The organism is Segatella copri, from assembly GCF_009494835.1.
Lineage (GTDB): Bacteria > Bacteroidota > Bacteroidia > Bacteroidales > Bacteroidaceae > Prevotella > Prevotella copri_F.
In genome coordinates, this window is record NZ_VZBE01000006.1 from 1 (window position 1) to 57,671 (window position 57,671).

The following is a 57,671-nucleotide window of genomic DNA, read 5'->3' on the forward strand; positions in this document are numbered from 1 at the left end:
CGCCAACAAGCTAATCAGACGCATCCCCATCCATCACCGATAAATCTTTAATCTCTTTCAGATGTCTTCTAGAGATATCATTGGGTATTAGTCTTACTTTCGCAAGGTTATCCCCAAGTGGTGGGCAGGTTGGATACGCGTTACTCACCCGTGCGCCGGTCGACGCCCATCAAAAGCAAGCTTTCGATGTCGTTTCCCCTCGACTTGCATGTGTTAAGCCTGTAGCTAGCGTTCATCCTGAGCCAGGATCAAACTCTCCATTGTAAAATATCATTTTTACCTAGCCTTGCGGCTTGGTTTGTTTGTTGTCTGTACTTAGGACGAATATCCTTTTCGTTTATTGAAGCTTAGTAAACCTGACTTGTCAATTGCTTGACGGTTCGTTTCTTTTACCCAGTCAACTTTCTTATTTCTAAGAAGTTAACCGCTTCTTGTACTACTTGTCTGTTTATGTAAAATCTTTCAAAGAACTCTTTCTTTAATCGCTAAGAGAAAGTGTATTTCTCAAAAGCGAGTGCAAAAGTACTAACTATTTTTCATTCCACCAAATCTTTTCGCAAAAAAGTTGCCTTTTTAGTCAGTTTTTAACATCTATAAAGACTTTACACAAGAGATTTTAGCTGTTTACATTATTATATATATGCGCTCGCCAGTGCACGCAATCAGGCGTATACACAAGCGCACAATACTATTAAGGTTATAATGCTTTTTCAGTTAATTTGCTCAAGTTTCGCAAGTTTTGTCCCATACGCCCTGAAAAGTTCTTGAACCACATGCGAAAATTCAGTTAATTTATATTTAAAAATTGACGCTCATCCGTAGCCATTAACTTTATTTCGCTGACAATACATTAAAAGGTTATAATGTTTTTAAGATAACTTATATTTTAGAAGTTTACGCTTATCCATAGCCATTAACTTTATTTCGCTGATAATATTTTAACGGATTATACATCAGGGATACCGATTAGACTGGGATTCTAGGAGTTTCTGCAGAAAGAAATCATAAAAAAAAAGAGGACTCTCTAAAAAAGATACCCATTTCGGAATCGAAAACAAACGCTTAAAATATGTAAAAACGGAGAGAATTCTTAAAATATGTTTATAAAACACGGAAAACACCCTTCACCACCCTTCACCCGTAACTATTTGACACTCAAAATGTTAAATAAAAAGGTGAAGGGTGAAGGTTTGAAAACTCTATTTTATATATGTACGCGTGGGTAAAGGAAAAAAGGGTAAAATCAAAAAAGTACCCTAGGGTCAAAAATCGGAAAAACCCTAAAAAAAGAATATAATATAAGATTTAAAATATACCCTTCACCCTTCACCCTTCACCTCGTTGCCACAACCCAGCTTCCATATCTTCATCATCGGATTACCTACATTTGTCTTCTGGGTTTATCCTTCGGAGATATTCTGCTATCCTTCGGAGATATTTTCTTATCCTTCGGAGATATTCTGCTATCTTTCGGAGTTATGTTCTTATCCTTCGGAGATATTCTCCAGAATGATTCCATGATATTTTTCGCACTTTATTTCCCGAATCCACGCAAATCGCACAAATCGCATAGGTAGAAAACGGAAAAGACGTATCTTTGCACTCGAAATAAAACGAATAGCGTATGAGACAGGTAGAAAAAAGAGAAGATAAGAGATTAAGATGGCAATGGCAGATCAGTTTCAACCGCAAGGAGACTGACATGAAGTCAAACATCACCATCATTCCTAGCGGCAACTATCATATCCTGATAAAGGGTCTGAGAATGACGTAAAATTACGGAATAAATGTTAATAAAGCGCAGAGATTATCGTTCGTTTCAATAATTGGCATTATCTTTGCGCTTATTATATTATTCAATAGACCATAAATAACAAAAGAAAATAGAATTATGACAGAAAAGGAAATGTACAATCTGATAAATAGTCAGAACAACCAGCAGAGCAATGGCTTTGCTGTTAATGAGAAAGAGCGAGGTATAAGCGGTGTTTTCTCTGCTTTGATGCGCAAAGTGTATACATGGATGACCTTAGCTCTCCTGATTACGGGCGTTACTGCCTATGGTGTGGCTAGCAGTCCTACCCTGCTGATGACCTTGATGACAAGCCGCGGCTTGCTCTTTGGTTTGATTATCGCAGAGCTCGCCCTGGTATTCATCATTACCGGTGCCCTACAGAGACTCTCCCTGACTACGGCCACCCTACTCTTCATCGTCTACTCGGTTTTGAATGGTGCCATGCTTTCATCCGTATTCGTAGTATATACGATGACCAGTATTGCCAAGGTATTTTTTATTACAGCCGGCACATTCGGAGCGATGGCTTTCTATGGTTACACTACCAAGAAGGATTTGACCTCTTTAGGAAAAATACTCTTCATGGCGCTGATAGGCCTGATTATCGCTACCGTAGTAAACATGTTCTTGAAGAGTTCTGGGTTTGATTACATTTTGAGTTACGCAGGTGTAGCCATCTTCGTTGGCTTGACCGCTTGGGACAGTCAGAAGATCAAGCAGATGCTCCAGACACAATACGACATGAGCGAGGGCGCACAGAAACTGGCACTCATCGGAGCCTTGACTCTGTATCTCGATTTTATCAATCTCTTCCTCTACTTGCTCCGCATCTTCGGAGGCAGCAACAAGGAATAATGAAAACGGGAACCGGGAATAAAGTAAAAAAACAAAGAATAACATACATAACGAGAAAGGTTGGCTTGCCCTCAACGGGTTGGCCAACCTTTATTTTTTAATTCCTAGAAAAAGTAAATGCTAGAGTTATATTCTCTTCAAAAAGTTCTATGGTGCAAAGATAGAAAAAAAATTGAGAACTATGGTTTCAAAATAGCAAAAATAAGTTTCAAATGGACAAAAAGTGTCTTTTGACATTTTTCAGTGTTCCACTGATTTTTAGAAACTACCTAAACTTCAACAACTTACGCATTTACCCTATATTTATTAGGAGAGCAACCAAAAGAGGCAAAAAATACTCTTCTGAACGTAGAAATAGAATTAAATCCCGATTTGATGGCGATTTCCGGCAAAGGAAAGTTCGTTGACTTCAACAAGTTCTCTGCATACTGTATACGATAAGAATTCACATAATCATAAAACGTCTGCCCATTCTGCCGGTTAAAATAGCGACTCAGATAAGTACGGTTCGTACCTACAGCCAGCGCCACATCAGACAATTTCAGTTTCGGATTGAGATAGATTCTATCTTCCTCGAACAACCGCTGCACCTCAGCAGCCATCCCCGAAACATCTACTTCGTTCTGCTCTAACGGTACAATTTCAATATCGCTCAACTCTTCTATCACTGACTCATGCCTATAAACAAAATAATCTATCAGTATCCAGAGTATCAGAGAGCTTACCATATAGATATTGTCGTAATCCACATTAATAACGAAACAGCTCAGCGTCCATAAAAACAGAATCAGGAAGAAGGTATTGAGAATGGCAAGAAGCCAATTCAGATTAATATTTTCCTGATAAGAAAAGCGCTCTTTCAGCTGGCGGTGATACCTCCGAATCATAAAGAAAAGCAATATAAAGGTAGAGAATCCATAAATGGCTCCCCAGGCAGAAAGCACATAAAACCAGATGATATTATGGGTAAAAATATAGAACACCGGCAACAAGAGGAAAGGCAATTCCAGCATCAAAGCTTTCACCCATCTGAACCAGCCCGGCTTCACCAGTTCCATCAACACAAAGCTGTAGAACGGAATAATCATCATATCCAACGAAGACGTAAGATACCACGCATGCTCGTTGTCAAAACCATAAATCAGAAAGAAAACCAGGTCCTTTACCAACTGCAGGTCGACCACAATCATGAGCCACATAATCATCCGAAAGAGCATCTCCTTTCCTTTTCTCCAAAACAGGAAAGCCATCATGGAGAAGAACATCATGCTCATACCATAAATAAAACTCGTTACCGAATCCATGTCTACTTTCTATATAAATAAACAAAAAAGGCACACCTATGGAGAGATATTCTAACATTCCAAAGGTGTGCCATGATATAAATTTAATGCCTTATATATAATAAGGTGTAATATTAAATGAAATAACCTAATTAGTCGATTTCCTCATCGGCCTCGTAACCTCCCATCTCACGGATAGCATTCTTCAGCATCGTATACTGCTGGTAGAGATGGTTTACAGGCTCTTCACCCTTAGTATAATCGTGCATAGGTGCCTTGAGGAAGAAACTCAAGAAACGCTGGATTCCGAAACGGCCTGCACGAGCTGCAAGATCGCTCAACAATGTAAGGTCGAGCAGCAATGGAGCAGCAAGGATTGAGTCACGGCAGAGGAAGTTAATCTTAATCTGCATTGGGTAACCCATCCAGCCGAAGATATCGATATTATCCCAACCCTCCTTGTTATCGTTGCGAGGTGGATAATAGTTGATACGTACCTTATGATAGTACTGGGTATCTTCATCGTTACCATGACCATAGAGATCTGGCTGAGCTTCTGGTTTCAGGATTGTCTCAAGAGTAGAGAGTTTACTTACCTCCTTGGTATGGAAATTAGCAGGTTCATCGAGAACGAGACCATCACGGTTGCCGAGAATATTGGTAGAGAACCAGCCATTCAAGCCGAGACAACGGGTACCGATGATAGGAGCGAAGCCACTCTTGACAAGAGTCTGGCCTGTCTTGAAGTCCTTACCGGCGATAGGCATCTTGGTCTTCTCTGCGAGTTCCCACATAGCAGGAATATCAACAGTTGTATTAGGAGCACCCATGATGAAAGGAGCACCCTCTGTCAAAGCAGCATAAGCGTAGCACATGGATGGAGCTACATGCTGGCGGTCGTCAGCCTTCATTGCTGCCTCAAGTGCAGCCAATGTACCATGAATCTTCATATCTACAGGAACGTAGATTTCGGTAGATGCTGCCCAGATAACAACGATACGGGCACAACCGTTCTTCTCCTTGAAGTCGCGGATATCCTGACGAAGAGCCTCTACCATCTCCCAGCGGGTCTTGCAATCCTTCACATTATCGCCATCAAGACGCTTTGCATAGTTCTTGTCGAAAGCAGCCTTCATTGGTACTACCTTCTCCAACTCCTCGCGTACAGGATTGATATCTTTCTCCTTCAATACCTCAGCATACATAGCTGCCTGATAAGCATTCTGCGGATAAACATCCCAAGTACCGAATACGATATCATTAAGGTCTGCAAGTGGAACGATGTCCTTATAGTGCAAATATTTCTTGTCTGCACCCTTGCCGACACGAATCTTGTCGTACTGAGTCATTGAACCTACTGGCTTCGCAAGTCCCTTACGAGTCATGAAAACACCGGTCATGAAGGTAGTAGCTACTGCGCCACAACCAACAACCAAGATTCCCAGCTTACCTTCTGCTGGTTTAACATTCATTTTTTCCATCTTCTAAAGGTTTATTTTATATTAAGTTGATTATAATCTAAGAATTGTGTCTGCAAAGATAACAAAAACTTATTGAACCGATGCGGTTTCCGTAGACTTTCTTTCAATAATTTACAATAATTAGCTAAAAATGGATAAAAAAGGCTATTCTGCATCAAAAGCCAAGTGTAGAATATTTGTATGAAAGAAGGTAATACATGCATATTTATTCTATGTTTATGCATAACGAAAGACAAAATAATGTTATTTTATGCATTTTTCTTTCATTTTATTTGGTTATTTGCAAAATATATTGTAATTTTGCAGCCGTTAAACGAATAAAAATACAGCATATGAAGGCAAAGAATAGCAGATTGGAAACTTTGAAGATGCTTATATCAAGTCAGGAGTTGAGTTCGCAAGACCAACTTTTGGAGGCTCTTCACAAAGAAGGCTTTAAGATTACGCAAGCTACATTGAGCCGTGACTTAAAACTGCTCAAAGTAGCAAAGGCAGCATCTTCGAGTGGAAAATATGCGTATGTCCTGCCCAATGATACATTATATAAGAGAGTTTCAAATCATATTCCAGTGAGCAAGATGATGGTGAATACCGGATTCCAGTCTATCAACTTCTCCGGGAACATGGTCGTGATCAAAACCCGTCCGGGATATGCAAGCAGCATTGCATATAACATAGACAATAGTGATATTTCTCAAATTCTTGGAACCATCGCCGGTGACGACACGATCTTTCTGGTAAAGAAGAAAGGGACAACAGAAGAGGAAATCATCAATGCACTAGCAGAGGTAATTCCAGACGTTCACCATAAATATGTATAAGGTAGTTGCATTTTTATGCAAAACATACACCTTATTATATATAAGAAAGAATATTAAAACAAAAACATTTTAAGATAGAAGAGAAAAAATGGAAGAAGCAGAAGTTAAAGTAATGGTGGCTGACGAAAGTCACATCAAGTACATCGACACCATTCTGACTACAATTGCAGAAGCTGCAAAGAAGCGTGGTTCTGGTATCGCCAAGCGTTCACCAGAGTATGTTGCCACCAAAATGCGCGAAGCCAAGGCGGTCATCGCTCTCCAGGGCGAAAAGTTCGCAGGTTTCAGCTACATCGAAACATGGGGCAACAAGCACTATGTTACCACATCAGGTTTGATCGTTCACCCAGACTTCCGTGGTATGGGACTGGCTAAGCGTATCAAGAACCTTACCTTTACGCTTGCCCGACAGCGATGGCCTCATGCCAAGATTTTCTCTTTGACATCCGGTTCGGCTGTCATGAAGATGAACACCCAGCTGGGTTATCTTCCTGTTACTTTCGCCGACCTGACCGATGATGAGTCATTCTGGCGTGGTTGCGAGGGTTGCATCAACGTGGATGTCCTCCATCGTACCAACCGCAAATACTGCATCTGCACCGCCATGCTCTTCGACCCGGAGGAGCATCTGCCTATCAAGCTTCCTCAGGAGGTAATTGAGAGAATCCGCAAGATTGACGGTCCATCTGCAGAAATTTAAATCCTTACATATAATTTAAGGTGTTGGCAAGAATGCCATCTAAATATTATTCATCCATATTAAACATAAAATAAAATGGCAAATAAAAAAGTTGTAGTCGCTTTCAGCGGCGGTCTCGATACATCATACACAGTAATGAAGTTGACCCAGGATGGCTGGGATGTTTATGCAGCATGCGCTAACACAGGTGGTTTCTCTGCCGAGCAGTTGAAGACCAACGAGGAGAACGCATATAAGTTGGGTGCCAAGGCATACGTCACTCTCGACGTTACCCACGAGTATTACGAGAAATCATTGAAATACATGATTTTCGGTAATGTGCTCCGCAACAACTGCTACCCTATTTCAGTATCTTCTGAGCGTATCTTCCAGGCTATCGCCATCGCTCGTTACGCCAAGGAGATTGGTGCTGATGCCATCGCTCACGGAAGTACAGGTGCCGGCAACGACCAGATTCGTTTCGACATGACCTTCCTGGTAATGGCTCCTGGTGTAGAGATCATCACATTGACTCGTGATAAGGCGCTTTCTCGTAAGGAGGAGGTTGATTACCTGAACGAGCACGGCTTCTTTGCAGACTTCACCAAATTGAAGTATTCTTATAACGTAGGTATCTGGGGAACCAGTATCTGCGGCGGTGAGATTCTCGACCCAACCCAGGGTCTCCCAGAGGAGGCTTACCTGAAGCACGTTACTGCCAAGGAAGAAGAGGCTGAACTGAAGATTACCTTCGAGAAGGGTGAGATCGTGGCTGTCAACGGCGAGAAGTTTGATGATAAGATTGCAGCCATCCAGAAGATTGAGGAGATTGGTGCATCTTACTCTATCGGTCGCGACTGCAACGTGGGTGACACCATCATCGGTATCAAGGGTCGTGTAGGTTTCGAGGCTGCAGCTCCTAAGCTCATCATCGAGGCACACCGTCTGTTGGAGAAGAGCACATTGAGCAAGTGGCAGCAGTATTGGAAGGACCAGGTAGGCAACTGGTACGGAATGTTCCTCCACGAGAGCCAGTACCTGGAGCCAGTAATGCCGGATATCGAAGCGATGCTGACTTCTTCTCAGCGCAACGTAAACGGTACTGCCATCTTGAAGCTTCGTCCATTTAGCTTCCAGACTGTTGGCGTCGATTCACCAGACGATTTGACAAAGTCTAAGCTCGGTGAGTATGGCGAGATGCAGCACGGTTGGACAGCCGAGGATGCGAAGGGCTTCATCAAGGTAAGTTCTACCCCACTCCGTGTTTATTATGGTATGCACCCTAACGAGGAAAGATAATATGGTAAAAGTAGGTATTTTAGGAGCAGCTGGTTATACAGGAGGTGAGTTGATTCGCCTCCTTATCAACCATCCTGAGGCAGAGATTGTATTCGCCAACAGCGAGAGTAACGCCGGCAACCTGGTGGCTGAGGTTCACGAGGGATTGTATGGCGAGACCGACTTGAAGTTTACCGCCGAGAAGCCTTTCGACCAGGTGGATGTTATCTTCTTCTGCTTCGGTCATGGCAAGAGCGAGGCGTTCCTGAAGGAGCACAATGTTCCGGAGAACGTGAAGATTATCGACCTGGCACAGGACTTCCGTCTTGCCCCAGAGACTGTGGTTGCTACCCAGCAGCCAACCCCAGCCGCTCACGATTTTGTATATGGTCTTCCAGAAATAAATGAATCAAAAATAGCCGTAGCTCAGCACGTGGCAAATCCAGGTTGTTTTGCAACCTGCATTCAACTTGGTTTGTTGCCTGCTGCTAAGATGGGCCTCATCAACAGCGATGTATCCGTCAACGCCATTACCGGCAGCACCGGTGCTGGTCAGAAGCCAGGTGCCACTACCCATTTCTCATGGCGCAACAACAACATGAGCATCTACAAGGCATTCAACCATCAGCACGTGCCAGAGATTCGTCAGAGTCTGAAACAGACACAGGGTTATCTCGATGCAGCCATCGACTTCATCCCTTACCGTGGCGACTTCGCCCGCGGTATTTTCGCTACAGAAGTTGTGAAGACCGACAAGCCTATCGAGGAAATCGTGGCAGGTTACAAGGAGTTCTACAAGGATGCCAAGTTTACTCACTATGTGGATAAGGCAATCGACCTGAAGCAGGTGGTGAATACCAACAAGTGCCTGGTTCATGTGGATAAGTATGGCGATAAGCTCCTCATCACTTCCTGCATTGACAATCTCTTGAAGGGTGCCGTAGGTCAGGCTGTTCAGAACATGAACATCATGTTTGGTCTCGACCAGACAGCAGGTTTGAAACTCAAGCCATCAGCATTTTAGATAAAAGAATTCGGAAGAACGGATGAAAAATCATTCGTTCTTCTATCATAAAAAATAGTTTGTAATAAGATAACTCTATGAGTTGTCTTTCTTAAAACATAGATTTAACATGAAACTTTACGACGTATATCCTCTTTTCGATATTAATATTGTAAAAGGTAAGGGCTGCAAGGTATGGGACGACAAGGGTCAGGAATATCTCGACCTTTATGGCGGTCATGCCGTTATCAGCATCGGTCATTGCCATCCTCACTATGTGGAGATGCTCACCAACCAGTTGAACAATCTGGGTTTCTATTCCAACTCTGTCATCAACAAGTTGCAGGTGAAACTCGCTGAGCGTCTGGGCAAGATTAGCGGTTATGAAGATTATCAGTTCTTCCTCATCAACTCTGGTGCCGAGGCAAACGAGAACGCCTTGAAGCTGGCTTCATTCACCAACGGAAGAACCCGCGTGCTTTCTATAGAGAAGGCTTTCCACGGCAGAACATCTCTTGCCGTAGAGGTAACAAATAATCCTAAGATCATCGCTCCAATCAATGATAATGGTCACGTAACCTATCTTCCCATCAACGATTTGGAGGCTTGGGAGAAGGAACTTGCCAAGGGCGATGTATGTGCTTGTATCATCGAAGCTATTCAGGGCGTAGGTGGTTGCAACATGGTAACTCCTGAGTTTGCTCAGGGTTTGCAGGCAGCCTGCAAGAAATACGGCACTTTCCTGATCTGCGATGAAATCCAGTGCGGTTATGGTAGAAGCGGTAAGTTCTTTGCACACCAGTGGTTGGGCATCAAGCCAGATCTCATCACCGTTGCCAAGGGTATCGGTAATGGTTTCCCTATGGGTGGCGTGTTGATTTCTCCAGAGTTTACTCCTGTATATGGTCAGCTGGGTACTACCTTCGGTGGCAACCATCTGGCATGTACTGCCGCTCTCGCCGTTCTCGATGTATTTGAGAAGGAGAACCTGGTACAGAATGCGCATGAGGTTGGTGAATATCTCATCGCCCAGCTGAAGGAGTTGCAGAAGCGCAACAGTCACATCACAGAAGTTCGTGGCCGTGGCTTGATGGTAGGTGCCGTACTCGATATTCCTCACAAGGAAGTTCGTAGCAAGCTCATCCACGAGCAGCATTGCTTCACCGGTTGCGCCGGCACCAACATCCTTCGTATCCTCCCTCCATTGGTATTGACCAAGGAAAATGTGGATGACTTCATCGGAAGATTGGAAGCCGTATTGAAGGAAGTATAGAAAGTGAAGAACGAAGAGTGAAGAGTGAAGAAACAAAGTTCGGCGGCCAAAGGGAAAGCCAATACAACAGCTCTTCAGCCATATATTTATACAACCCATAAAAGAAATAGGAAACACTCCTATCGTGAGCAGCAAGCCCTTTGCGGTTTGCTGCTTTTTTGTTTTTTCCTTGCTAGATTACTAACTGTGGTTTAACGATTTTAGTTGACCACCTTAATAGATAGTCATATCTGGAGTTTGACTTCATATTTTTCACAAAACAAGTCCACTGGTTCACAAAAAACACGCTACCTCCAGCCATACTTTTTAAATATTTTGCTTACCTTTGCACCAAACTTATCAGTATGGAAGAATATCTCATCATATCAAATGCCAACTTTTTGCTCAGAGTGGCTTCCGAACAGATAGCATACGTCTGTTCGGAAGGAAGCTATTGCAATCTCCGACTCACCAACGGCGATGAATACACCTTCTCGTTCAACCTTGTGGTCTTTGAGAAGAAAATAGTAGAGCAACTTGACCAAACGGCACACTTCTTCGCTCGTGTTGGCAGAAACTACATTATTAATAGTCAGCACATTTTCAGCATCAACCTCAACACTTCAGAACTAATTTTGTACAACGAACGGTTTTGCGAGAAATTCACTCTGCACGTCAGCAAGGAACCACTCAAACAATTAAAAGCACTTTTAGACAACTCCATAAAATCGTAAAAGGTATGAAAGAAAAAAACAATCAGGAAGAAACTTATTTCTTGGGCAAAGCACAGGAAACAAGATACACAAAATCCCATATATATAAAAAGGTATTTGGGATAGCCGCTTGCGTGATAGCAATAATAGGTATAACCATCGTCCTTATGTTCAAACCGCAAAGCGTATCACAACCTCATGTGTTAAAGACGATAGCTGTTTTACCGGAAGGTGGTCAGATGCCAATCTTCAACGGCAATGGCGACATCAACGATTTCCTAAGATGGGTGATGACAAACATCCAATATCCTAAAGGATTGGAAGACAAGCCTGCGCGAGTCGTCATCAACTTCACCATTCAAAAGGATGGAACATTGGGATTGTTTAAAGTTCTCGAAGCTCCAAAAGAAAAAGCCTACGAGCAGACTGTGATTGAACTTCTCAAGAGAAGCCCTCATTGGAAGCCTGCCCGACTCTCTGATGGCGAGGAAGTAAACATGGAGTTTACCTTGCCTGTCGTTTTCACTCCCGAAGTAAGAAAGAAATAATCAGCCAAAACTATGAAACAGTTTAGATTGATCCTTATATTATGGCTATGTATGGCAATGAATGGCAAGGCCAACGAGACCACAACTAATCTACTTCAACAAGGAGATAGCTGTTTGAGTAGATATGATGTGTTTCATGCAACCCAATACTACCAAAAGTATTTGGAAACGAATCCGTCTCACCTGGGAGCACGCAGGAAACTGGCTTCCTGCTATCGAAAAGTAGGCAACTACACCGCCTGCATTTCTTGCCTAAACAAGATTCCATCAGATAGCATCAACCACGAAGACATGCGAATGTTCTATTATGCGTATCTCAATCAGAACAACAATGACAAGGTTTCTCTTTGGGGCGAGCGCATCGCATTCTTATTCCCATACGACAGTGAAATTATCGCTTCGCTTGCCGTACATTACAATGGAGTGAACAAACCAGACAGAGCAGAAAAAGTGGCGAAGAATTACATTGCTCAATGTGATTCCACGAACTTATATGTCAACAAGGAATATGCCTATTCCCTATTCATGCAATTCAAATACGATGAGGCTATACCCTTGTATGAGAAACTGATAGCGCAAGGATTTGATAATTTCGAATCCAATTTCATCCTTGGTCTCTGTTATGAGGACCAGCCGGACAATGAAAAAGCGCTGAAACATTACCAGAAAGCAGTTCAGTTCAAAAACGACAATGCCACTTGCCTTTTCCACTTGGCTTTGATAGAGAAATCCTTCTGCATGGATTCATTGTCTATGGCTCATTTCAACCAGTCGTTAGAGGTTTCCTTGCCAAAAGACAGAGCTTTGCGAACCTATAAATGGCTAGCCGACTTACATTTTCAACACAGCCGATATGCAGACGCAGCACGTGACTTTGAGTTAAGCATCCTTTACGATGAAGAAGACGACCCGCTCAACTATTACAATGCCGCCCAAATGTTCATCGCTTCCAAAAACAAGCTGAAAGCGAAACTGTATCTCCAGATGTTCTTAGCAAATACAAACAGACTGGAAGATAAAAAAGAGGCAGCGCAACTCATATCCAAAGCCAAAGAGCAACTCAAGCAATAACCATCAAACAAACATAAACACATGAAAATAATTTTTATCTTAGGTTCAGCATTATTGCTGAGCCAGCCCCTTTGCGCTCAAAACGAAGAGGCAAAAGACACGCTTACCGCCCAGATGATGATGCATAACCTGCCAGAGGTTTTCGTCAAGGCGACACGTCCTATCGTCAAGGCAGAAAGAGGACAGTTGGTTTACAACATGCCACTACTCATAGAGAAAATGCCGGCAGACAACGCTTATGATGCCCTTACCCGAATACCAGGAGTAAACGAACTAAACGGCAACATCAATTATGCAGGAAAGGAACTGACTCTCATCATCAACGGCAAACCAACCACGCTCAATTACGCACAACTGGCAGAACGATTAAAAGCCATGCCCGCATCACAATTAGCCAAAGCCGAAGTGATGTTGGCAGCACCAGCACGCTTACATGTTCGTGGAATGGTCATCAACCTGATTACCAAAGACTATGTAGGAAAGAATCTGCTTTCAGGACAAATACAAAGCACCTGGAGCCAAAGCAAATACGGAGAAGGGAAAGGCAAAGCCAACCTGCTGTTCCAAAAAGGAAAATTCGGTCTGGATGCCATGTATTCATTTACAGATGGAACATCATACGGTGAGACTACTACCTATGCCAATCATCCGCTTCAAGGAAAGCGAGTAGCGTATCATGACAAGACCTCACAGAAAACCCCAGGATTGACTCACAACTATCGCTTGGGACTGAGTTATGCATTTGCTGATAACCACCAGCTATCCCTGGCATATACAGGAAAATGGGACAGCAGCCATCCTCATCATGAAACGATGGGAACAGGCACATCCCAACAACAGGGCAATGAGCATACCTACCTGCACAATGTAGATGTCAGCTACAATCTGCCCTTTGGACTACAAATAGGCATATCCTATCTCAACTACCAAAACCCCAGCCAGCAATATCTAGCAGGAACGATGCTTGACGAAGAGCGTATTCTATACACAAACAGCAAGCAACTAATAGACAAATGGCTTTTCACAGCAGACCAATCCCACTCATTGGAACAGGGTTGGGAACTGTCGTATGGTATGAAATTCCAAAACTGCAACAACAGAAGCTACCAAGCCACGACCAACAAGGATGGAGCAGACATTCCAGATGCAACCAGCCAGGTGAATATCGAAGAAAGAATCTTGAGTTTCTATGGTGGCATAAGCAAACAGATAAACGAGCGAATCAGCTTGGAAGCCTCTGTAGAAGCGGAGCAGTACCATTCTCCACAATGGAACAAATGGCATATTTATCCCACACTTAATGCATCGTGGAAAGCCAATCCTGGCAACATACTCAACTTATCCTTCAGTTCCAGCTCACAGTTTCCTAGCTATTGGTCAACTATGAGCAGCATTTACTATGCCTCTACCTATATGGAGATATGGGGAAATCCTCATCTCAAGCCTTACTCTACATACGAGACCAACCTGATGTGGACAATCAAAAGTCGCCATACATTGATGGCATTTGCAGAGTTCCAACCCAACTATTCTGTGCAGTTGCCTTATCAGGCTACCGACCACCTGGCAGTCATTATGAAGGAGACCAATTTCGACTATAATCATACTATAGGCATTAGAGCATCGACGACTTTCGGTATAGGCAATTGGATGAACGGAAGTGTTTCGGCAACAGGAATCTACAGACATGACAAGAGTAACGATTTCTTTGACTTGCCCTTCAATCGCAAACATATCTCTGCCGTTCTTGCCGGAAATCTATCCGCCCAGCTTAGCCGAAACCATCACATCCATTTCATACTTAACCCATTCTATCAGTCGAAAGCCATTCAAGGACTCTATGACATCAAATCAGTCTTTCTCTTGATTGCTATGTTGAGATGGGCTTCCGATAATGATAAATGGAGCATTGTGGTTAAAGGCAGCAACATCTTCAACGAGGGATTCTCTACAAAATCAGTACAAGGCAATCAAGACTACCACATGAACATCAAGCAAGATTGGGCATCAGCATCCATCTCCATCATCTATAAGATAGGTAAGTACAAGGAAAAGAGAACCAAGGACGTGGATACTTCCAGAATGGGAGTAAACTAGCGAATTTCTTAAAAAATCGTCAGTAAACAAGCGTACTTTCTTAAAAAATCGTCTACAAACTGCTCTTTTTTCTGATAAAAGTAGTATCTTTGCACCGTAATTGCATTTTAACTATAAGACGACAATGAAAATAACAATTATCGGAGCAGGTGCTATGGGCGGTGCCATGGCTGAAGGACTCTTGCAGAGCGAAAAGTTCACTCCATCAGATATTACGGTATCTGACCATAACCAACCAGTATTGGATCACTTCGCAAGCGAAGGAGCCAGCGTAACTCTCGACAACCAGTTGGCTTGCCACGGCGCAGACATCGTATGCGTGGTAGTAAAGCCATGGTGCGTGGAGAAGACATTGAAGGGTATCAAGGATGCACTCAACTACAAGAATCAGAAACTCGTAGTGGTAGCAGCCGGTGTGCCATCAGCCAACATCAAGGAGTGGCTGGATAAGGATGGTATTACCCCAACCTTCTTCCTCGTGATGCCAAACATCGCCATCGCCTATAAGCAGTCGATGACCTTCATCACTCCTGTAGATGCATCTGCTACAGAAATCCAGCAGATTACAGAAATCTTCGATGAATTGGGCGAAAGCCTCATCATGGAAGAACGTCTCTTCCCAGCAGCTACCGCTATGTCGTGTGCCATCGCTTACGCCATGCGCTATGTAAGAGCCAATGTAGAAGGCGGCGTAGAGATGGGCTTCAAGGCAAAGGATGCCCAGAAGATTGTCTTGCAGACCATCAAGGGTGCCGTAGAACTGCTTCAGGAAACAGGCGAACACCCAGAGGCTGCCATTGATAAAGTAACAACTCCTGGCGGCTGCACCATCAAGGGCTTGAATACCATGGAACAAGGCGGCTTTACCAGCGCAGTGATCAATGGTTTATTGGCAGGAAAAAAATAAGAAAATGATACAATGAATGCTGCACAGATTACTTTATTTGTGCAGCATTTTCGTTTTTATAAGCACAAAGAGTTATAAAAACGAAAGTTTTTTGAGCCGTTTTAAATATTTTTCGTATCTTTGCGCTTACATTTCGAAATTGCCCATCAGCAACTGTTCGATGTATTATCAAGCAAACAATAAAAAGAATATTTTATGGACGAAGCAATCAAACAAATCGGTGAAAGGCTGAAAGGTCTCCGCGAGGTTCTCAATATTCCTGCCGAGGAAATTGCAGAACTGTGCGAAATCAGTCTTGATCATTACCTCAAGATAGAATCCGGTGAGGCGGATCCTTCTGTTTATCGCCTGTCAAAAATCTCTAAGCGATACGGCATCGACCTCGACGTATTGCTCTTCGGAGAGGAACCTCGCATGAAAGGATACTACGTTACCCGCAAGGGACAGGGACCGGAGATAGACCGCAACAACCAGTATAAATACCAGAGCCTTGCCGTAGGATTCAAGGATAGAAAGGTGAATCCGTTCATGGTACAGGTAGATCCGTTGCCAGGCGACAATAAGCCGAACAAGAACGGACACGACGGACAGGAATATGATTATGTGATTGAGGGACAGCTCGAAGTAACCATCGAAGAAAAGGTGATGGTGCTGAATCCAGGCGACAGCATCTACTTCGACAGTAGAAAGTCGCATTGCTTCCGCTCACTCAACAATGAGCCAGCCAAGTTCCTTTGTATAATTATCTAGAAGAGTAACTATGATCGAGAGATTTCTAAAACAGACAAAATTCACTTCAGAGCAAGACTTCAAGGAGCATCTGGAGTTTATCATACCAGAAGATTTCAACTTTGCCTACGACGTGATGGACGAATGGGCAAAGATTAAACCAGACCACGTGGCACTGCTTTGGGCAAGTGAACGTGGAGAAGAAATCCGTTTCACATACAAGGACCTGAAGGAGCAGAGCGACAAGGCTGCTGCTTACTTCCAGAGTCTCGGCATCGGTCACGATGATAAGGTGATGCTGATTCTGAAGCGTCACTATCAGTGGTGGCTCGCCATGCTCGGTCTCCACAAGTTGGGTGCCGTAGCCATCCCTGCTACCCACATGCTTACCAAGCACGACATCATTTACCGCAACAATGCAGCAAGCGTGAAGGCTATCATCTGCTGCGGCGATGATTACGTGGTAGAGCAGGTTAATCAGGCTATGCCAGAAAGTCCTACTGTCAAGACTTTAATCAGTATCGGTCCGGATATCCCAGAAGGTTTCCACGACTGGATGAAGGAATGGAACGAATGTGCTCCTTTTGTTCGCCCAGAACATGTAAACTCTAATGAGGATACCCTGCTGATGTACTTCACATCGGGAACCACTGGCGAGCCAAAGATGGTGGCACACGATCACCTCTATGCGCTCGGTCATCTGACCACAGGTGTATATTGGCATAATCTCCACGAGAACTCCATCCATCTTACCGTAGCCGATACCGGTTGGGGCAAGGCTGTATGGGGCAAGCTCTACGGACAATGGTTTGCCGGAGCCACCGTCTTCGTCTTCGATCACGAGAAGTTTACGGCGGATAAGATCATGCGCCAGATTGAGAAGTACCATATCACCTCTTTCTGTGCCCCTCCTACTATCTACCGCTTCATGATTCAGGAAGATTTCTCCAAGTATGACCTCAGCAGTCTTGAATACTGCACCACTGCGGGCGAGGCTATGAACCCATCCGTGGCAGAGACCTTCCAGAGACTTACTGGTGTTCAGATTTACGAGGGCTTCGGACAGACTGAGACCACCATGACTTTGGGAACCTTCCCTTGGATCAAGCCAAAGCCAGGAAGCATGGGCAAGCCAAATCCACAATATGATGTTCACATCCTCCGTCCAGACATGACAGAATGCGAGGATGGTGAAAAGGGCGAGATTTGCATCCGCATCGGCGACGACAAGCCTATCGGCCTCTTCAAATATTACTATCGTGATGAGAAGCAGACCAAATCGGTTTGGCATGATGGTTTCTATCATACAGGCGATATGGCCTGGCGTGATGAGGAAGGCTACTTCTGGTTTGAGGGAAGAATAGACGATGTTATCAAGAGCTCGGGTTACCGTATCGGTCCTTTCGAGGTAGAGAATGCCCTGATGACTCATCCTGCCGTAGTAGAGTGCGCCATCACCGGTGTGCCAGACCCAATCCGCGGTATGGTAGTCAAGGCAACCGTCGTACTGAAGGATGAATACAAGAGTATGGCAGGTCCAGACCTCATCAAGAAGCTGCAGGATCATGTGAAGCACGAGACTGCTCCTTATAAATATCCTCGCATCATCGAATTCGTAGATGAACTGCCAAAGACCATCTCGGGCAAGATTCGAAGAGTAGAGATTCGAGAAAAAGACAATAAAAAGAAATAATGATTGAAGGGGGCAAGGAATTTGAAGCAACAGATTCCTTGCTCCAAATAAATATCGGCATAAAATGGGAAAAAGAATCGTAGTAAAAGTGGGCAGCAACGTGTTGACCCGAGAAGACGGAAAACTGGATGTAACGAGAATGTCGGCGATTGTTGATCAGATTGTCTGGCTCAGAAAGCACGACTATGAGGTGATTCTGGTATCTTCTGGAGCCGTGGCTGCCGGAAGAGCCGAACTGCATGTTGACCATCATTTGGACAGCGTGGAGCAACGCCAGCTGTTCTCTGCCATCGGACAGGTGAAACTCGTTGGTCTCTATTACAACCTTTTCCGTGAATACAATATAAAGATTGGTCAGGTATTGACCATGAAGGAGAATTTCGGTGCCGAGGAGCAGTACAAGAACCAGGAGGCCTGCATGCAGGTGATGCTGGAAAACAACGTGCTCCCTATCGTCAACGAGAACGATACCGTGTGCATCACCGAGCTGATGTTTACGGATAACGATGAGTTGTCTGGCTTGATTGCCAAGATGATGAATGCCGACACCTTGATTCTATTAAGTAATGTGGATGGCATCTACAATGGCGACCCAAGCGAGCCTACCACCCGCATCATCCCATCGGTTTATTACGACCGCGACATCAGCGAGTACATCCTTGCCAGCAAGAGTAGTCACGGCAGAGGCGGCATGACATCGAAAGTAAAGACCGCTCACGACGTAGCCAATGCCGGCATCAAGGTAATCATCGCCAACGGCAATACGCCAAACATCCTCATCAATCTGAAGGAGCATCCGATGGAGACCCTTCATACTGAGTTTGTGGCAAGACCGCTAAACAAGTAAAATCATTAGGGATAAGAAATACAGAAACCTAAAAAAGCAGCAAGCCTATTTATAGACTTTGCTGCTTTTCGTTTTTATTATGAATAGTTGATACGTTATTCCAATACCAATACGTGGCTCGTTCCATCGGTCTGGCTGAATACATTCAAACCGACCTTCATCAGATAGTCACCGCTATACTGCTTGCCATTGCACTCCAAATCAGATTCCTTGCCAGGCATCAGATTGGTCTCCTTTACGGTATAAACCTTATCGGCATCCAATCCCTGCATCTTCACATTCATCACAGGCTCCTTGTAGCGTGGATGCAAGTCGTATGCAAAGAGAACGGCACGCTGCTTGTCCTTACTTACATAGTTAATGGCACAGTGGTTGCCTTCGTAAGGAGAAACCAGGCGATACTGGTCGCCCTCAAGAATCATCGGCTTCATGCTATCGTAGTTCTTAACAGCATTCTGCACAAACTTGTAGTCATCACCAGAAAGCGACTTGAGGTCGATATCAAAGCCCAACTTACATGAACTGCAAACATCGGTGCGGAACTTCACACTGGTATTCTTGTTCCAATTGGTTACATGCGAACCCATGGTCTTGGCTGGGAAGAACTTTGACAGGCTCCACTGGATGTAGAGGCGCTCGTATGGATCCGTATCGTCTGAACACCAGAACTCAGTGAAATACTTAAGCATCTCGTAATCCATTCTGCCGCCACCACCTGAGCAAAGCATCATCGGCAACTTAGGATACTTGTTATGAATACGGGTAAGCACCTTGTAGATACCACGCACATGATCGATATAGAAATTACCCTGATTCTCTTTATGATATGGAGAATAGATGTTGGTAATCACACTGTTGCAATCCCACTTGAAGTAAGCCACATCAGGATTCTCCGTCATGATGCGATCCACGATGCCGAACACATAATCCTGTACCTTAGGATTACTGATATCAAGCACCAGCTGGTTGCGGTAATAATAGGTATCACGCTTTGGCTGCATGATGACCCAGTCGGGATGCTTCTCAAAGAGTTCACTCTTAGGATTCACCATCTCAGGCTCAATCCAAATACCAAACTTTACACCAGCCTTCTTGGCATCTCTTACCAATCCAGGTATTCCATCAGGCAGCTTGCTCTTGGTAGTCTCCCAGTCGCCGAGACCTGCATGGTCGTCCTTGCGAGGATACTTGTTGGCAAACCAACCATCATCAAGCAAGAACATATCTACACCCAGGTCCTTGGCATCCTTCATCAACTCAGCAAGACTCTGCTGGTTGAAGTCGAAGCCGGTATTCTCCCAGTTGTTCAAGAGCGTAAGGCGATCTTCCATACCCATGTTTACCTGATACTGACGAGCCCAATTGTGCAAATTACGGGAAGCCTCACCGATACCATTATCGCTCATGGCAAAGATAAACTCAGGGGTAGTGAACGTCTCACCAGCCTTCAGTTTATAATTAGAGGCGTATGGATTGATGGCAGGAATAACACGAAGAGCTCCCACGTTATCTACCTCGAAGGTAAAGCGGAAGTTGCCAGGCCATCCGATGGTTCCAAGCATCACCTTGCCCTCATTCTCCTTGGCAGGCTCATCAAATCCCAGTTCAAAGAAAGGCTCCTCCTGCATGGCTGCACGGGTACCCAACTTGGTATCAACAATTTTCTTACCGGCAGTCAACTGGCAAGTCTCAGGCTGGCCTTCCTTAGCCCAGTCGCTATGATAATTGGTAACGAAATACTTGTTTGCCTTGAAATAAAGCATTGTTGAGCTATATCTCCAAAGTGTAACCGGAGCTTTCTCCTTATGAGAGATTTCGCTCCACGCCTTGATGATGTTCTCCTTAGGATAAGCTGCATAGTGGAGCTTCACGGTCAGCGGATACACCTTGTCCTTAAGCGTGATGATGGTCTCAACACCTCCACTGATAGCCTTTTCTTCAGAAGACTGATAATACAAATAGGTAGTCATATTACCATCTGCATGGGTCACTGCCACTGCCGGCTCGAAGAAATCTTCAGCACCAGAGGTTGCATAAACCTCATGACCTCGCTGGCAGACGGAACCATCAGAAGCCGCATATACATCCCACTTCAGATGATTGTAATCTGAAGGATTCTTCAACTTGTCACCTAGATACACTTGGTAGAGGCGACCCTTAGGAGAAACCTGCATCACGAGGTCGGTCTTGTCGGTTGACACTCGGATGGTCTTTTGAGCAGATGCCATGATAGATGTCATGCACATCGCTGCGATAATCATAAATACCTTTTTCATCGTTCTTTGGTTTTTATGTTCCATAGAAAATGTACGGATTCTTAAGTTCATAATCTTACAGTTGTTTATTCTTAGTTTTACATGATTTCACTTGCCACCGAATGCGATTCGATTGCGGTTGCAAAGTTAAGGAGATTTTTCAGACATTGGCATCATGTGTAGGTTATGAGTAGATAAATATTAGGTTTGTTAAGTCTATAACCTTCTAATAATCAAGCTATCAAAGATATTAATACTTTTTAATAGAGTAGATGGTAAAAAGAGAAATAAATGTAGTATCTTTGCAGAAAAATACAATTATAAGGCACTCTAATAGCCTATAAGATAGTAACAATAACAATTAAATAGTTATGAAAGTAGTATTGTGGTTCTTAATGATGTTTATGCCATTAATGGCAAATGCTTCTTCCGTAAACGAGGAACAGCTGTTCCATCGTTTAGACAGTTTCATCGCTCAGCGAAGCAAGTTTACCCAAAGAAAAGAAGCGAAACTGCTAAGACTCAAAAAGCAACTACACATGACTTCCGACAAGCGCAGCCAGCTTAGTCTCTATAACCAAATCTACAGGGAGTATTATACCTACCGTTACGACTCTGCCATGACATACGCCAAGAAGGGCTACCAGCTGGCAGCACAACTTCAGGATGATTATTTCATCAACCTGAATAAAATCAATCGTGCGGCAGTGCTGTCAACAGGCGGTTTCTACAGCCAGGCAGAAGACTTAATGCTTGCAATGGATGTGGAGAAAATGTCACCTAAGTTATTGCAATACTATTATTATACCTTGACTTGGGTATATAACTACTGGGAAACTTTCTGCAACAAGTCGGAGTTTCAAGAAGGATTAGAAGCCAAGAAACGTTTTTATTTAGGCAAGACTCTTGAGCATATCGGCAACAAGGAATCCGCTCTTTATTACTATCTGTCAGGAGAGGTTGAATATCTTAAGCAGCGTACAAGCAAAAAAACACTTCAGTTCTACATGAAGGCACTTTCTGCCAGTCCCCTGAACAGCCGTGTGTATGCCTCATCGGCTTATTGCATAGCCCGCTATTATTATGATACCGACCAAAAGGATTTATACGAAAAGTATATTGTAGAAGCAGCCATCTCAGACCAGATATGTCCCCTGAAGGAGAATCTGGCCCTTCAGGAGTTTTCCACCTATCTATATAATAAGGATGCCTCCTATGCAAAGAGGGCTTCCAAATACATCTATTGCTCCATGGAGGATGCCCAATTCTACAACAACCGTCTCCGCATGGTAGAGATTTCCCGCATACTTCCCCTTATCACAGAAACGAACCATCAGGCAGAAGTACGCAAGAACCGCATCGTAACAGCATCCCTCGTCATCGTGAGTATCCTGTCGCTAGGATTCCTTGCCATGGCTTTCTTTGCATTCAAGATGAACAAGCATCTAGCCAAGAGCCGTAGGGAGATAAAAAGCCAAAATACACTCTTGGACGAACTGAACCAGAAGCTGCTCAACACCAATAAGCGAAGAGAGACCTATATGCATTTATTTATGGACATCAGTGCCGTATATATCAAGAAACTGGATGATTATCGCAAATTGGTAAGCCGCAAAATCAAGGCAAAGCAAACTGCCGATCTTCTGACTGCCATCAACAGCTACAAGCTGGCAGAAGAAGAGGCAGCCAACTTCTATATTCGCTTCGACAAGGCATTCATTGACTTGTATCCGAATTTCGTGGAAGAGTTCAACCAACTGCTATTGCCAGAAAAACAGATTGTTCTCCCTGCCCCTAACAGTCTCACCAAGGAACTGCGTATCTATGCACTGATGCGACTGGGAATTACGGATGGTCAGGAACTGGCCACCCTCCTGTTCTATTCTACGCAAACCATCTATAATTACAAGGCAGCCATCAGAAAGCGAGCCAAAGACCTCACCACTTTTGATGCAGCCATCAACCGACTATGCAATGTGATAGGCTAATAAATGGCAGAAAGTTGAGGAACAGCCCCAACTTTCTACTATATTCTTTTGTACATGCAAGAAATAATCGTACTGCTTAAACTAGCCAGAGAATGTGGTTGCTTTAGTAAGAGAATGTGGTTGCTTTAGTAAGAGAATGTGGTTGCTTTAGTAAGAGAATATGGTTGCTTAAGCTTACGGACACTGAATCTCGGGTTAACGGAGATAGTTTCTTGAGTTAGCGGAGACAGTTTCTTGGGTAAGAGAATACTGCTTCTCTGAGTTTGCCACTAGGCTCAGCAGCTCTGCTGAGCCTAGTCAGCAGGTCTGCCGACTGCAGTCAGCACATCTGCTGACTATAGTGACAACACCTATAAACGTACGAATACAATTCTCTTGTGATACAACATCATCAACAATATATAAGAGAATAAGGAACGTTCTTCATAGAACTATCTTTTGACATTTAAAGATAAGCAAGAGGGCAGTGCAGACAAACTTAAAAAGAACAGAAGCAAGGCAAAAAGAAAATTTTTCCTTTAAATTTCTGGGTTTTATTTTGCTATTTCAAGAATTATCCTTATCTTTGCAGTTGGAATCGAATCACACTATTGTGAGGACTTCCATATTTTTGATGGTTAAATTAGCGTTTGCTATTCGGTCATGCAAATTGGAACGTAGGAAATTTCAAAAAGAGCATTAGAAACGACAGATAGTGAACGTCCGCTATATCGTGGGCGTTACTTGTTGTTCTAATCAGCTTTTCCTACGGCTGCAATTTGGACAAGTTTCGTCCACGTGTTTGTATCCGTAGATTATGTAGAACGATGGCTTCGCAATCTATCCAGTCAACTAATTTAATAACATTAAAAGCTTAGCTATCGGCATAACGGGCAAATTTTATGAAAAAGATACATTTTTCTCTTTTGGCGATTCTTTTCGCCTTGTTTGCAATGGTGTCTTTCACTGCTTGTTCTTCAGATGACGAAGACACGCCTTCCACAGAAGATGTCCAGACATACATCATTGGAATGTGGCAACCTACACATGTAACAGGCTATGACTGGGATGAAAATGACAAGCCTGCTAAAGTAGATAAGGACATAGACATTGATGATGCTATCTCTTTCGAATTCAAGCAAGGTGGCACTTTCAATGAGTATTTTTGGACTGGAAACAAATGGAAAATAGATTGTTCCGGAGAAGCCTATACTATCTCAGGCAACAAATTAACTACATACGAAGAAGATGGCATCAACGTTTTAGATGTGTATACCATACAGAGTATTAATTCGACAACTATGGTTTTAAAATACAATCTGGATGGCAACGCCTCATATCCTAGTACTATCACATTCAAGAAGATTAAATAATCAAAAGATAGCATCCTAAATGGCAGAAAGTTGAGTATGTACCTCAACTTTCTGCCATTTTCTTTTGCATATTCAAGAAATAGTTGTACCTTTGCCATGACATAAAAGTTGTAACACTAAAGATGTAATGGCGTATGAAACTAAATAACAGGAAATTAGCAAATCCTTTCATCTACCAAGGTTATGAAAGTCCCGAGTATTTCTGCGACAGAGAGGCTGAAACAAAGACTTTGATATCGCACCTGAAGAATGGAAGGAACGTTACCCTCATTTCTCCTCGAAGAATAGGAAAAACAGGGCTTATAAAGAATACATTCTATCATCTGGATAAAGAAGAGAAGGATACAGCATGCCTATACCTTGACATATTCGCCACTAAGAACTTGCACGACTTTGTGGAACAATTTGGCGTAATGGTTATCAATGACATCGTCCGCAAGAACTCCTCATTCATAGAGAAAACCATCGCCTTCTTTAGTGCCTTGCGCCCTGTACTCAGCATGGATCCATTAACTGGTGAACCTAGCGTATCTATCACAATAGAGCCATCCCAAGAGGACATCACTATCCGCAGCATCTTCAACTATCTAAACGAGAGTGGGAAAGAGGTATATATCGCCATCGATGAGTTTCAGCAGATTGCAGAATATCCAGAGAAAGGCACAGAAGCATTGCTACGTTCTTATATCCAGTTTGCCCAACATGTGCATTTCATCTTCTCCGGCAGCAAGCATCATCTGATGGCTGAGATATTCGGCTCTCCGAAACATCCATTTTACCAAAGCACTGAGATGATGGGACTGAAGCCATTGGATTGCAGCATTTATTATGACTTCTGTCAAAACTTCTTTAAGCAGAAAGGCGGTAATCTATCGAAGGATGTTTTCGAACAAATCTACCACCAGTTTAATGGCCATACCTGGTATATTCAATGCATCATGAATCGCCTCTATGAAACGGAGCTTACCATTTACTGTATTGAGCAAGTGAATGCCGCCTTACTCTCCATCCTACAAGGCAGGGAACCTCAATTCGAAAACCTGGTTCAGTTCTTCACAGAGAACCAGTTCTCGCTTCTGAAGGCTATTGCCAAGGATAGCATTGTTGCCCAGCCTACCTCAGGCAAGTTCATCAAGGAGCACAAGCTGAATGGAGCAAGCAGCGTAAAGGCTGCCCTAAAAGTCCTAGAAGACAAGGAATTGGTATATAGGACAAATAAAGGCTATATCATCTACGACAGATTCATGGATTTGTGGTTAAAGAGAATATAAACAAAAAAATGTGCTTTAAACGTGCGGAATGTGTCTAAAAAAGACAGATTCCGCACGTTTAAAGCACATTTCTCTCCTAGAAAGCCCTACATCTTACAATGATTATGACCATGGGGTTATCCGACAATCCTTATGCCTGGGATGTTCAGTCGGCAGTAACAATGGACGACTTGTTTGTTCTTTGGTAAGCAAAAGGTTGTATCATAAATGAGAGGGTGTGCCATTAGTCTATGACACACCCTCGAAACTTCCTCCAAGAATTTAAAATTAATAGTTGAAATATACTTTCCCATAAAGAGCTGTGAGAGCAAACCATTCAAAATTATCTACTATAAATTGTCCATCACCTAATGATACTTTTTGAGCTCTAACCGTGCCATTATTCATCCAGCGTCTAGCACCAGAATGATATTCTGCTACTACATAAGGACCTTCATACTGACCTATTCTAGCACATACACGTATCTTGACTCTCACAAATCTTCCATCTTGGGCTTTCACATACCCACCAACCACACTCGTTTGAGATCTTGGTGGAGTTGGAGCACCAAAGCCATAAGATTGAATTGAAGGTACCGATGGAACAGAAGGCACATTAGGAACCAATGGACGTCCTGTATTAGCATCCAAAGGTACATACTCAAAAGCCTGAGCACTCATGCCTAACGAAAACACAGCGAACAAAGTCGCCAATAACACTTTTTTCATAATTTTATTGTTTAACAATTAACTTAATGCACAAATTAATAAATGGATATTACTTCTTCATCAAATCATACAGAAAATATTTATCATCATCATAACGATGCAACATTATAGCAACTATGCCAAAATTCGGCAAATTTGTAAACGTAATCCAATACAGATTTTTTTCAGAATCATAAGCTTCTACGACACCATCCTGATTGATATTAGTCAACCATAATTTGAGAATCGCCCCATCCGTATTAAACGTATAAATCCCCTTTTTATAATCAGGAGGATTAGTATAAGTTATTACGGTCTTCAACTTTATCAATTCACTAAAGTCGCCATTCCCTATTGCAATGCTAACATAATTACTATTCCAAGTAATCGCTTTAGCAAATAAGCTCGCCATTCCTAATAGCATAGATAACAACAATTTCTTCATATCTTTAATTATTATGTTCATAACCGACAATCAATTTACCTATAAAACTTTGTCACCAGTTTTTCCTTTACATAGCCCTCTGAAGTCTTTTTACCATTTCGCCCCACATCATTCATATAATAGGACCCTTCTATATTTTCCTATCTTGCATGCACTATAGAATTGCGCAAATGGCGACAAAAATCGACAATCAGAACTGAATTCTTAGTAAAACTCAATGTATACTTCCCATCAAGTTTCACTTTGTCAATATCATCAGTCTTTGAATACTTCAACTTCTTCTGGAGTTCATCACAAAAGAAACTATAAGCAGAAAGATTATACCCTTTAAAATCTGAGCACTTTTTCATTTGACTTATCTCCTTTAATAGATGAAGACAAACTTTGCTAGAATATTCAATTCACTTTTCAATCCATTATATACCATTAGCATCCTCATATGCCATTAGCTCCTTTTGGCTTCAAAAAGTTTATTATCACATAAACACAAAAACGTGGAGCCAGTCTGTCGCCCGTTCCACGTGTTGAGGCCTTCGCATTGCCCTATTAGTCGAAACGAGCAACGCTGAAAGCCCCACGCAAAAGTGAATATATAGTACACCATATCACGCCATGCACTTTAGCACACAGCGACAATTAGGATATATATAATACACCCCAGGGGCGTCCTCGTTACTTTGTTTTTGACTAATAGTTTGAAGTTGCGAAGTTCCAACACGTCAAACACAAAGCGTTCAGTACGCCTTTATGTATATGTATCAATCCCTTAGCCTCCACCCTTAGGGCTTCCAGCTTGGATATGACACCGCAAAAATAAGAAATAATATCGAAACCTCCAAACTTTTATCGAAAAAAGTGAAGAGAAAGATTGCTTTTTTCAAAAGAAAGCACTATCTTTGCACCATAATTATATAAAAACAAGGAATATGGGAGCAGTATATGTAATACAAGGAATATTGATTTACATTTACGCCTTTGACCATAATCCACCGCACATTCATGTACGAAGTGGAGAAGGTACTTTTACGATTACTATCAAAGACAGAATCGTAGAAGGACGTGCTAAATCAAAGACAATTCGTCTGATTAATGACTTCATCGACGAACATGAAGATGAAATCATGGAGCTTTGGGGTAAAGCCCAAAGAGGAGAAACAATAAAGAAAGTACAACGATAAAAACAAAAGACTATGATTTTAACGATTAAAGATGTAGACTACTTAGGAGATTATACTCTTCTTTGTACTTTTAATGACGGAGTAAAGAAAAAGGTTGACTTAACCTCGCTCTTAAAATACCCAGCATTCAGCGAGTTGAAAGACAAAAACAAGTTCATTCAATTCGGATTAGACCAAACAATATTTTGGGCTAATGGTGCCGATATTGCGCCAGAATATCTCTATGAGCATGGAGTAACAGCAGACAACTAAACAACATGAAATCGGACAACGTATAGTGGAACAGAGCGGAGCATCACGTGCTGAATATGAAAAGCATGTGATAGAGGTCGCTTAGGCCGCTCTTACAGAGGAATTCGGGAATGGATCTCATATACGAACATTGCCAACTACAAAAGATTCCATCTGACGTTCAACGACTTACAAATTCTTCAGACAGTGTCTGAGGAATTCAACAATCCAATTCAACAGGCACTGCCTGCTGAATTATCTCCGCACTTTCAAAAAGGGCAGACACCGCCTGCCCAATTCTAACTACGCCTTCTTCCTTGGTCTCATTACGAGCGTCTTATACGAGTAGAAGACAAGAAGGCACGTGAATGGTATGCAAAGGAGGCACCATTACAAAAAGGTCAGGCGCTGCCTGACCTTTTTAAATCTCATTTTCCGTATAACTATCCATTTATCTATTAAACTATCACTTTTTCTTGCATAAAGTTTGCAATTTCCGATATTTATGCTTACCTTTGCCGTTGTTAAGAGGGAACTCGTAACACATTACAAAATATCTTATCATAAAAATAAGAAAGGAAATAACGAATGGAACTGAAAGAAACTTTCCAACAGGTGAAGAAGGCTAGCAAGACTCTGGGCTTGCTGACCGATGAACAACGTAACGAAGTGCTAAAGGCGGTGGCAGATACCATCATCGCAGAGACTCCTGCGCTTCTCAAAGCGAATGCAGAAGACTTGGCGAAGATGGACAAGGCGAACCCGCTCTACGACCGATTGCAACTCACAGAGCAGCGACTCCAGGATATTGCTTCGGATATGAGACACGTCAGTACCCTGCCCTCACCGCTCGGAAGAGTTCTCAAAGACAAAACACTCGATAACGGTTTGCATCTGCAGCGAGTAGCCGTTCCATTCGGAGTTATCGGTATGATTTACGAGGCTCGTCCTAATGTGACTTACGATGTTTTCTCCCTCTGTTTCAAGAGTGGAAATGCGTGTGTACTGAAAGGAGGAAAGGACGCAAACGCCTCAAACTCAGCGGGTGTCGAACTTATCCACAGGGTGTTGATAACTTTTGGTATTGATCCGAATGTTGTTACACTGCTCCCTGCAACCCATGAAGCTACCGGCGAAATGCTGAATGCCGTGGGCTATATTGACCTCTGCATTCCCCGTGGAGGAAAGAAGCTCATCAACTTCGTCCGTGATACTGCCAAAGTGCCGATTATCGAAACCGGAGCCGGCGTGGTACATTGTTACTTCGACAAGGATGGCGACCTGGAGATGGGCAAGCGCATCATCACCAATGCCAAGTGCCGAAGAGTGAGCGTATGCAATGCGCTCGACTGTCTGCTGATTCACGAAAACAGATTAATCGACCTCCCTGCCCTCTGTGAAGGACTCACCGAGAAGCAAACCAAGATTCATGCAGATGCCAAGGCTTACGAAGCTTTAAAGGGACACTATCCTGACACCTTATTATATAAGGCAGAGGAAAGCGAAGCGAAGATGAAAGAGGCTGATGCCAACGTGAAGAGCATCTGGAACACCGAATGGCTCAGCATGCAGATGGGCATCAAGACCGTAGCTTCGGAAGATGAGGCGCTCGACCATATCGCCAACTACGGAAGCGGACACAGCGAGAGCATCGTTTCCAATGATGAAGCTGCCCAGAAGAAATTCCAGGCGATGGTAGATGCAGCCTGCGTTTATGTAAACGCTCCTACCAGTTTTACCGATGGAGCACAGTTCGGATTGGGCGCAGAGATTGGCATCAGTACCCAAAAGCTCGGAGCACGCGGACCAATGGCACTCGAAGAGATTACCACCTACAAGTGGTTGATTACTGGTCAGGGACAGACAAGAGCCTAACAAGACCCGCTCCGTACCTGCTCCGTACCCTCTCCGTACCAAGTCTTAGTTTCTGCCATGTTTGCATGCAAACTTTGCAAACATCAAGATTCAAGAAGAAAGATTCAAGAGCAATATATATTAGAAATAACAAACAAAAAACGAAATAACAATGAAGACATTCTTTAATGTTGAAGACCTTGGCGACCTGAAAGCAGCGCTCGCCGAGGCACAGGAAGTGAAAGCAAACCGTTTCGGTTATCAGGAGTTGGGCAAGAACAAAACCTTGCTGATGATATTCTTCAATAACAGTCTCCGTACCCGACTGAGTACACAGAAGGCTGCGATGAACCTGGGCATGAATGTTATCGTGCTCGATGTGAATGCCGGTGCATGGAAACTGGAGACAGAGCGTGGCGTTATCATGGATGGCGACAAGAGCGAGCACCTGCTTGAGGCAATCCCTGTGATGGGTAGCTTCTGCGACCTTATCGGTGTTCGTAGCTTTGCCGGTTTGAAAGACCGAGAATATGATTATGCCGAAACCATCGTCAACCAGTTCGTGAAGTACAGCGGCCGCCCAGTCTTCGCTATGGAGACAGCTACCGTTCACCCTCTCCAGGCATTCGCCGACCTCATCACCATTGAGGAGCATAAGAAGGTGGCTCGTCCTAAGGTAGTCCTGACCTGGGCTCCTCATTGCCGTGCCTTGCCTCAGGCTGTACCTAACTCATTCGCCCAGTGGATGAATGCAGCCGATGTAGATTTCGTGGTTACTCACCCTGAGGGCTACGAACTCGATCCTAAGTTCGTAGGCAATGCCAAGGTAGAGTACGACCAGAAGAAGGCGCTGGAAGGTGCAGACTTCGTTTATGCCAAGAACTGGAGCTGTCCGGGCGTGAAAGACCCAGCACAATATGGCGAGATATTGAGCAAGGATATGAGCTGGACCATCGACGAGGAGCACATGAGCTGGACCAACGATGGTTGCTTTATGCACTGCCTGCCAGTTCGCCGTGGCTTGATTGTAACCGATGATGTCATCGAAAGCAAGAACAGTCTGGTGATTCCAGAGGCAGCCAACCGTGAGATTTCAGCCGAGGTTGTCATCAAGCGCATGCTCGAATCACTCTAAAGCAGGATATAAGAAAGAGATTGAGGGTGTGTCATAAGTTCATGACACACCCTCTTTTTCGTTCTACTCCACATCATCCTATCCCCATTTCTCGGTATTTTCATCTTTTCATCCTGTCTATATTCTTATATCTCAGATATTATCCGTACCTTTGCATCTCGAAAAAAAGACAAGAACAAGATGGACAAATACATAATACTATCACCAGAAGCCAAGGGGACGTTCAATGACCGTCTCAATTTTCTGTATCTGAAACTAGGTAACTATCTCGATACAGAGAAACTGGAAAAACGTACTTTGCAATATTGTAAAGTATTCCTCAGCGACGCCCAGAACCAGACTCAGGATTTAGAAGAGTCACTCCTTTATCAGGAGTATCTGAAAGGCACAAACCTCACTATCGTGGAACAGACTCCACTGAATGGCAGCAAGGTGAGTCTGCTGATCAAGACTACTGATGACGCTACCCCTATCTTATTCCATAGTCTTCGCCTCACAGAGGAAGAAGCGAAGGGAAAGGATTCATACGAACAGACCCGAATGCTATTCGACAAATACCAGCAACTTATCGCCGGTACAGATATGACGATGGAGCGCAACCTGGTAAGAACATGGATATACGTAACTCATATCGATGTAAACTATCAGGGAGTAGTAGAAGCGCGCAATGATGTTTTCGACCAGCAAGGTCTGACGGCAGAAACCCATTATATAGCCAGTACGGGCATCGGCGGAGCAACATCCGTACGTCATGCATCTGTAGCTATCGACTTTCTGACCGTTCCCGGTATCAGGGAAGAAGACAAGCAATATCTCCAGGCACTCAACCATCTGAATCCTACTCACGAATACGGAGTAGCCTTTGAACGGGGAACCAGCCTTTCCCTACCCCAGAAAAAACAATATTTCATATCAGGAACAGCCAGCATAGATAAAGATGGAGCAATTGTATACGAAGGCGATATTATAAGACAAACCGGCAGATTGCTAGAGAACATCGGTGCATTATTGAAGGATGGCGATGCGATGATGAACGATATCCAATACTTTATCATCTACCTGCGCGACATCTCTGATTACCATACCGTAGAGCAACTGATGAATCAGTTTTACCCTCAGATACCACATATCATAGTAGAGGCAAGAGTATGCAGACCGGGCTGGCTGATAGAAATGGAATGCATTGCAGAAAAACAAGAACAGAAATAAATGCTGATAAATGCAGAAATTTACTTTCAAAGAGTAAGTTTCTGCATTTTTTATGATTCATTCTAATATATTTTTACTACCTTTGCAGATATAAAAACATATAAATCGACAAAAATGAGTGAACAGCAAACAAGCCAGTCTAGTTTTGGCATATATTCGTTATATGCATTGGGAGCCATCGCATGCTTTGTGTTCTTCCAATTCTTCTATCCCTACCATCTGTTTTATCAGGAGCAGAACCAACTGTTTCTGTCTTCATGGGATTACCTGAAATCCTATCTGGACAAACCGGGATGGCTGGCCTGTCTGGCTGGCGATTTCCTGACCCAGTTTTATTATTTCCGCTATGCCGGTCCTATCATCCTTACCCTCTGTATTCTTCTTACGGGACATAATGTAAAATGCGCAGTAAGAGATGCAGACATCCAAGGGAAAAAGACGGCACATATCGTAGCCTTCATCATGATGATCCTATTGGTATGTTTCAGTTTTCACTACGACTACCGGCTTTGCAGCATTCTGGCAATAGCAGGTGGTGCCAGTGTGTTCCGTGTCAGCACCAAGCTGCTCACTTCCACCCGAATGTTTCTCAAGAAGATAGAGAAGATGGACGACAATCCTTCTGCCGCAGCAGGTTTGGGAACAGCGCATTGGGTTACCGCCTTCAGCATCATTGTTTCCGTATTCGTATGCCACTGGTTCTTTGGAAATGGAGTATGGATCTACGGAGCGCTGGTATTTACAGGATGTCTTTCCCACATCAAGAAAGTGGGAACCTACTATCGCCTGGCTGCCCTCGTGATTCCTTTCTTCCTGCTGATGCTGTCCAAGCGACTCTACTTCTGCGACTTCCAAACCCTTTATACCTATCCGGGTATCGGAAAACTGGTAAAACCGCAAATGGATCTGGAGAAAACATTCGCGGTAGACTGTGAATATTACTTCGGTAATTATAATAAGGTTATCAACATCGTAGAAAAGACGGAAAATCCAGACCAATACATGAAGTTCTACTATAACCTCGTGATGGCGCAAAACGGATATCTTCCAGACAACTTGCTGAGATTCCAGAACAACAACCTGGGTACATTCGATAAACTGGGACCAGACACCCCAACCCTCACCATCAAGACCCTGAACGAACTGTATTGGGTTCTGGGTGACATGACTTTCTGCGAACGTGCCACAATGCTTGCCAATGTCTGCTCTCCGAACAACCGGAATATCAGAATGGTAAAGCGACTTGCCGAAATCAATCTGGTAAAGGGCGACTACGCAGCAACCCGCAAATATCTCCGTATCCTGCAAAAGACCTTCGTATGGAGCAGATGGGCAAACCGTGCCTTCTCCTCACTTGGCAGAAAAGCAACTGCCGATGAAAAAGCTCTCCTGCAGCAATACATCGAAAAGCGTCCGTTCATCAACCGGAAGGATACGCTACGACTGAACGAGAATTGCCACACTATCATGTGCGAACTGGCAGAAAGTAATCCAAACAACAAAATCGCCATCGACTACATGCTCTGCAGCGATCTCCTCCTGAAAGACATGAAAACCTTCAAGCGGGATTATGATACTTATTGTCTCAAACTGAAAAATGGTTCCTACGAACGCCTGTACCAGGAGGCTCTCATGATTTATCTGGCAGGAACCAAGGCTAAGCCGGAAGAATGGGCCAAATATATCAAGCGTCAAGATATTCTGCAGCGTTTCCATCAGTATAATGAAGAACGGGGCAACCAGGCATTCAGCGATACCTACTGGTATTACTTCGACAAGGCAGAGGTGCCTAAGTTGAACATCAACTGAGGAAATAATTGACGCTAACTGTTTATTAAAGAAGAAAAATGAAATACAAGAATATCCTATACAGTGCCATGACGGGCATACTGTTGCTCGCCTCATGTGCCCAGACTCACGAGAATGCTGAGCAGGTAGACCATCTGCCCAACATGTACCCCGATTATACCGATGTAACGATTCCGGTCAATATCGCTCCTCTCAACTTCGAGATACGCGACAAGAACCTTACCAACATCGAAACCACACTCACGATTGAGGGAGCAGATGCCAACGATGCTGCCAACACTCTTACTGCCACCAGCAACAGCCAGAATCTGAAATTTGATATGGACGACTGGAAGGCTTTCCTGCAAAAGGCTGTGGGCAAGAATATCAAAGTTCAGATATATTCAAAGAGCAATGAGGGAGAATGGACGGCGTTCAGACCCTTCACCTGGCAGGTAGTGGGCGACAGTCTGGATGCTTATCTCACCTACCGACTGATAGAACCCGATTACGAAGTATGGAACAAGATACAGATTAAGCAACGCTGCATAGAGAATTGGCAGGAGAAGATTCTCGCCGACCACAATCTGCAGGAAAACCGCTGTATGAACTGTCATGCTTTTGGTAACCAGGATTCCAACCTCAGTATGGTATATATAAGAGGTGAAGGCGGAGGAGCCATTCTTAACCGCAATGGCAAGCTGCGCAAGCTGAACCTGAAGAACGCCAACATGATTTCTTCAAGTGTATATTACTGTTTCAGTCCATCGGGCAAATACGTCACCTTCTCTACCAACATCATCATTCCAGCCTTTCATGCCAACGCCGACAAGCGACTGGAAGTATATGATTCGAAGAGCGATGTATATGTAGCCGATCTAGACAACAACCGCATCATCTCCTCACCGCTTACCTCCGACAGTACACATCTGGAGACATTTCCTACTTTCTCACCGGACGGGAAATACGTTTATTACTGCGCAGCCGACAGGAAGGGACTTGAAAGTACGAATCTGAAGGGATTGAAATATTCGCTAGTGCGCATCCCATTCGATGAAAAGACCGGGAGTTTCGGAACCAATATAGATACTCTTTACAGGGAGCGTTCTGTCTGCCATCCTAAGATAAGTCCTGACGGCAGATACTGTCTCTTTACGGTAGCCGATTACGGCACCTTCCCTATCTGGCATCCCGAGGCTGACCTCTATATGATGGACTTGCAGACAGGAAAAGTGGATAGCCTCAGCATGGTAAACAGCGAGAAGAGCGATACCTACCACAGTTGGTCGCATACCGGCAGATGGTTTGTCTTTGCCAGCAAACGTGACGACGGACTTTACGGCAAGCCTTACTTCTGCTATGTAGACCGCCAGGGCAAGGCTCACAAGCCTTTTGTTCTTCCACAGAGGGAACCAACCTTCTACGATGATTGCCTGAAGAGTTTCAACATACCGGAGTTGAGCCGCGGTCCCGTTCCATTCGATGCCATCGATATAGAGAATGTGATGAAGCAAGAAGCTGAAAAGTTCAAATAAGAAAAAACAAAAAACGCTCCTGTTACCATATTGCAACAGGAGCGTTTTCTATACATATACATTTGAACTCTTCACTCTTCACCTTATGCCCTGAAACGCCCATAAACAGGGCGTTTCAAAGGGTGAAGAGTTATCGGCGACTCTTCACCCACTCTTCACCACTCTTCACCTAGGCACGAGGCATCGAGGCGTAAGAAGATACGCAAATCCGCCGAAACAGAGAGGTGAAGAGTGGTGAAGAGTAGGTGAAGAGTGCCCGAATACTCTTCACCGCCTGGAATGCCGATAAACACAGGGGATTCCGAGCGAAAGGTGAAGAGTGAAGAGTATTTCTTCGTAAGCTTCGCATAAAAACGAAACAAAGGCATTGGGGAAGGCTGTTCTAGGCGAACAGTCCACTAGCGGCTATAGCGCCAGTAGGCTGTCTGTGGTTTGCCAGTTAACTGTCTGTCGTAAACAGCTTATGAATTACCAATTAGGAGTCTGATTAAAACAGGCTGATAATAACAGTTTCCAACATCATCAAACAGAAAAAGTATTACCTTGCCGCTATTGAGCAGCAAGGTAATTACGTACTGGATTGGCATACATCTCGAGAATTCTCTCTCTCAAGTAAGCTTCATCCTTATTTGGAAGGTCAATTTTCGCAAGCTGACCAGCCATATATTTTTCAAATTTTGCCTTATCTTCGGCAGTATATTCTGCCTGATGAGCTGTTGAGTTTTCAAGCAAATCAAGAGCCACATAGTTGCCAGGATAGAGGCGGTAGTTCTTGAATATCTGCTCATCCATGTAGGCGGCTACCTTATTATATATATCCTGCTTAGGCATATCAGGATCAAGACTGTCCAGATAATCATCAAGACATGGAGCTGCATGATAATGCACATGACCCTTATAACCGAAGATACCGGTCTGCATGCTTACCAGATCATCCATTGGTCCCTTCTTCCAATCGGCATTATCGCGCTTCTGCTGGAACTCCTTTGCCTTCAGGAAATCGCATGGATCATATTCGTAACTGATAGAGAGCGGTACAAGATGAAGCTGTTTCAGGCGGTCGATAATGCTACCCTCACCGCCCATCGACATCATCTGCAGAATACTCTTCTGGGTGCGGTCATTACTGTCCTTGGCCCTACCCTCGCGCTGGGCTATCCAGATGTTCTCGTTCTTCTCCTTGATGGCGAAATGCATATAGTCAGAAAGACGCTTGCTCGACATCAGCATCTGTCGCATGCTCAGGGCACGCTCTACGATAAACGCCTTGTTGACACGTACCAGGTCCTTGACCCAAGGAAGAGAAAGGAGATTATCACCGATGGCAATCTCACAGGTGGTCTTAAACCCGTTATCGATAAGAAGGACATCGAGGATGGCTGAATCGAGCACGATATCACGGTGATTACTGATGAAAGTATAATTACGGGTATTATCGAGCGATGTGCAATCCATCTCGCAGCCTGTTGCTGCCTTTTTCAGAATGCCATGAACAAAATCGTAAGCAAAAGCCAACTGGAAATCCAGATTGGTCTTACATGCCTTCAACTTCTGGGCAATCATCTCGAAAGGTACTTGTGGATAGAGATAGGCAAGCACTTGTTTAAACTGATCGTTAGAAAGCAAACGGTCGAATACCTCTGGGAGATCTTCAGGCTCCCAAGGACGGATGGTATCAAATTCTTGAGGGATATTCATAATATATACCTATTAATATATATATGGCTCTGCGAAAAAATCGCAGAACCATATATGAGTTTGTTATTCTAGAACTGATTCTCCACAATTTCGCTGAGCACATCCTTGATATCAAGACCTGCTGCACGAACCTGCTGAGGAATGAAACTGGTAACGGTCATACCTGGAGTGGTATTGATCTCCAGCATGTTCACCTTGTCTTTACCATCCTTATCCTTAGAGATGATATAGTCGATACGGATGATACCGTTGGCATGAAGAATGTCGTAGATGCGGGATGTGGTCTTGGCAACCTCTTCTGCAGTCTCTGGAGAGAGACGGGCTGGAGTGATTTCCTGTACCTGACCGTTATACTTGGCATCGTAATCGAAGAACTCGTTGGTGGTCACCACCTCTGTAGCTGGCAACACAACGGTCTTCTCGGCTGTCTTGTAGATACCCTGTGAAATCTCTGTTCCATCAAGGAAGCCCTCGATCATTACCTCATTGCTCTCCATGAAAGCCACACGGAGGGCTGGAGCCAGCTGGTCAGCATTCTTCACCTTGCTCACACCAAAGCTACTGCCGTCAGCAGCAGGCTTTACGAAACAAGGCATACCGATACGCTTGGCAATCTCTTCTTCATCATAAGCTTCACCGCGACGGAGCAAGATACTGTCTGCTACGTTTATACCGAAACCGCGCAGATAATTATTGAGCACATACTTATCAAAAGTCATTGCCTCTACCAGAACACCGCTTGTAGAGTATGGCAGATGGATGAGGTCGAAGTAGCCCTGCATCACACCATTCTCACCAGGCTGTCCGTGGATGGTGATATAAGCATAATCGAAATAGACATGCTTGCCGTTCATAACGAAAGAAAAATCGTTCTTGTCAATCTCGATAGTCTCACCATTATCCAAAGCAACATGCCAGTCGGTGCCCTTCACATCGACGAGATAAATATTGTAGCGCTCTTTATCAAAGAAAGAGTACAAACCCTGTCCTGAGCGCAATGATACGTCGTGCTCAGAAGAATCACCACCGCATACGATGGCTATCGTTCTCTTGCTATTTTCCATAATTACTAAATATTTTTGAATGTATCTTGTGTGGTGCCAGCGATGAAGCCGCGCCACTTTTCTATTAATTGTCTAAAATCTTCCGGCCACTCACTGTCAAAATCCATCTGCTGCTTGGTTGTAGGATGCACGAAGCCGAGTGTCTTGGCATGGAGAGCCTGACGCGGACAGAGTTTGAAGCAGTTCTGGATAAATGCCTTGTAGCTGCTACTGCGCTGACCTCTCAGAATCTCTGTTCCGCCATACGTTTCGTCCATAAAGAGCGGATGACCGATATGCTTCATGTGAGCACGAATCTGATGGGTACGGCCTGTTTCAAGCACACACTGCACCAAGGTGGTATAACCGAAACGCTCCAACACCTTGTAATGCGTAACCGCCGTCTTGCCTATTCCGCTGTCCGGATCGAAGACCTTCATACGGAGGCGGTTCTTCGGATCACGGCCGATATTGCCTTCTATGCGACCTTCATCTTCTACAATATTGCCCCAAACGAGCGCATTGTAACTGCGATGGGTAGTCTTGTTGAAGAACTGCTTACCTAAAGCGGTCTTTGCCGTAGGAGTCTTTGCCACAACGAGCAGTCCGCTGGTATCTTTATCGATACGATGCACCAAGCCCACTTCCGGATCATTGGCATCAAACTCAGGCATATCCCTTAAATGCCAGGCTACCGCCTGAATCAAGGTTCCATGAAAGTTGCCCGCACCCGGATGCACCACCATACCTGCTTCCTTGTTGACCACCATCAGCTGGTCGTCTTCATAAACCACATTGATAGCGATTTCTTCAGGTTTGATACTCGTTTCATGACGAGGACGGTCGAGCATCAGAGTAACCAGATCATTAGGGCGCACCTTATAGTTGCTCTTTACCGGTTTACCATTGACATGGATGAATCCGGCATCAGCAGCCTGCTGAATACGGTTACGGCTCTGATAGGCCATCTTATCAGCCAGGTACTTATCGATACGCACCGGATCCTGGTTAGCATCCACCTGAACCTTCCAGTGCTCATAGAGTTCATCTCCTCCTTCACCAGAAGCAGCGTTTCCTTCCTCCACCTGGAGTTCATCATCCAGTTCGTCCATATCTCCTGCATCATCAAACCCGAAGTCATCCTCTACAGGAGCATATACCTTATTATATATATAATCTAAAAATATCATTCGTATTACTATTGAATTCTTCACTCTTCACTTTTCATTTCTCCTACTCCACCACTTCCTTCTGGTGGTGCTCATGCGAAGGAGCAGGCTCTGTGGCTTCCGTTCCAGGAACTACCTCGAAGTTGTCTTCATGAGTTTCTCCGCTCATGTCACCTTCGCCTTCCATCACATCTTCTTCGCCGTGATAAACTGGATCTACCACATCGATAGAATCATCAACGCTCCGTTTACCATTACCAACCTGTATGACAAGCACATCATCGATAGAAACCTTATCACCAGCTACAACATGCTTACCCTTAACGAGGATACCATAAACCCAATCCTCTTCGCCAGGAATATATTCAGGTGTACCCAGTTTGAATCCCATAGCAGTAAGTTTAGCCATTGCCTCTCGCAACGAACTGTTGTCAATGACATCAGGAATGGTGATACGTGGAGAATGATCAGAATTGATGGTAACATAGATAACATGTCCCGACTTTACCACTTCTCCGAAAACCGGAGTCTGCTCCAGAATGACATCAGGCGGCAAAGAGCGGACATATCCCGTATCCGTTACAACAATTTCCAATCCCGCATCGTCGAGGATATGTGTAGCATCATCGATATTCTTATATCGAATATCCGGCACACGGATGGCCTCACCATGATGGGTATAGATATCGATGCCATACTTGACACCGACACAGAGCAACACCAGCACCAGAATCATGGCACCGATATTCCCCCAAAGGTACTTACTCTTAAACTTATTTATAAACTCTGATGAAGTCATATATTATTTTTTGGTGCAAAGATACAAGTATTTGGGGGAAGAACAAAATAAAAAGGAAAGTTTTTGCACTCTCACCACCTATTTTATGATATAAAAACAAAACATCTTTGTTCCCAAAAGAGCAATCTCTGAAAAGGAAGGGGCGTTATAAACAACAAAAAGCAGCAAAGAATACATCCTTGCTGCTTTTAATGTCATCGTCAACAGACGAATCTTTCCTCGGAATTACTTTCCGTGGTGCTCGTCAGATACAGTTAACTTCTTACGGCCATGAGCACGGCGAGAAGCCAATACGCGACGACCATTCTTAGTTGCCATACGCTCACGGAAACCATGCTTGTTTACGCGACGACGATTGTGAGGCTGAAATGTTCTTTTCATTTTTCTTATTTATTTTTTAATTAATATTCTTCACAAAAGTGCAAAACACGCCCTTTTTGGGCTGCAAAATTACGCATATTTTCTGAAATAACCAAGAAAACTACCAAATTTAGCTTAAATATTTATGTTTTTTTCGATATTTCCTTTGATTTTTCATGTTTTTGCCGTAACTTTGCACTCGATTTTGAGATTATTGTAATAACATTCAAGATAAACAAGAAATGATTAATTCACAGGAAATTAAGATTGGTACTTGCATCCGCATGGATGGCAAAGTATGGGTTTGCATCGACTTTCAGCACAGAAAGCCAGGTAAAGGTAACACCGTAATGAACACAAAATTGAAGAATGTTGCCGACGGTCGTGTATTGGAACGTACATTCCAGGTAGGTTTCAAATTGGAGGATGTTCGCGTTGAGCGCCGTCCTTACCAGTACCTCTACGAGGACGCTACTGGTTGCATCTTCATGAACCAGGAGACTTTCGAGCAGGTGCCTATCGCTAAGGAGAACGTTACTGGTGGCCAGTACATGAAGGAGGGTGACGTTGTTGAGGTGGTTACTGATACAACTGATGGTACTATCCTCTTGGCTGAAATGCCAGTGAAGACTACTTTGAAGATTACTCACTCTGAGCCAGGTGTAAAGGGTAATACTGCTACCAACGCTACAAAGCCTGCTACATTGGAGACTGGTGCTGAGGTTCGTGTTCCTTTGTTCGTCAACGAAGGCGAGACTATCCAGATCGACACCCGTGACGGTAGCTACCTCGGTCGTGTAAGCGAGTAATACATCCTCCAACAGGAAGATTGTGCTCTTATTGAGTAAAACTAACCCTTAATAGTAAGAAGAATGAAATATTCCATCATAGTACCTGTATTTAATCGTCCTGACGAAGTGGACGAACTTTTAGAGAGTCTGACTCATCAATCAGAGAAAGACTTCGAAGTTGTCATCGTTGAGGATGGCTCACAGACTCCCTGCGAGGAGGTGTGCAAGCGATATGAGCACATGATGGATATACATTATTACTATAAGGAGAACTCTGGTCCGGGCCAGAGTCGCAACTATGGTGCCGAGCGCGCCAAGGGTGAGTATCTTCTGATACTCGATAGCGACGTGGTCTTGCCAGAGGGCTATCTGAAGGCTGTAAGTGATGAGTTGAGCCGTGAGCCAGCCGATGCTTTCGGCGGTCCCGACAAGGCGCACTCATCATTTACAGATACTCAGAAAGCCATTTCTTATTCCATGACTTCTTTCTTTACCACCGGTGGCATCCGTGGCGGAAAGAAGAAGATGGATAAGTTCTATCCCCGTTCATTCAACATGGGCATCCGCAGGGATGTTTATCTCAGGTTGAATGGCTTTTCCAATATGCGTTTCGGTGAGGACATTGATTTCTCTATCCGTATCTTCAAGGCAGGCTGCCGTTGCCGTCTGTTCCCTGAAGCATGGGTATGGCATAAGCGCCGCACCGACTTCCGCAAGTTCTGGCGACAGGTCTACAACAGTGGCATCGCCCGCATCAATCTCTACAAGAAATATCCAGAGAGCCTCAAGCTCGTGCATCTCCTCCCTATGGTCTTCACCGTGGGCGTAATAGGCACGCTGCTTCTGCTCTTCTTCGGCTTCCTGCCATACATGCTTGGCACCGTTCACGTATTCCCGACCTTGGGCAATGCGATGGCAGCATTGGGCTGCATCGGTCTCGCCGGCATCATTCTCTATACCATCGCACTGTTTATCGACAGCAGCAGAGAGAATCACAGCGTGAAGATAGGCTTGCTGAGCATTCGCGCTGCCTTCACACAGCTGATGGGTTACGGATGCGGATTCCTTTCTGCATGGTGGAAGAGATGCGTACTGGGACAGAGCGAATTCAGCGCATACAACAAGACTTTCTACAAATAAGACTTCCCCGCCAAAAGAGAAGCCAATAATAATCTACTAATCAGTTATTATTATGGCAGAGAAACTAACCATTGCCAATTGGGCAGAAGAAGACAAGCCCCGCGAGAAACTGGAGCGTTTGGGAGCCTCAGCTTTATCCAATGCCGAGCTCTTAGGTATTCTGATTGGTTCGGGATCTACTGACGAAAGTGCCGTAGACCTGATGAAACGCATTCTGAAGGATTGCGACAACAACCTGAACCAGCTAGGAAAGAAGTCCATCAGAGAACTGACGCAATATAAAGGAATGGGACCCGCCAAAGCCATCACCATCCTTGCAGCCTGCGAACTGGGCAAGCGCCGTGCTCTCGATAAGATTGGCACACGTCCCGACTTAGGCTCATCCCTTGCCATCTACAACTATATGCTTCCGAAGATGCAGGATTTAGACACAGAGGAAGCATGGCTCCTGATGATGAACCAGAACTTCAAGCTCATCAAAGCGAGCTGCATCTCAAAAGGCGGCATTACAGAAACGGCAACCGACATCCGTCTTATCATCAAAGAAGCGGTGCTCAACAACGCTACCATTATCGCCTTCTGCCACAATCATCCCAGCAACAATCCTCAGCCAAGCAAAGCCGATGATGTACTTACCCAGAAGATTGCCAAAGCCTGCGAAATCATGCGCCTCTTCTTTATGGACCATGTCATCATAACCGATGGTGCCTTTTATTCATATCACGACAAAGGTAAATTGTAGTCTATTTGGGGTATATTAGACCTTCTGCAAGAAAAAAACAGCTTTTCTTTTTGTTTTGTCTGCAATAATTATTATCTTTGTAGGCAAAAAACAAAGATTATTATGACACAAGAAGAAAAGACAAAGATAGAAGAAAAGATCGTAGATGTGCTTAAGACCGTTTACGACCCAGAGATTCCTGTCAACATCTGGGACCTCGGTATGATTTATAAAATAGATGTAAAGGACGATGCCACCGTAGATCTCGACATGACCTTCACAGCCCCTTCATGTCCTGCTGCCGACTTCATCCTGGAGGATGTAAGAACCAAAGTAGACAGCGTAGAAGGCGTAAAATCAGCCAATGTGAACCTGGTATTCGAACCAGCTTGGGATCAGAGTATGATGAGCGAGGAAGCTCGCGTAGAACTCGGCTTTGAATAAAGACAAAGCTGTTGAATTCTTCACTCTTCATTCTTCACTCTTCATTTAAATAGAATCGCTTATGAAAAATGTATATTTCCTCTCAGATGCGCACCTTGGCTCATTAGCCATTCCGCATGCCCGCATGCAAGAACGCCGCCTGGTCCGTTTCCTGGACAGCATCAAGACGAAGGCTGCGGCAGTTTATCTCTTGGGTGACATGTTTGACTTTTGGAACGAATATAAATATGTCGTACCAAAAGGCTACACACGCTTCTTAGGCAAACTCTCTGAGTTGACCGATATGGGAGTGGAAGTACATTTCTTTACGGGTAACCACGATCTCTGGACCTATGGCTACCTGGAGGAAGAGTGTGGCGTTACCGTACATTACAAGCCTCAGACCGTAGAAATATACGATAAAGTATTCTATCTGGCTCATGGAGACGGACTGGGTGACCCAGACAAGAAATTCAAGTTTCTGAAAAGAATGTTCCAGAATCATACTTGCCAACGCCTCCTTAATGCGATTCATCCTCGCTGGGGAATGGCTTTGGGCTTGAACTGGGCTAAGCATAGCCGACTGAAACGTGCTGACGGAAAGGAAGAGCCTTATATGGGCGAAAAGAAGGAGTTCCTGGTACGCTTTGCCAAACAGTATATGCAAGGTCACAAGGATATAGATTACTTCATGTTCGGCCATCGTCACATCGAACTGGATCTGATGTTGAGCAAAAAGACCCGACTGATGATTCTGGGCGACTGGATATGGCAGTTCACCTATGCCGTGTTTGATGGCGAACACATGTTTATGGAAGAATATGTGGAAGGCGAAAGCCAACCATAACAATAAAGGGCAGCTTTATGAGCTGCCCTTTATTGTTATCGCTGTATGCGACCTCCTGAAGAAGTCATGTTATTGATGATTTCTTCTTCTGTAACCAGATTCTGATCACCCGGAACCGTATTCTTTATCGCACTTGCTGACAGTGAGAAATCCAGGCAATACTGGTTCTTGTCGCCCCACTTCTGATGGGCATGAATATAGGCAGCAATAAAGGCATCACCTACACCCATCGGATCAACAATCGGCTCAATATCATAGATTCTTGTAGTATAGAGCTGATCTTCTACAGCATCATAGAGCAAGCCGCTCAAGGTATGATGACTGCTGGCAATCTGATTTCTTACCGCCATCACCATCTTCTTACACTTAGGGAAGAGCTGATGCATCTTGCAGAAATACTTCTGATAAGCCTCCTTGTCAATTTCATAGTCTGCATCCAAAGCCTCGAAAGGAATATGAGGCACACCGCTGGCTATCTCCCACTCATTCTGGTCACCAAAGATGATGTCGCTATACTGCATCATCTGGAATAGCACATCATGAGGCTCCAGACCATATCCCCAGAGATTCTTACGGTAATTGATGTCGCAGGCAATGGTCAACCCGTCAGAAACAGCAAGTTTGATGGCATCCATAGTTGATTCCATCGCATCGCGGCTGATAGCACAGGTAATGCCGGAGCAATGGAATACGGCAGCATCAGCCAGCACCTTTTCCCATTTCACCATTCCGCGCTTCAGCGTATAGAAAGAAGAATTTTTGCGGTCGTAAACCACACGGGAATTGCGCATAGCTACTGCTTCTTCGAAATAATAAGTTCCGAGACGTTCGCCGCCACGCACAACATGAGAAACATTCAGACCGTACTCTCTGAGATGCATCAACGCCGCCTCACCCATCTCACCGTATGGCACACGGGTTACATACTCTACATTATCGCCTAAATAAGCCAAAGAGATGGCTGCATTAGCCTCACTGCCACCATAATTGCCAAACATATGATGTCCCTGAAATAAACGTTGATAACCAGGCTTAGAAATCCTAAGCAATATTTCTCCGAAAGTTACAATCTTTGTTTTCATAATTCTAAAAATTTAAAAAGGTGAAGACCATTCACTTATGTTTCTAGTCTTCACCTTATTATATATAGCGTATGATTACTTGTTAGCAACCAACTCCATTGTATCGCGAGCGATAACAATCTCCTCGTCGGTAGGAACTACTACTACCTTCACCTTACTGTCGTCAGTAGAGATGATAGCTTCCTCACCACGAACCTTGTCATTAACTTCCTTGTTAATCTTGATGCCAAGATACTCCAGGTTCTTGCAAGCTTCCTCGCGCAGGTCGGTCTGGTTCTCACCAACACCAGCTGTGAATACGATAGCGTCAACGCCACCCATAGCTGCAGTGTAAGCACCAATGTACTTCTTGATGCGATACTCATACATACGGAGAGCCAACTGAGCCTTCTCGTTACCCTCGTTGGCAGCATTCTCGATGTCGCGCATATCAGAAGAAATACCTGTAATACCGAGCACACCACTCTTCTTGTTCAGGAAGTCAGCCATCTCCTGTGGCTTCATGTTCAACTTCTCCATCAAGTAGGTAACGGCAGAAGCATCGATGTCACCACAACGTGAACCCATCATCAAACCAGCCAATGGGGTCAAGCCCATTGAAGTATCCAATACCTTACCATTCAATACAGCAGCTACAGAGCCACCGTTACCGATGTGGCAAGTGATGATCTTAGAGTTGTTCTGGTCGAGACCGAGAATCTCGCAAACACGCTTAGAAACATAACGGTGAGATGTTCCGTGGAAACCATAACGGCGTACGTGATACTTCTCGTACAACTCGTAAGGAATTGCATAGAGGTAAGCGTAGTCAGGCATTGTGCTGTGGAATGCGTTGTCGAATACGCAAACCTGAGGAGTGCCAGGCATCAATGAGTCAACGGCACGGATACCCTTCAGGTGACCTGCGTTGTGAACAGGAGCGAGGTCGCAAAGTTCCTCGATACCATCCTCTACGCTCTTGTCAACGATAACGCTCTCCTTGAACTTGTCACCACCCTGTACGACACGGTGTCCTACAGCGTCAATTTCTTTCAAATCCTTGATTGCGCCGATTTCCGGGTCGAGCAAGCACTTGAACACGAAGTTCACACCTTCCTTGTGGTCAGGCATGTCGTGCATGATCTGCTTCTTCTCGCCGTTAGGCAATTTCACCTTGATGAAAGCGTTATCAAGACCGATACGCTCTACACCACCCTGTGCCAATACAGACTCATCGTCCATATTATATAATTTGTACTTGATAGATGAACTACCACAGTTCAGAACCAATACTTTCATAATGTTAAATGTTGAATGTTAAATGTTGAATGTTGAATTAAGCCTTCTTAGCGTCCTGTGCCTGGCAAGCTGTGATGGCTACCATGTAGTAGATGTCATCTACAGAGCAACCACGAGAAAGATCGTTAACAGGACGGGCAATACCCTGAAGGATAGGACCGATAGCGATGGCACCACCCAAGCGCTGAACGAGCTTGTAGCCGATGTTACCAACCTCGAGGTTTGGAACTACCAATACGTTAGCCTTACCAGCTACGTCAGAACCTGGAGCCTTCTTGGCAGCTACCTCAGGAACGAGGGCTGCATCTGCCTGAAGTTCACCATCGAGATGAAGCTCTGGGAACTTCTCCTTAGCAATCGCTACGGCATCCTTTACCTTGTCAATAATATAAACGCTCTTGCCAGTCTCCTTGTTGATAGCATCCTTTGCGCTACCCTTTGTAGAGAAGCTCAACATGGCAATCTGTGGATCAGTAATACCTGCCACTGACTGAGCTGTATGAGCTGTAGTATAGGCAATCTGAGCAAGCTGGTCTGCTGTAGGGTTTGGAGTTACAGCAACGTCACCCATTACTACAATGCCATCCTGACCATACTGCTTCTGGTCTGTGATGAGCAACATAGCACCACTTACGCAAGTGATACCTGGAGTGCACTTGATGATCTGAAGAGCTGGACGGAGAGTATCGCCAGTAGTGCTCAATGCACCAGAAATCTGACCGTCAGCGCCCTCAGTCTTGATAATCATACAACCGAGATAGAGGTTGTTCTTAGTTACGAGTTCACGAGCCTGCTCAACGGTCATGCCCTTCTTCTTGCGAAGTTCAGCGAGCTTCTCAGCATACTCCTCAGTCTTAGGGTTGTTTTGTGGATCAACGATAGTAGCCTTGTCGATGTTGTTAAGACCCCACTGAGCAGCGAGATTCTTAATATTGGCAGGGTTACCGATGAGGATGATGTCTGCGAGATCATCAGCCAAAACTTTATCGGCTGCTTTCAATGTACGCTCCTCTTCTGCTTCAGGGAGCACGATGCGCTGCTTGTCAGCTTTAGCGCGAGCTACGATTTGCTGTAATAAATCCATTTTACTTTTTAATATTTTATATATTTTGTTGTTTCCTAAGTAGATCTGTCAAAGTGTTAGGCGATGTTATCTTGTTTTTCGCCTTTTTGCCACATCGACTTTGCAAAAGTACACATTTTCTTTGAAATAGCAGCTACTAAAATGTGTAAAAAAAGCTAAATCAACAGATTATTCATATCGTAAAGGTTTACGTAGTAGGAAAAGTGAAGAATTCTTCGTTCTTCACTATTGAATTCTTCACTCTTCGTTCTTCGCTCTTCACTTAACTTATATCATTTCCAGAGTAAGGATGCTTTCCAGTTCCTCGGCAGAGAGTCGGAGTTTGAACTCGCCCTTGATGGCCACGCTGATTCGTCCGGTCTCCTCGGATACGATGACGGCGATGGCATCACTGCTCTGTGATATTCCGAGAGCGGCACGATGGCGGAGTCCCAGTTCCTTCGGAATATCGAGGTTATGACTCACAGGCAGAATACATCCGGCTGCCATGATGCGCTTATTGCTCACCACCATGGCTCCATCATGAAGCGGCGAATTCTTGAAGAAAATATTCTCTATCAGCCGCTGGTTAATCTTGGCGTCTATCTCCTCACCCGTATCCATGATGTCCTTCAGTGGAACACCTCGCTCTATAACGATAAGAGCACCTACGTATTTCTTCGCCATACTCATACACGCCATCACAATCGGCATGATGGTCTCCTTGTTAGCCTCCTTCTGGCTCTCCTTGCTGGAGTGGAAGAAGCGAACCAGCCGGCGCATACCTTTCTGCGAACCTATCTCATAGAGGAATCTACGGATATCCTCCTGGAAGATGACGATGAGGGCGATGACTCCCACGCTCACCAGTTTATCCAGGATAGAACCCAGCAGACGCATTTCCAGTATCTGACTCACAAAGAGCCAGATAAGTACGAAAAGCATGATGCCCACGAAGATGTTCAGTGAGCGCGATTCCTTCATCAGACGATAAACATAGAACAGCAGCGAGGCTACCAGGAGAATATCGAGAAAGTCTTTGATGCCAAATTCTATCATGTGCGTCCCTCCTTCATTGCTTCTATTATCTTCACAGCCTCAGCTGCTTCTTTTACATCGTGCACTCTGAGGATGCTGGCGCCCTTCATCAGAGCGATGGAGTCGAGAACGGAAGTTCCATTGAGCGATGTCGTAGCATCTCCACCCAACAGCTTGTATATCATACTCTTGCGGGAGATGCCTACCAGAACAGGAAGTTCCATCACGTTCAACTTCTCCATCTCATTATAAATCTGATAATTCTGGATGAGATTCTTGCCGAAGCCGAAGCCCGGGTCGAGGATGATGTCCTTGGCTCCCAGGTCGCGCAACTGCTGTACCTCTCTGGCAAAGCCCTTCATCATCGTTTCGAGCGTAGGCTGCACCGACATTAATATATAAGGTACCTTCAGTTCGCCCACCACCCGGAACATTTCAGGATATTCCTCCTGTCTCTGCTTCAGCGGCACATTGGCGATGCCTGTGATTCCACCTTCTGATACATCGTTGATGATGTCAGCTCCCCACTCCTCGATACACTTACGTGCCAAAGTTGGGCGATAGGTATCTACGGAGACGGCAGCATCCGGTTGTTCCCTGCGAACGATGTCGAGAGCGAACTTCAGGCGTCTTCCCTCCTCCTCTTCCGATACTTCATCGGCACCGGGACGGGTGGAGAAAGCGCCCACATCAATGATGCTTCCACCTTCTTCTATAATCTGATTAGCTCTCTGAGCTATCTCCATTTTTGTCTGTTTTCTACTGCCAGAGTAGAAACTGTCGGGCGTAACGTTCAGGATGCCCATCACCTGAGGGGTACTCAAATCCATCAAGCGCCCCTTGATATTAATTGTATATTCCATCGGATTATAACTCCTTAAGCCACTTTTTACCAGGCTTTGTATAACTCCAAGCTATAAGAGCAATAACAACAATAGAAGTTATCATAAAAAATAATGCTAAATAGCTCATGATTCTACAATTCTTTAAGCCACTTTTCACCCGACTTAGTATAAGTCCAAGCAATAAAACCAAGACTAAAAATCGAGCATACTAAAAAAAACAATGCCAAATAGCTCATAATTCTACAATTCCTTAAGCCACTTTTTACCTGGCTTTGTGTAAGTCCAGGCAAGAAAGCTTCCACCTATGATTGTTCCAATCACAAAGAAAAACAAGAGTCCATTGTAAACTTCCATAACTTAATATTTTAAAATTCGATTAGCAATGCCCGCAAAAATGAAGGTCATTACTATACCAAATATAATTACTACATAATTTTTAACTCCAAACTCTCCTTGCAGAATTGGAGCAATACCACCAACCCCAGTTCCAGTAAACGTCAACTGAGATAAATTAAAGAAATAGCCTGCCAGCTTTTCCTTCCTTACTTTCGTTTTATCTTTTTCATCTCTACTACCCATAAAGAGCCTCACTTTCTAAAGATTCATCGAATATTTCTGCAAAAATAGAAAGAATATTCGAGATTACCATCATTTTTTGGGAAAATTGTTTGTTATGTCCATAATTTAGATTACTTTTGCACCCAAAATAACAGTTATAGACTATGGATATTTCAGAACTCTATCAGATTTACCAAGCGCACCCAGTGATTACCACTGACAGCCGCGACTGCCCAGAGGGCAGCATCTTCCTGGCTTTGAAGGGCGCATCGTTTGATGGCAACAAGTTTGCCGACATGGCTTTGGAGAAAGGCTGTGCCTATGTGATTGTAGATGAAAAAGAGTATGCCAAGGAAGGCGACGAGCGCTACATCCTCGTAGAGGATTGCCTCACCACCTTCAAGGAACTAGCCCGTGAGCATCGCCGCCACTTCGATATTCCTGTAGTAGGAATCACCGGAACCAACGGCAAGACCACCACCAAGGAACTCGTCTCTGCCGTTCTCGGCGAGAAGTTCAACGTGATGTTCACCCAGGGTAACTTCAATAATGATGTAGGCGTACCAAAGACGCTCTTCCGTCTCTCTCCGGAAAACGAGATTGCCGTTGTAGAGATGGGTGCTTCCCATCCTGGTGACATCCGAAAACTCGTGGAATACGTGGAGCCAACCTGCGGTATGATTACCAACGTAGGCCGTGCCCACCTGCAGGGATTCGGCAGTTTCGAAGGCGTGAAGAAGACCAAGGGAGAGCTCTATGATTACCTCGCAGCCAACGATGCCCTCGTCTTCATCAATGCAGACAACGAGCATCTGATGCAGATGGCTGAGCAGCGCAACATCAACCGTCTCATCACCTACGGCAAGGATGAAAACTGCGATGTATGGGGAGAAGTCATCTCCTGCGCTCCTTTCCTGAAGTTCCGCTGGCGCACCGAGAGTTTCGACTGGCATGAGGTTCAGACTCATCTCATCGGCTCTTACAATATCGACAACATGCTTGCCGCCATCACCATCGGTCTTCATTTCGATGTGAAGCCTCAGCAGATAGATCATGCCCTGGAGAACTACATCCCGAGCAACAACCGTTCGCAATTGGAAGAGACGGCGCACAACAAGCTGGTGGTGGATGCCTACAATGCCAACCCATCGAGCATGGCAGCCGCCATCGAGAACTTCCGCGTGATGGATGTACCTCATAAGATGGCGATTCTCGGACAGATGGGCGAGCTCGGCGAAGTGAGCCACGAGGAGCACCAGAAGGTAGTAGACATGTTGCAGGCAGCCGGTCTGGAGAATGTATGGCTGGTGGGCGATGAGTTCAAGGATATTCCATGCAGCTACCGCAAGTTCCAGAATGTAGAGGAAGTGAAGGAAGCGCTCAAGGCGAACCAGCCTCACGACCATTACATCCTCATCAAGGGCAGCAACAGCGTGAAGCTCTTCCAGCTTCCGGAGTTGTTATAAACGGTTATTATCGTACAACTAAAAGGTGTGTAGTTGTACGATTATAGGGTGTTGCCACTAGGCTCGGCAGATGTGCTGACTGCAGTCGGCAGACCTGCTGACTAGGCTCAGCAGAGCTGCTGAGCCTAGTGGGAATCTCTTAGAAACAGCCTCCTTGAACCTGATATTCCGACTTCTTTAACCTGAGCAAACGTATTCTTTCACTTACTCAGTCGTATTTGTAAGCTTGTTCAATCATATCAGTAGGCTTATTCGGATGGCTCATTGAGTTCACTCAGGCACATTGTTTCGCTCACTCAACAGGCCCACAGCCCCATCTACATGAACTCTGCAATAGCTTTTTAAATACAAAAGGATTTAACTGTACCATAAGCATTTACATCATTATGAGTTTTACGTAACGAAGATTTCATAATGCAAAGATACGATGAATATTTGTAAACGGCAAACATTTATCGGAAAAAAGTACCAGACACAACATTCATGCCTAATATGCATTTTAGCAAAGTTTGAAGAACGAAAATATGCATTTTAGCAAAGTTTAGAGAACGAAAATATGCATTTTAGCAAAGTTTAAGCATCGTAACCTACTGGATTTAAAGATTTTATTATACTTTTGTAATCGAAATAAGAAATAATCCTCAAATAGAGCAACTATGGTAGATGAAAAAGTGATATTGCAAGTCTTGGCTGAGCAACAGGAATATGTTCAAAGTTATGAACCCCAAAAGTGGGTCGGCCGATATGAAGAAAGCCTTTTTGAATTAGATAGTCCGCTTGCACAAGTGGTTATCGGTGTGAGACGAAGTGGCAAATCAACACTTTGTCATAAGGTTTTATTGGAGCATCATGTGAAATACGGGTACGCCAACTTTGACGATGATCGCTTGGCTAAGTTGAAAACAGAAGACTTGAATACCGTTCTCTCTTGCATCTATCAAGTGTATGGGACGGATATCAAATATATATTTTTAGATGAGATTCAAGATGTAGATGGATGGCACTTATTTGTCAATCGTCTGCTCCGCAGCAATTTACATTTAGTGGTGACTGGCAGCAATGCAAAATTGTTGAGTGGCGAGCTTGCCACTCATCTCACGGGACGTTACAATGAGATTCACTTGTTCCCTTTCTCCTTTTATGAATATTGCATGTTTCATCATGTTGACCTTGTTGGCATCACTACCAAGGCTGACGCTGAAAGAAAGCGAGCCTTTTTGGACTACATCGCCGATGGAGGATTTCCTGAGATGCAAAATATGCGCAACAAGCGTGGCTATGTACAAAGTTTGATGGAAGCCATCGTTACCAAGGATATACAGCGCCGTTTCAACATACGCAACGTTAATGCTTTGCGAAAGATAGCCAACCACCTTATTAACAATGTTTGCCAAGAGGTAAATTATGATGATTTAGCAAAAGCCCTGAGCATGTCGGATGTAACAGTTAAGAAGTATGTGGATTATCTGCGTCAAGCTTTCCTTATACAACTACTCACCAAGCATTCCTTCAAGAGTAAGGAGCGCATCAGAAATGCCAAGGCTTATATCGTAGATTCTGGTCTTCAAAATAATCGTGACAATGCGTTTGCAGCAGAGAACATTGGGTGGCGCTTGGAAAATGTCGTTTACATTGAGCTTTTGCGCCGATGCACAAACTTTTTTTTGGACATTTATTATTACAAGGAGAGTCCACGTTCTAAGGAAATCGACTTCGTTGTATGTAATCAAGACAAGGCAGTGGAACTCATTCAGGTAGCCTACGATATAGAGGGAGAAAAAACTTTCAAGCGAGAGACGGATTCGCTCATCAGAGCCTCTTCTGTCTTGCGTTGTGATAAGTTGACTCTCATTGCTTTTACCAGCACTCGTGATTATAAGATTGACGGTAAAAGCATCCGCATTGTGTCGGCCATTGACTGGTTGCTGGGACGGAAATAGCCTTCAATAACAGTATCAGACATTCAATAAAAAAGTATCTTAGGATACTTGCTCATGTATCTTAAGATACTTGGCAATGTATCCTAAGATACTTTGCAATATAGCTTCATGTGCCTATGAAGCCTGTTTCATCGGCCAACGAAATAAGTTTCATCTCAGAATGAAGCCTACTTGCTGCACATTCCCAGAAAATACTTATGAATCTCCAGGCTTTCGTTCAGTTCAGGATGAAAGGCGGTAACCAGCTGGTTACCCTGGCGGGCAGCCACAATCTTGCCATCTACCTCCGCCAGAACCTCAGCATCACCCCACACCTCTTTAATATAAGGAGCACGGATGAATGTCATTGGGATATTGCCCTCAATGCCCTTCATCGGAGCCTCGATGTAGAAACTGCCCAACTGGCGACCGTAGGCATTTCTCAAAGCCGTGATGTCCATCGAAGCTATGCGCTGACTAGGCTCGCCCTCAATCTTCTTGGCAAGAAGAATCAAACCGGCACAAGTACCATAAACAGGTAAACCTGCAGCAATCGCCTCCTTCACTGGCTCCATCAATCCCAGTTCATTCAAGAGCTTCGCCTGGGTGGTACTCTCACCGCCCGGAATAATCAAGCCATCCTTAGGTTGGTCCCAATCCTTCAACTGGCGAACCTCGAAACTATCCACGCCCAACTGAGCCAACTTCTGTCTGTGCTCAGCAAAAGCGCCTTGTAAAGCTAATACAGCTATTCTCATAACATACTTATCTAATATAAAAGCCCCTTCTTGTGCAGGAGGGGCTTTTATCCGTTATCTCATTTATTATTACTTACCTCTTTCAGCCATGAGCAAAGCAATCTCCTGCTCATTGATACCTACCATTGCCTCGCCAAGGTCCTCGCTCAACTCAGCCAGCATCTTAGGGTCGTTGTAGTTGGTAACTGCCTTCACGATAGCCTGGGCACGTTTAGCTGGGTTACCGCTCTTGAAGATACCAGAACCTACGAATACACCCTCGGCACCGAGCTGCATCATCAGGGCAGCATCAGCTGGAGTAGCCACACCACCGGCAGCGAAGTTAACCACTGGCAACTTGCCGTTCTCGTGAACATACTTCACCAGGTCGTAAGGAGCCTGCAACTGCTTGGCTGCCTCGTAAAGTTCATCCTCGCTCATAGAAACCAGGCGGCGGATTTCGCTCTGCATCATACGCATGTGGGTAACAGCCTGAACCACATCACCTGTTCCTGGCTCACCCTTGGTACGGATCATGGTAGCACCCTCAGCAATACGGCGGAGTGCCTCGCCCAGGTTCTTGGCACCACAAACGAATGGCACGTCGAACTGAGTCTTGTCGATATGATAAACATTATCAGCTGGAGAGAGCACCTCGCTCTCGTCAATATAGTCGATTTCTATAGCCTGAAGAATCTGAGCCTCAGCGAAGTGACCGATGCGGCACTTAGCCATTACAGGGATAGAAACAGCCTCCTGAATACCCTTAATCATCTTAGGGTCGCTCATACGAGAAACACCACCTGCTGCACGGATATCAGCTGGAATACGTTCCAGCGCCATTACTGCGCATGCACCTGCTGCCTCTGCGATTTTTGCCTGTTCTGGAGTTGTTACGTCCATAATCACACCACCCTTGAGCATCTGAGCCAAGTTGCGGTTCAATTCTTGTCTATTTTCTGCCATAATTCTTATATTTTTATTCAATTACGGCTGCAAAGGAAACATTTTTCAGCGAAATAGCAGAAAAATGTTCCATTTTCTGCAAACATTGAGTCATTTTGTATAAAGAGAGATTCGCAAATATATAAGAGATATTCCTGAATATATAAAGCAGTACACAGATTGTACTGCTAAGAGAAACCGAGAGGAGTTCACCTTCTGAACTTCTACATTTTTTGTATCTTAGCGAAAAATTTCGTAACGAAAAATTTCGATTATGGAATATAGAAGACCCATTCTTCAGGAAATGGATACTCAAGAACATGATTGAGTAAGATTATATACAGAGAAATCGCCAGCAAAGCTGTAAAAAAGCTTCGCTGGCGATTCTGCAAGAGAGAGTTTTATCTATGTGTTAAAAATACTAACTCGCTCTAAATTGGACTTTGATTGAAAATCAAGAAGTTGGGCGTTTGCCTATATTATATAGGTAACAATATGGAAACGAGCGGACTTCTGCTCGTTTCTGTATTTTGCAATATGCAAAGAACGCCTCAATTCGGGGACAAAGATACGATATTTTTCTAAATATCCCATGACTATCTAGGAGAAATTTATGGAATTTAGAACTTTTGCGTAAAATTCTCTACCCGATAAGCTGGTTTCTTAGAAAATATTTGGAGAAGGCGAATTAAAGCCACATTTTTGTAGCTATAAATTCCACCACTCCTCTCAACGATGTGTACTAAGATGAGGCTTTACTTTTTATTTGGATATATGAGCTACGACAAACAACTCATATATATTTAACAATTAGTCTTACCCTCAAATCCGCAACCTATAGGGTTTCGTGGGATTTTGCTTGTAAAACGACAAAAATTCTTTTATTGTACATATTCCTTGGGCATAACAGAAACGTCGTAAACACAAAATCCCCTTACCCCATAAAGCGACTTGAGGTAATACGCCGGTTTAACCAGAAAAGCATGGCCTTTAACCAAAGTCTGTCTTGAACAGGTTGGCATAAGCATTGTCGTCTGAGTAAATGTTCAATACATGCCTACGTGATGTCTTAATCCATTTCGCAGGAACAGAGATGAACTTGAAAACAAAGGTCTTGATTCTGCTGGTGGCACGCAATCCAAAATCGTACTCTTGACCGGATTTCAATTGACCAGTAGCAAGCAGGGCATTGACCAGTAAGCAGTTCATCTTGTCTGCAGTATTGAAATCATAGGATTTGCCAGAAGCAGACTTATAGGTGATGCTCTTAAAAGTAAGTTCTTCGATAGCACGTAATATGGTGTCTGCGCTGCAAGTATGAAGAGTTGGATGAAGAGACAAATGTTTCATCAAGTGAGTTGTAACATCCTCAATACATGAGCCACCACAAAGATATACGCACATCAGAGAGCGTAGAATCTCACTATATTGATAACCAAACAATGTGCATCTCAATCCCAAGGTAGAATCTATGGTTTGAGCTAAAAGAGCATCAAATTGCTCCATAATGGAAAAAATCCTCCAAAAGGAGTGAGTTTCTCAGATTTTATTTGTATTTTTGCCATGTCATTCAGAGTTTTATTTGTTTTTAAAAGCAACACTAAGATAAGTGAAATTTCTGACATGGCAAAATCCTGAGCAACTTATTGTTGCTCAGGGGCTTATAAAAAATATTAAATTATAGTGTTGCGGAAATAAGGAAACTGTGTTTGCAATGCAATATTTTTGCATTTTCGGTGTTTATTATTATGTAGAGAACAATTAAAATT

49 protein-coding genes, 1 rRNA gene and 2 pseudogenes are annotated in these 57,671 nt (G+C 44.1%); 32 read left to right on the forward strand and 20 right to left on the reverse strand.

Going from position 1 to position 57,671, the window contains the following annotated elements:
* Nucleotides 1-264: ribosomal RNA gene (locus tag F7D47_RS01015) — 16S ribosomal RNA — on the reverse strand; the annotation flags it as partial.
* Between the two features lie 1,360 nt (nucleotides 265-1,624).
* Between F7D47_RS01015 and F7D47_RS01020 the strand changes: the two genes are divergently transcribed.
* Both F7D47_RS01020 and F7D47_RS01025 read left to right on the forward strand, forming a co-directional pair.
* Nucleotides 1,625-1,774, forward strand: a complete 150-nt coding sequence (locus tag F7D47_RS01020) for a transcriptional regulator (RefSeq protein ID WP_022121138.1) — start codon at nucleotides 1,625-1,627, stop codon at nucleotides 1,772-1,774.
* Nucleotides 1,775-1,891: 117 nt separating this feature from the next.
* Nucleotides 1,892-2,650, forward strand: coding sequence for a Bax inhibitor-1/YccA family protein (locus tag F7D47_RS01025; RefSeq protein WP_022121137.1), 759 nt, complete (start codon nucleotides 1,892-1,894; stop codon nucleotides 2,648-2,650).
* A gap of 284 nt (nucleotides 2,651-2,934) precedes the next feature.
* On the opposite strand, the gene F7D47_RS01030 is transcribed toward F7D47_RS01025, so the two are convergent.
* On the reverse strand, nucleotides 2,935-3,954 hold the full coding sequence (locus tag F7D47_RS01030; RefSeq protein ID WP_153085349.1) for a helix-turn-helix domain-containing protein: 1,020 nt from the start codon (nucleotides 3,952-3,954) through the stop codon (nucleotides 2,935-2,937).
* A 131-nt stretch (nucleotides 3,955-4,085) separates the two neighbouring features.
* Nucleotides 4,086-5,414, reverse strand: a complete 1,329-nt coding sequence (locus F7D47_RS01035; protein ID WP_022121135.1) for an inositol-3-phosphate synthase — start codon at nucleotides 5,412-5,414, stop codon at nucleotides 4,086-4,088.
* 332 nt (nucleotides 5,415-5,746) lie between these two features.
* Between F7D47_RS01035 and argR the strand changes: the two genes are divergently transcribed.
* From argR to proB, 13 genes and pseudogenes are all read left to right on the forward strand, one after another.
* Complete coding sequence (argR, locus tag F7D47_RS01040; protein WP_006847530.1) at nucleotides 5,747-6,235, forward strand: arginine repressor; 489 nt, start codon at nucleotides 5,747-5,749, stop codon at nucleotides 6,233-6,235.
* A gap of 88 nt (nucleotides 6,236-6,323) precedes the next feature.
* The gene (locus tag F7D47_RS01045) at nucleotides 6,324-6,935 is read left to right on the forward strand and encodes a GNAT family N-acetyltransferase (RefSeq protein WP_022121132.1); all 612 of its coding nucleotides are present in this window, start codon (nucleotides 6,324-6,326) and stop codon (nucleotides 6,933-6,935) included.
* A 75-nt stretch (nucleotides 6,936-7,010) separates the two neighbouring features.
* The gene (locus tag F7D47_RS01050) at nucleotides 7,011-8,213 is read left to right on the forward strand and encodes an argininosuccinate synthase (RefSeq protein ID WP_153085348.1); all 1,203 of its coding nucleotides are present in this window, start codon (nucleotides 7,011-7,013) and stop codon (nucleotides 8,211-8,213) included.
* A gap of 1 nt (nucleotide 8,214) precedes the next feature.
* On the forward strand, nucleotides 8,215-9,216 hold the full coding sequence (argC, locus tag F7D47_RS01055; RefSeq protein WP_153085347.1) for an N-acetyl-gamma-glutamyl-phosphate reductase: 1,002 nt from the start codon (nucleotides 8,215-8,217) through the stop codon (nucleotides 9,214-9,216).
* 109 nt (nucleotides 9,217-9,325) lie between these two features.
* Nucleotides 9,326-10,468 (forward strand): aspartate aminotransferase family protein, encoded by a 1,143-nt coding sequence (locus F7D47_RS01060; protein ID WP_153085346.1) that lies wholly within the window; start codon nucleotides 9,326-9,328, stop codon nucleotides 10,466-10,468.
* A 344-nt stretch (nucleotides 10,469-10,812) separates the two neighbouring features.
* Nucleotides 10,813-11,181, forward strand: coding sequence for a LytTR family DNA-binding domain-containing protein (locus F7D47_RS01065; protein ID WP_153084693.1), 369 nt, complete (start codon nucleotides 10,813-10,815; stop codon nucleotides 11,179-11,181).
* A 5-nt stretch (nucleotides 11,182-11,186) separates the two neighbouring features.
* Nucleotides 11,187-11,708: an energy transducer TonB gene (locus tag F7D47_RS01070; protein WP_153085345.1), complete on the forward strand. Its 522-nt coding sequence runs from the start codon at nucleotides 11,187-11,189 to the stop codon at nucleotides 11,706-11,708.
* Between the two features lie 12 nt (nucleotides 11,709-11,720).
* Entirely contained in the window at nucleotides 11,721-12,779 is a 1,059-nt protein-coding gene (locus F7D47_RS01075; RefSeq protein ID WP_153085344.1) for a tetratricopeptide repeat protein, read from the forward strand.
* 21 nt (nucleotides 12,780-12,800) lie between these two features.
* Nucleotides 12,801-14,876, forward strand: a complete 2,076-nt coding sequence (locus tag F7D47_RS01080) for an outer membrane beta-barrel protein (protein WP_153085343.1) — start codon at nucleotides 12,801-12,803, stop codon at nucleotides 14,874-14,876.
* Nucleotides 14,877-15,000: 124 nt separating this feature from the next.
* Nucleotides 15,001-15,783, forward strand: a complete 783-nt coding sequence (locus F7D47_RS01085; RefSeq protein WP_118139350.1) for a pyrroline-5-carboxylate reductase family protein — start codon at nucleotides 15,001-15,003, stop codon at nucleotides 15,781-15,783.
* Nucleotides 15,784-15,978: 195 nt separating this feature from the next.
* A complete protein-coding gene (locus F7D47_RS01090) occupies nucleotides 15,979-16,533 on the forward strand; it encodes a helix-turn-helix domain-containing protein (RefSeq protein WP_153085342.1) in 555 nt (184 codons plus the stop codon).
* 10 nt (nucleotides 16,534-16,543) lie between these two features.
* Entirely contained in the window at nucleotides 16,544-18,205 is a 1,662-nt protein-coding gene (locus tag F7D47_RS01095) for an AMP-binding protein (RefSeq protein ID WP_153085341.1), read from the forward strand.
* 64 nt (nucleotides 18,206-18,269) lie between these two features.
* Nucleotides 18,270-19,040: pseudogene (proB, locus tag F7D47_RS01100) on the forward strand (glutamate 5-kinase); the annotation flags it as partial.
* Between the two features lie 107 nt (nucleotides 19,041-19,147).
* Here proB and F7D47_RS01105 read toward each other — a convergent pair.
* Nucleotides 19,148-21,328 carry an alpha-galactosidase gene (locus F7D47_RS01105; protein ID WP_153085340.1) on the reverse strand — a complete coding sequence of 727 codons (2,181 nt, stop codon included), beginning with the start codon at nucleotides 21,326-21,328 and terminating at the stop codon, nucleotides 19,148-19,150.
* 350 nt (nucleotides 21,329-21,678) lie between these two features.
* Between F7D47_RS01105 and F7D47_RS01110 the strand changes: the two genes are divergently transcribed.
* From F7D47_RS01110 to F7D47_RS01120, 3 genes are all read left to right on the forward strand, one after another.
* On the forward strand, nucleotides 21,679-23,295 hold the full coding sequence (locus F7D47_RS01110) for a DUF6377 domain-containing protein (RefSeq protein WP_153085339.1): 1,617 nt from the start codon (nucleotides 21,679-21,681) through the stop codon (nucleotides 23,293-23,295).
* Between the two features lie 881 nt (nucleotides 23,296-24,176).
* The gene (locus F7D47_RS01115; protein ID WP_153085338.1) at nucleotides 24,177-24,647 is read left to right on the forward strand and encodes a lipocalin family protein; all 471 of its coding nucleotides are present in this window, start codon (nucleotides 24,177-24,179) and stop codon (nucleotides 24,645-24,647) included.
* A gap of 134 nt (nucleotides 24,648-24,781) precedes the next feature.
* Nucleotides 24,782-25,918 carry an AAA family ATPase gene (locus tag F7D47_RS01120; RefSeq protein WP_153085337.1) on the forward strand — a complete coding sequence of 379 codons (1,137 nt, stop codon included), beginning with the start codon at nucleotides 24,782-24,784 and terminating at the stop codon, nucleotides 25,916-25,918.
* A gap of 267 nt (nucleotides 25,919-26,185) precedes the next feature.
* Here the strand turns inward: F7D47_RS01120 and F7D47_RS01125 are convergent, their stop codons facing one another.
* Both F7D47_RS01125 and F7D47_RS01130 read right to left on the reverse strand, forming a co-directional pair.
* Complete coding sequence (locus F7D47_RS01125; protein WP_153085336.1) at nucleotides 26,186-26,626, reverse strand: hypothetical protein; 441 nt, start codon at nucleotides 26,624-26,626, stop codon at nucleotides 26,186-26,188.
* 49 nt (nucleotides 26,627-26,675) lie between these two features.
* On the reverse strand, nucleotides 26,676-27,050 hold the full coding sequence (locus F7D47_RS01130) for a hypothetical protein (RefSeq protein ID WP_153085335.1): 375 nt from the start codon (nucleotides 27,048-27,050) through the stop codon (nucleotides 26,676-26,678).
* Nucleotides 27,051-27,976: 926 nt separating this feature from the next.
* On the opposite strand from F7D47_RS01130, the gene F7D47_RS01135 reads away from it, so the two are divergent.
* The 7 genes from F7D47_RS01135 to F7D47_RS01165 all read left to right on the forward strand — a co-directional run bounded on the left by F7D47_RS01135 (nucleotide 27,977) and on the right by F7D47_RS01165 (nucleotide 35,980).
* Complete coding sequence (locus F7D47_RS01135; protein ID WP_153085334.1) at nucleotides 27,977-28,228, forward strand: DUF4160 domain-containing protein; 252 nt, start codon at nucleotides 27,977-27,979, stop codon at nucleotides 28,226-28,228.
* A gap of 12 nt (nucleotides 28,229-28,240) precedes the next feature.
* The gene (locus tag F7D47_RS01140; RefSeq protein WP_153085333.1) at nucleotides 28,241-28,480 is read left to right on the forward strand and encodes a DUF2442 domain-containing protein; all 240 of its coding nucleotides are present in this window, start codon (nucleotides 28,241-28,243) and stop codon (nucleotides 28,478-28,480) included.
* A gap of 567 nt (nucleotides 28,481-29,047) precedes the next feature.
* The gene (locus F7D47_RS01145; protein ID WP_153085332.1) at nucleotides 29,048-30,334 is read left to right on the forward strand and encodes a glutamate-5-semialdehyde dehydrogenase; all 1,287 of its coding nucleotides are present in this window, start codon (nucleotides 29,048-29,050) and stop codon (nucleotides 30,332-30,334) included.
* 151 nt (nucleotides 30,335-30,485) lie between these two features.
* Nucleotides 30,486-31,448: an ornithine carbamoyltransferase gene (locus F7D47_RS01150; RefSeq protein WP_022121112.1), complete on the forward strand. Its 963-nt coding sequence runs from the start codon at nucleotides 30,486-30,488 to the stop codon at nucleotides 31,446-31,448.
* 180 nt (nucleotides 31,449-31,628) lie between these two features.
* Complete coding sequence (locus F7D47_RS01155) at nucleotides 31,629-32,657, forward strand: Rid family hydrolase (RefSeq protein ID WP_153085331.1); 1,029 nt, start codon at nucleotides 31,629-31,631, stop codon at nucleotides 32,655-32,657.
* A 114-nt stretch (nucleotides 32,658-32,771) separates the two neighbouring features.
* On the forward strand, nucleotides 32,772-34,466 hold the full coding sequence (locus tag F7D47_RS01160) for a DUF6057 family protein (protein WP_153085330.1): 1,695 nt from the start codon (nucleotides 32,772-32,774) through the stop codon (nucleotides 34,464-34,466).
* A 38-nt stretch (nucleotides 34,467-34,504) separates the two neighbouring features.
* Nucleotides 34,505-35,980: a TolB family protein gene (locus F7D47_RS01165; RefSeq protein ID WP_153085329.1), complete on the forward strand. Its 1,476-nt coding sequence runs from the start codon at nucleotides 34,505-34,507 to the stop codon at nucleotides 35,978-35,980.
* 549 nt (nucleotides 35,981-36,529) lie between these two features.
* Here the strand turns inward: F7D47_RS01165 and F7D47_RS01170 are convergent.
* From F7D47_RS01170 to rpmH, 5 genes are all read right to left on the reverse strand, one after another.
* On the reverse strand, nucleotides 36,530-37,678 hold the full coding sequence (locus F7D47_RS01170; RefSeq protein ID WP_117694657.1) for a 1-acyl-sn-glycerol-3-phosphate acyltransferase: 1,149 nt from the start codon (nucleotides 37,676-37,678) through the stop codon (nucleotides 36,530-36,532).
* A gap of 68 nt (nucleotides 37,679-37,746) precedes the next feature.
* On the reverse strand, nucleotides 37,747-38,742 hold the full coding sequence (locus tag F7D47_RS01175) for a D-alanine--D-alanine ligase (protein ID WP_006847565.1): 996 nt from the start codon (nucleotides 38,740-38,742) through the stop codon (nucleotides 37,747-37,749).
* Nucleotides 38,743-38,747: 5 nt separating this feature from the next.
* On the reverse strand, nucleotides 38,748-39,833 hold the full coding sequence (locus F7D47_RS01180) for an RluA family pseudouridine synthase (protein WP_153085351.1): 1,086 nt from the start codon (nucleotides 39,831-39,833) through the stop codon (nucleotides 38,748-38,750).
* A 121-nt stretch (nucleotides 39,834-39,954) separates the two neighbouring features.
* Nucleotides 39,955-40,689 carry a PASTA domain-containing protein gene (locus F7D47_RS01185; RefSeq protein ID WP_006847567.1) on the reverse strand — a complete coding sequence of 245 codons (735 nt, stop codon included), beginning with the start codon at nucleotides 40,687-40,689 and terminating at the stop codon, nucleotides 39,955-39,957.
* Nucleotides 40,690-40,914: 225 nt separating this feature from the next.
* Nucleotides 40,915-41,070: a 50S ribosomal protein L34 gene (gene rpmH / locus F7D47_RS01190; protein WP_004351099.1), complete on the reverse strand. Its 156-nt coding sequence runs from the start codon at nucleotides 41,068-41,070 to the stop codon at nucleotides 40,915-40,917.
* A 221-nt stretch (nucleotides 41,071-41,291) separates the two neighbouring features.
* On the opposite strand from rpmH, the gene efp reads away from it, so the two are divergent.
* The 5 genes from efp (at nucleotide 41,292) to F7D47_RS01215 (ending at nucleotide 44,971) form a co-directional block, all read left to right on the forward strand.
* Complete coding sequence (efp, locus tag F7D47_RS01195) at nucleotides 41,292-41,858, forward strand: elongation factor P (RefSeq protein ID WP_022121096.1); 567 nt, start codon at nucleotides 41,292-41,294, stop codon at nucleotides 41,856-41,858.
* Nucleotides 41,859-41,921: 63 nt separating this feature from the next.
* The gene (locus F7D47_RS01200; protein WP_117694660.1) at nucleotides 41,922-42,980 is read left to right on the forward strand and encodes a glycosyltransferase; all 1,059 of its coding nucleotides are present in this window, start codon (nucleotides 41,922-41,924) and stop codon (nucleotides 42,978-42,980) included.
* A gap of 52 nt (nucleotides 42,981-43,032) precedes the next feature.
* Nucleotides 43,033-43,722, forward strand: coding sequence for a RadC family protein (radC, locus tag F7D47_RS01205; RefSeq protein ID WP_006847571.1), 690 nt, complete (start codon nucleotides 43,033-43,035; stop codon nucleotides 43,720-43,722).
* A 102-nt stretch (nucleotides 43,723-43,824) separates the two neighbouring features.
* Nucleotides 43,825-44,145 carry a metal-sulfur cluster assembly factor gene (locus tag F7D47_RS01210; RefSeq protein WP_089544483.1) on the forward strand — a complete coding sequence of 107 codons (321 nt, stop codon included), beginning with the start codon at nucleotides 43,825-43,827 and terminating at the stop codon, nucleotides 44,143-44,145.
* 61 nt (nucleotides 44,146-44,206) lie between these two features.
* Nucleotides 44,207-44,971 (forward strand): UDP-2,3-diacylglucosamine diphosphatase, encoded by a 765-nt coding sequence (locus F7D47_RS01215; protein WP_117587524.1) that lies wholly within the window; start codon nucleotides 44,207-44,209, stop codon nucleotides 44,969-44,971.
* Nucleotides 44,972-45,006: 35 nt separating this feature from the next.
* Here F7D47_RS01215 and F7D47_RS01220 read toward each other — a convergent pair whose 3' ends face one another.
* The 6 genes from F7D47_RS01220 to F7D47_RS01245 form a co-directional block, all read right to left on the reverse strand.
* Complete coding sequence (locus F7D47_RS01220; protein WP_153085328.1) at nucleotides 45,007-46,053, reverse strand: sugar kinase; 1,047 nt, start codon at nucleotides 46,051-46,053, stop codon at nucleotides 45,007-45,009.
* A 75-nt stretch (nucleotides 46,054-46,128) separates the two neighbouring features.
* Nucleotides 46,129-47,331, reverse strand: coding sequence for an acetate kinase (locus F7D47_RS01225; protein WP_118254380.1), 1,203 nt, complete (start codon nucleotides 47,329-47,331; stop codon nucleotides 46,129-46,131).
* Between the two features lie 37 nt (nucleotides 47,332-47,368).
* Entirely contained in the window at nucleotides 47,369-48,415 is a 1,047-nt protein-coding gene (gene pta, locus F7D47_RS01230; protein WP_144154465.1) for a phosphate acetyltransferase, read from the reverse strand.
* Nucleotides 48,416-48,682: 267 nt separating this feature from the next.
* Nucleotides 48,683-49,453, reverse strand: coding sequence for a diadenylate cyclase CdaA (gene cdaA, locus F7D47_RS01235; protein ID WP_006847577.1), 771 nt, complete (start codon nucleotides 49,451-49,453; stop codon nucleotides 48,683-48,685).
* Nucleotides 49,450-50,295 (reverse strand): dihydropteroate synthase, encoded by an 846-nt coding sequence (gene folP / locus F7D47_RS01240; RefSeq protein ID WP_153085327.1) that lies wholly within the window; start codon nucleotides 50,293-50,295, stop codon nucleotides 49,450-49,452. The genes cdaA and folP overlap by 4 nt, the downstream gene beginning before the upstream one ends.
* A 339-nt stretch (nucleotides 50,296-50,634) precedes the next feature.
* Entirely contained in the window at nucleotides 50,635-50,856 is a 222-nt protein-coding gene (locus tag F7D47_RS01245; protein WP_089544490.1) for a hypothetical protein, read from the reverse strand.
* A gap of 143 nt (nucleotides 50,857-50,999) precedes the next feature.
* Between F7D47_RS01245 and F7D47_RS01250 the strand changes: the two genes are divergently transcribed.
* Entirely contained in the window at nucleotides 51,000-52,301 is a 1,302-nt protein-coding gene (locus F7D47_RS01250) for a UDP-N-acetylmuramoyl-tripeptide--D-alanyl-D-alanine ligase (protein WP_153085326.1), read from the forward strand.
* 656 nt (nucleotides 52,302-52,957) lie between these two features.
* Nucleotides 52,958-54,241, forward strand: coding sequence for an ATP-binding protein (locus F7D47_RS01255; RefSeq protein WP_153085325.1), 1,284 nt, complete (start codon nucleotides 52,958-52,960; stop codon nucleotides 54,239-54,241).
* A 167-nt stretch (nucleotides 54,242-54,408) separates the two neighbouring features.
* On the opposite strand, the gene pdxT is transcribed toward F7D47_RS01255, so the two are convergent.
* From pdxT to F7D47_RS01270, 3 genes and pseudogenes are all read right to left on the reverse strand, one after another.
* Nucleotides 54,409-54,978, reverse strand: coding sequence for a pyridoxal 5'-phosphate synthase glutaminase subunit PdxT (gene pdxT, locus F7D47_RS01260; RefSeq protein WP_117694675.1), 570 nt, complete (start codon nucleotides 54,976-54,978; stop codon nucleotides 54,409-54,411).
* A 69-nt stretch (nucleotides 54,979-55,047) separates the two neighbouring features.
* Entirely contained in the window at nucleotides 55,048-55,923 is an 876-nt protein-coding gene (gene pdxS, locus F7D47_RS01265) for a pyridoxal 5'-phosphate synthase lyase subunit PdxS (RefSeq protein WP_006847583.1), read from the reverse strand.
* Between the two features lie 1,122 nt (nucleotides 55,924-57,045).
* Nucleotides 57,046-57,467 (reverse strand): annotated as a pseudogene (locus tag F7D47_RS01270) (IS1380-like element IS942 family transposase); the annotation flags it as partial.
* Nucleotides 57,468-57,671: the final 204 nt, after the last annotated feature.

Excerpts from the sequence above, each read along its gene's own strand:
- F7D47_RS01020 (WP_022121138.1), top strand. The coding sequence starts at position 1,625 with ATGAGACAGGTAGAAAAAAGAGAAGATAAGAGATTAAGATGGCAATGG.
- F7D47_RS01025 (WP_022121137.1), top strand. The coding sequence starts at position 1,892 with ATGACAGAAAAGGAAATGTACAATCTGATAAATAGTCAGAACAACCAG.
- F7D47_RS01030 (WP_153085349.1), bottom strand. The coding sequence starts at position 3,954 with ATGGATTCGGTAACGAGTTTTATTTATGGTATGAGCATGATGTTCTTC.
- F7D47_RS01035 (WP_022121135.1), bottom strand. The coding sequence starts at position 5,414 with ATGGAAAAAATGAATGTTAAACCAGCAGAAGGTAAGCTGGGAATCTTG.
- argR (WP_006847530.1), top strand. The coding sequence starts at position 5,747 with ATGAAGGCAAAGAATAGCAGATTGGAAACTTTGAAGATGCTTATATCA.
- F7D47_RS01045 (WP_022121132.1), top strand. The coding sequence starts at position 6,324 with ATGGAAGAAGCAGAAGTTAAAGTAATGGTGGCTGACGAAAGTCACATC.
- F7D47_RS01050 (WP_153085348.1), top strand. The coding sequence starts at position 7,011 with ATGGCAAATAAAAAAGTTGTAGTCGCTTTCAGCGGCGGTCTCGATACA.
- argC (WP_153085347.1), top strand. The coding sequence starts at position 8,215 with ATGGTAAAAGTAGGTATTTTAGGAGCAGCTGGTTATACAGGAGGTGAG.
- F7D47_RS01060 (WP_153085346.1), top strand. The coding sequence starts at position 9,326 with ATGAAACTTTACGACGTATATCCTCTTTTCGATATTAATATTGTAAAA.
- F7D47_RS01065 (WP_153084693.1), top strand. The coding sequence starts at position 10,813 with ATGGAAGAATATCTCATCATATCAAATGCCAACTTTTTGCTCAGAGTG.
- F7D47_RS01070 (WP_153085345.1), top strand. The coding sequence starts at position 11,187 with ATGAAAGAAAAAAACAATCAGGAAGAAACTTATTTCTTGGGCAAAGCA.
- F7D47_RS01075 (WP_153085344.1), top strand. The coding sequence starts at position 11,721 with ATGAAACAGTTTAGATTGATCCTTATATTATGGCTATGTATGGCAATG.
- F7D47_RS01080 (WP_153085343.1), top strand. The coding sequence starts at position 12,801 with ATGAAAATAATTTTTATCTTAGGTTCAGCATTATTGCTGAGCCAGCCC.
- F7D47_RS01085 (WP_118139350.1), top strand. The coding sequence starts at position 15,001 with ATGAAAATAACAATTATCGGAGCAGGTGCTATGGGCGGTGCCATGGCT.
- F7D47_RS01090 (WP_153085342.1), top strand. The coding sequence starts at position 15,979 with ATGGACGAAGCAATCAAACAAATCGGTGAAAGGCTGAAAGGTCTCCGC.
- F7D47_RS01095 (WP_153085341.1), top strand. The coding sequence starts at position 16,544 with ATGATCGAGAGATTTCTAAAACAGACAAAATTCACTTCAGAGCAAGAC.
- F7D47_RS01105 (WP_153085340.1), bottom strand. The coding sequence starts at position 21,328 with ATGAAAAAGGTATTTATGATTATCGCAGCGATGTGCATGACATCTATC.
- F7D47_RS01110 (WP_153085339.1), top strand. The coding sequence starts at position 21,679 with ATGAAAGTAGTATTGTGGTTCTTAATGATGTTTATGCCATTAATGGCA.
- F7D47_RS01115 (WP_153085338.1), top strand. The coding sequence starts at position 24,177 with ATGAAAAAGATACATTTTTCTCTTTTGGCGATTCTTTTCGCCTTGTTT.
- F7D47_RS01120 (WP_153085337.1), top strand. The coding sequence starts at position 24,782 with ATGAAACTAAATAACAGGAAATTAGCAAATCCTTTCATCTACCAAGGT.
- F7D47_RS01125 (WP_153085336.1), bottom strand. The coding sequence starts at position 26,626 with ATGAAAAAAGTGTTATTGGCGACTTTGTTCGCTGTGTTTTCGTTAGGC.
- F7D47_RS01130 (WP_153085335.1), bottom strand. The coding sequence starts at position 27,050 with ATGAAGAAATTGTTGTTATCTATGCTATTAGGAATGGCGAGCTTATTT.
- F7D47_RS01135 (WP_153085334.1), top strand. The coding sequence starts at position 27,977 with ATGGGAGCAGTATATGTAATACAAGGAATATTGATTTACATTTACGCC.
- F7D47_RS01140 (WP_153085333.1), top strand. The coding sequence starts at position 28,241 with ATGATTTTAACGATTAAAGATGTAGACTACTTAGGAGATTATACTCTT.
- F7D47_RS01145 (WP_153085332.1), top strand. The coding sequence starts at position 29,048 with ATGGAACTGAAAGAAACTTTCCAACAGGTGAAGAAGGCTAGCAAGACT.
- F7D47_RS01150 (WP_022121112.1), top strand. The coding sequence starts at position 30,486 with ATGAAGACATTCTTTAATGTTGAAGACCTTGGCGACCTGAAAGCAGCG.
- F7D47_RS01155 (WP_153085331.1), top strand. The coding sequence starts at position 31,629 with ATGGACAAATACATAATACTATCACCAGAAGCCAAGGGGACGTTCAAT.
- F7D47_RS01160 (WP_153085330.1), top strand. The coding sequence starts at position 32,772 with ATGAGTGAACAGCAAACAAGCCAGTCTAGTTTTGGCATATATTCGTTA.
- F7D47_RS01165 (WP_153085329.1), top strand. The coding sequence starts at position 34,505 with ATGAAATACAAGAATATCCTATACAGTGCCATGACGGGCATACTGTTG.
- F7D47_RS01170 (WP_117694657.1), bottom strand. The coding sequence starts at position 37,678 with ATGAATATCCCTCAAGAATTTGATACCATCCGTCCTTGGGAGCCTGAA.
- F7D47_RS01175 (WP_006847565.1), bottom strand. The coding sequence starts at position 38,742 with ATGGAAAATAGCAAGAGAACGATAGCCATCGTATGCGGTGGTGATTCT.
- F7D47_RS01180 (WP_153085351.1), bottom strand. The coding sequence starts at position 39,833 with ATGGACGAACTGGATGATGAACTCCAGGTGGAGGAAGGAAACGCTGCT.
- F7D47_RS01185 (WP_006847567.1), bottom strand. The coding sequence starts at position 40,689 with ATGACTTCATCAGAGTTTATAAATAAGTTTAAGAGTAAGTACCTTTGG.
- rpmH (WP_004351099.1), bottom strand. The coding sequence starts at position 41,070 with ATGAAAAGAACATTTCAGCCTCACAATCGTCGTCGCGTAAACAAGCAT.
- efp (WP_022121096.1), top strand. The coding sequence starts at position 41,292 with ATGATTAATTCACAGGAAATTAAGATTGGTACTTGCATCCGCATGGAT.
- F7D47_RS01200 (WP_117694660.1), top strand. The coding sequence starts at position 41,922 with ATGAAATATTCCATCATAGTACCTGTATTTAATCGTCCTGACGAAGTG.
- radC (WP_006847571.1), top strand. The coding sequence starts at position 43,033 with ATGGCAGAGAAACTAACCATTGCCAATTGGGCAGAAGAAGACAAGCCC.
- F7D47_RS01210 (WP_089544483.1), top strand. The coding sequence starts at position 43,825 with ATGACACAAGAAGAAAAGACAAAGATAGAAGAAAAGATCGTAGATGTG.
- F7D47_RS01215 (WP_117587524.1), top strand. The coding sequence starts at position 44,207 with ATGAAAAATGTATATTTCCTCTCAGATGCGCACCTTGGCTCATTAGCC.
- F7D47_RS01220 (WP_153085328.1), bottom strand. The coding sequence starts at position 46,053 with ATGAAAACAAAGATTGTAACTTTCGGAGAAATATTGCTTAGGATTTCT.
- F7D47_RS01225 (WP_118254380.1), bottom strand. The coding sequence starts at position 47,331 with ATGAAAGTATTGGTTCTGAACTGTGGTAGTTCATCTATCAAGTACAAA.
- pta (WP_144154465.1), bottom strand. The coding sequence starts at position 48,415 with ATGGATTTATTACAGCAAATCGTAGCTCGCGCTAAAGCTGACAAGCAG.
- cdaA (WP_006847577.1), bottom strand. The coding sequence starts at position 49,453 with ATGATAGAATTTGGCATCAAAGACTTTCTCGATATTCTCCTGGTAGCC.
- folP (WP_153085327.1), bottom strand. The coding sequence starts at position 50,295 with ATGGAATATACAATTAATATCAAGGGGCGCTTGATGGATTTGAGTACC.
- F7D47_RS01245 (WP_089544490.1), bottom strand. The coding sequence starts at position 50,856 with ATGGGTAGTAGAGATGAAAAAGATAAAACGAAAGTAAGGAAGGAAAAG.
- F7D47_RS01250 (WP_153085326.1), top strand. The coding sequence starts at position 51,000 with ATGGATATTTCAGAACTCTATCAGATTTACCAAGCGCACCCAGTGATT.
- F7D47_RS01255 (WP_153085325.1), top strand. The coding sequence starts at position 52,958 with ATGGTAGATGAAAAAGTGATATTGCAAGTCTTGGCTGAGCAACAGGAA.
- pdxT (WP_117694675.1), bottom strand. The coding sequence starts at position 54,978 with ATGAGAATAGCTGTATTAGCTTTACAAGGCGCTTTTGCTGAGCACAGA.
- pdxS (WP_006847583.1), bottom strand. The coding sequence starts at position 55,923 with ATGGCAGAAAATAGACAAGAATTGAACCGCAACTTGGCTCAGATGCTC.